Annotated in this window: 54 protein-coding genes and 1 riboswitch (2 of these 55 running past the window's edge); of the genes, 33 read left to right on the forward strand and 21 right to left on the reverse strand. The window is 70.8% G+C overall.

Going from position 1 to position 56,481, the window contains the following annotated elements; all coding sequences use genetic code 11:
* Nucleotides 1-2,115, forward strand: the 3' portion of a protein-coding gene (locus ACGFW6_RS14255) for a protein kinase (protein WP_393508108.1). Its footprint begins 126 nt before the window's first position; the window shows 2,115 of its 2,241 coding nt (coding positions 127-2,241); the start codon falls outside the window, past its left edge; it ends in the stop codon at nt 2,113-2,115.
* Between the two features lie 15 nt (nt 2,116-2,130).
* Here ACGFW6_RS14255 and nadA read toward each other — a convergent pair whose 3' ends face one another.
* Nucleotides 2,131-3,315, reverse strand: a complete 1,185-nt coding sequence (gene nadA, locus ACGFW6_RS14260; RefSeq protein ID WP_393508111.1) for a quinolinate synthase NadA — start codon at nt 3,313-3,315, stop codon at nt 2,131-2,133.
* Nucleotides 3,316-3,644: 329 nt separating this feature from the next.
* On the opposite strand from nadA, the gene ACGFW6_RS14265 reads away from it, so the two are divergent.
* Complete coding sequence (locus ACGFW6_RS14265; RefSeq protein WP_030951236.1) at nt 3,645-4,001, forward strand: iron-sulfur cluster assembly accessory protein; 357 nt, start codon at nt 3,645-3,647, stop codon at nt 3,999-4,001.
* Nucleotides 4,002-4,095: 94 nt separating this feature from the next.
* Here the strand turns inward: ACGFW6_RS14265 and ACGFW6_RS14270 are convergent, their stop codons facing one another.
* Nucleotides 4,096-6,042: a hypothetical protein gene (locus ACGFW6_RS14270; protein WP_393508114.1), complete on the reverse strand. Its 1,947-nt coding sequence runs from the start codon at nt 6,040-6,042 to the stop codon at nt 4,096-4,098.
* Between the two features lie 178 nt (nt 6,043-6,220).
* Nucleotides 6,221-6,430: a hypothetical protein gene (locus ACGFW6_RS14275; RefSeq protein ID WP_393508117.1), complete on the reverse strand. Its 210-nt coding sequence runs from the start codon at nt 6,428-6,430 to the stop codon at nt 6,221-6,223.
* Between the two features lie 131 nt (nt 6,431-6,561).
* On the opposite strand from ACGFW6_RS14275, the gene ACGFW6_RS14280 reads away from it, so the two are divergent.
* Nucleotides 6,562-7,536, forward strand: coding sequence for a carbohydrate kinase family protein (locus tag ACGFW6_RS14280; RefSeq protein WP_393508120.1), 975 nt, complete (start codon nt 6,562-6,564; stop codon nt 7,534-7,536).
* Between the two features lie 80 nt (nt 7,537-7,616).
* On the opposite strand, the gene ACGFW6_RS14285 is transcribed toward ACGFW6_RS14280, so the two are convergent.
* On the reverse strand, nt 7,617-8,993 hold the full coding sequence (locus tag ACGFW6_RS14285; RefSeq protein WP_393508123.1) for a cysteine desulfurase/sulfurtransferase TusA family protein: 1,377 nt from the start codon (nt 8,991-8,993) through the stop codon (nt 7,617-7,619).
* A gap of 287 nt (nt 8,994-9,280) precedes the next feature.
* Between ACGFW6_RS14285 and coxB the strand changes: the two genes are divergently transcribed.
* The 4 genes from coxB (at nt 9,281) to ACGFW6_RS14305 (ending at nt 13,767) form a co-directional block, all read left to right on the forward strand.
* Entirely contained in the window at nt 9,281-10,246 is a 966-nt protein-coding gene (gene coxB, locus ACGFW6_RS14290; RefSeq protein ID WP_393508126.1) for a cytochrome c oxidase subunit II, read from the forward strand.
* On the forward strand, nt 10,243-11,979 hold the full coding sequence (gene ctaD / locus ACGFW6_RS14295; RefSeq protein ID WP_393508129.1) for a cytochrome c oxidase subunit I: 1,737 nt from the start codon (nt 10,243-10,245) through the stop codon (nt 11,977-11,979). Before coxB ends, ctaD begins: the two co-directional genes overlap by 4 nt.
* Nucleotides 11,976-12,374, forward strand: coding sequence for a cytochrome c oxidase subunit 4 (locus tag ACGFW6_RS14300; RefSeq protein ID WP_393508132.1), 399 nt, complete (start codon nt 11,976-11,978; stop codon nt 12,372-12,374). Before ctaD ends, ACGFW6_RS14300 begins: the two co-directional genes overlap by 4 nt.
* Before the next feature lie 130 nt (nt 12,375-12,504).
* Nucleotides 12,505-13,767, forward strand: a complete 1,263-nt coding sequence (locus ACGFW6_RS14305; protein WP_393508135.1) for an Ig-like domain-containing protein — start codon at nt 12,505-12,507, stop codon at nt 13,765-13,767.
* A gap of 114 nt (nt 13,768-13,881) precedes the next feature.
* On the opposite strand, the gene ACGFW6_RS14310 is transcribed toward ACGFW6_RS14305, so the two are convergent.
* A complete protein-coding gene (locus ACGFW6_RS14310) occupies nt 13,882-14,283 on the reverse strand; it encodes a hypothetical protein (protein WP_393508138.1) in 402 nt (133 codons plus the stop codon).
* Nucleotides 14,284-14,428: 145 nt separating this feature from the next.
* Here ACGFW6_RS14310 and ACGFW6_RS14315 point away from each other — a divergent pair, with 145 nt between their 5' ends.
* The 6 genes from ACGFW6_RS14315 (at nt 14,429) to ACGFW6_RS14340 (ending at nt 21,547) form a co-directional block, all read left to right on the forward strand.
* Nucleotides 14,429-15,049 (forward strand): heme-copper oxidase subunit III, encoded by a 621-nt coding sequence (locus ACGFW6_RS14315; protein WP_393508141.1) that lies wholly within the window; start codon nt 14,429-14,431, stop codon nt 15,047-15,049.
* A gap of 79 nt (nt 15,050-15,128) precedes the next feature.
* Complete coding sequence (locus tag ACGFW6_RS14320) at nt 15,129-15,941, forward strand: c-type cytochrome (protein WP_393508144.1); 813 nt, start codon at nt 15,129-15,131, stop codon at nt 15,939-15,941.
* Complete coding sequence (locus tag ACGFW6_RS14325) at nt 15,938-16,987, forward strand: Rieske 2Fe-2S domain-containing protein (RefSeq protein WP_393508147.1); 1,050 nt, start codon at nt 15,938-15,940, stop codon at nt 16,985-16,987. Before ACGFW6_RS14320 ends, ACGFW6_RS14325 begins: the two co-directional genes overlap by 4 nt.
* Nucleotides 16,984-18,621 carry a cytochrome bc complex cytochrome b subunit gene (locus ACGFW6_RS14330; protein WP_393508150.1) on the forward strand — a complete coding sequence of 546 codons (1,638 nt, stop codon included), beginning with the start codon at nt 16,984-16,986 and terminating at the stop codon, nt 18,619-18,621. The genes ACGFW6_RS14325 and ACGFW6_RS14330 overlap by 4 nt, the downstream gene beginning before the upstream one ends.
* A gap of 141 nt (nt 18,622-18,762) precedes the next feature.
* Nucleotides 18,763-19,827: an anthranilate phosphoribosyltransferase gene (gene trpD / locus ACGFW6_RS14335; protein WP_393508154.1), complete on the forward strand. Its 1,065-nt coding sequence runs from the start codon at nt 18,763-18,765 to the stop codon at nt 19,825-19,827.
* Between the two features lie 75 nt (nt 19,828-19,902).
* A riboswitch (SAM riboswitch) is annotated at nt 19,903-20,019 on the forward strand.
* Nucleotides 20,020-20,164: 145 nt separating this feature from the next.
* Complete coding sequence (locus ACGFW6_RS14340; protein ID WP_393508157.1) at nt 20,165-21,547, forward strand: aminotransferase class V-fold PLP-dependent enzyme; 1,383 nt, start codon at nt 20,165-20,167, stop codon at nt 21,545-21,547.
* Here ACGFW6_RS14340 and ACGFW6_RS14345 read toward each other — a convergent pair.
* From ACGFW6_RS14345 to ACGFW6_RS14375, 7 genes are all read right to left on the reverse strand, one after another.
* Nucleotides 21,502-22,695: a glycerate kinase gene (locus ACGFW6_RS14345; protein ID WP_393508160.1), complete on the reverse strand. Its 1,194-nt coding sequence runs from the start codon at nt 22,693-22,695 to the stop codon at nt 21,502-21,504. The genes ACGFW6_RS14340 and ACGFW6_RS14345 overlap by 46 nt on opposite strands.
* A gap of 120 nt (nt 22,696-22,815) precedes the next feature.
* Nucleotides 22,816-24,225 carry an SLC13 family permease gene (locus ACGFW6_RS14350; RefSeq protein WP_393508163.1) on the reverse strand — a complete coding sequence of 470 codons (1,410 nt, stop codon included), beginning with the start codon at nt 24,223-24,225 and terminating at the stop codon, nt 22,816-22,818.
* Between the two features lie 57 nt (nt 24,226-24,282).
* A complete protein-coding gene (locus ACGFW6_RS14355) occupies nt 24,283-24,945 on the reverse strand; it encodes a response regulator transcription factor (protein ID WP_030963086.1) in 663 nt (220 codons plus the stop codon).
* Nucleotides 24,942-26,306 carry an ATP-binding protein gene (locus ACGFW6_RS14360; protein ID WP_393508815.1) on the reverse strand — a complete coding sequence of 455 codons (1,365 nt, stop codon included), beginning with the start codon at nt 26,304-26,306 and terminating at the stop codon, nt 24,942-24,944. Before ACGFW6_RS14360 ends, ACGFW6_RS14355 begins: the two co-directional genes overlap by 4 nt.
* A 185-nt stretch (nt 26,307-26,491) precedes the next feature.
* Nucleotides 26,492-26,785 carry a small secreted hydrophilic protein gene (locus ACGFW6_RS14365; protein WP_393508167.1) on the reverse strand — a complete coding sequence of 98 codons (294 nt, stop codon included), beginning with the start codon at nt 26,783-26,785 and terminating at the stop codon, nt 26,492-26,494.
* An 81-nt stretch (nt 26,786-26,866) separates the two neighbouring features.
* The gene (locus tag ACGFW6_RS14370) at nt 26,867-27,148 is read right to left on the reverse strand and encodes an Lrp/AsnC family transcriptional regulator (protein WP_269642305.1); all 282 of its coding nucleotides are present in this window, start codon (nt 27,146-27,148) and stop codon (nt 26,867-26,869) included.
* Nucleotides 27,145-27,906 carry a rhomboid family intramembrane serine protease gene (locus ACGFW6_RS14375; RefSeq protein ID WP_393508171.1) on the reverse strand — a complete coding sequence of 254 codons (762 nt, stop codon included), beginning with the start codon at nt 27,904-27,906 and terminating at the stop codon, nt 27,145-27,147. Before ACGFW6_RS14375 ends, ACGFW6_RS14370 begins: the two co-directional genes overlap by 4 nt.
* A gap of 164 nt (nt 27,907-28,070) precedes the next feature.
* On the opposite strand from ACGFW6_RS14375, the gene ACGFW6_RS14380 reads away from it, so the two are divergent.
* The 5 genes from ACGFW6_RS14380 (at nt 28,071) to ACGFW6_RS14400 (ending at nt 33,406) form a co-directional block, all read left to right on the forward strand.
* Nucleotides 28,071-28,310 carry a hypothetical protein gene (locus ACGFW6_RS14380; RefSeq protein ID WP_030047674.1) on the forward strand — a complete coding sequence of 80 codons (240 nt, stop codon included), beginning with the start codon at nt 28,071-28,073 and terminating at the stop codon, nt 28,308-28,310.
* A gap of 37 nt (nt 28,311-28,347) precedes the next feature.
* A complete protein-coding gene (locus tag ACGFW6_RS14385; protein WP_393508175.1) occupies nt 28,348-29,691 on the forward strand; it encodes an NYN domain-containing protein in 1,344 nt (447 codons plus the stop codon).
* Between the two features lie 211 nt (nt 29,692-29,902).
* Complete coding sequence (locus ACGFW6_RS14390) at nt 29,903-30,937, forward strand: NlpC/P60 family protein (protein ID WP_393508178.1); 1,035 nt, start codon at nt 29,903-29,905, stop codon at nt 30,935-30,937.
* A gap of 229 nt (nt 30,938-31,166) precedes the next feature.
* Nucleotides 31,167-32,180, forward strand: a complete 1,014-nt coding sequence (locus ACGFW6_RS14395) for an NlpC/P60 family protein (RefSeq protein ID WP_393508181.1) — start codon at nt 31,167-31,169, stop codon at nt 32,178-32,180.
* Nucleotides 32,181-32,212: 32 nt separating this feature from the next.
* On the forward strand, nt 32,213-33,406 hold the full coding sequence (locus ACGFW6_RS14400; protein WP_393508183.1) for a hypothetical protein: 1,194 nt from the start codon (nt 32,213-32,215) through the stop codon (nt 33,404-33,406).
* Nucleotides 33,407-33,431: 25 nt separating this feature from the next.
* On the opposite strand, the gene ACGFW6_RS14405 is transcribed toward ACGFW6_RS14400, so the two are convergent.
* On the reverse strand, nt 33,432-34,667 hold the full coding sequence (locus ACGFW6_RS14405) for a glycosyltransferase 87 family protein (RefSeq protein WP_393508186.1): 1,236 nt from the start codon (nt 34,665-34,667) through the stop codon (nt 33,432-33,434).
* 120 nt (nt 34,668-34,787) lie between these two features.
* Between ACGFW6_RS14405 and ACGFW6_RS14410 the strand changes: the two genes are divergently transcribed.
* Nucleotides 34,788-35,930, forward strand: a complete 1,143-nt coding sequence (locus tag ACGFW6_RS14410) for a glycosyltransferase family 4 protein (RefSeq protein ID WP_393508189.1) — start codon at nt 34,788-34,790, stop codon at nt 35,928-35,930.
* A 90-nt stretch (nt 35,931-36,020) separates the two neighbouring features.
* Here ACGFW6_RS14410 and ACGFW6_RS14415 read toward each other — a convergent pair whose 3' ends face one another.
* Nucleotides 36,021-37,817 (reverse strand): AMP-dependent synthetase/ligase, encoded by a 1,797-nt coding sequence (locus ACGFW6_RS14415; RefSeq protein WP_393508192.1) that lies wholly within the window; start codon nt 37,815-37,817, stop codon nt 36,021-36,023.
* 296 nt (nt 37,818-38,113) lie between these two features.
* Here ACGFW6_RS14415 and ACGFW6_RS14420 point away from each other — a divergent pair, with 296 nt between their 5' ends.
* The 6 genes from ACGFW6_RS14420 to ACGFW6_RS14445 all read left to right on the forward strand — a co-directional run bounded on the left by ACGFW6_RS14420 (nt 38,114) and on the right by ACGFW6_RS14445 (nt 43,389).
* Complete coding sequence (locus ACGFW6_RS14420; protein ID WP_393508194.1) at nt 38,114-38,911, forward strand: metallophosphoesterase; 798 nt, start codon at nt 38,114-38,116, stop codon at nt 38,909-38,911.
* A 145-nt stretch (nt 38,912-39,056) separates the two neighbouring features.
* Nucleotides 39,057-39,497 carry an SRPBCC family protein gene (locus ACGFW6_RS14425; RefSeq protein WP_393508197.1) on the forward strand — a complete coding sequence of 147 codons (441 nt, stop codon included), beginning with the start codon at nt 39,057-39,059 and terminating at the stop codon, nt 39,495-39,497.
* A 200-nt stretch (nt 39,498-39,697) separates the two neighbouring features.
* Nucleotides 39,698-40,873: an ArsA family ATPase gene (locus ACGFW6_RS14430; RefSeq protein WP_393508200.1), complete on the forward strand. Its 1,176-nt coding sequence runs from the start codon at nt 39,698-39,700 to the stop codon at nt 40,871-40,873.
* 57 nt (nt 40,874-40,930) lie between these two features.
* Nucleotides 40,931-41,437 (forward strand): DUF5304 domain-containing protein, encoded by a 507-nt coding sequence (locus tag ACGFW6_RS14435; RefSeq protein ID WP_393508202.1) that lies wholly within the window; start codon nt 40,931-40,933, stop codon nt 41,435-41,437.
* Nucleotides 41,438-41,560: 123 nt separating this feature from the next.
* A complete protein-coding gene (locus ACGFW6_RS14440; protein ID WP_393508205.1) occupies nt 41,561-42,514 on the forward strand; it encodes an ROK family glucokinase in 954 nt (317 codons plus the stop codon).
* Between the two features lie 125 nt (nt 42,515-42,639).
* Nucleotides 42,640-43,389 (forward strand): endonuclease/exonuclease/phosphatase family protein, encoded by a 750-nt coding sequence (locus ACGFW6_RS14445; RefSeq protein WP_393508208.1) that lies wholly within the window; start codon nt 42,640-42,642, stop codon nt 43,387-43,389.
* Between the two features lies 1 nt (nt 43,390).
* Here the strand turns inward: ACGFW6_RS14445 and ACGFW6_RS14450 are convergent, their stop codons facing one another.
* Both ACGFW6_RS14450 and ACGFW6_RS14455 read right to left on the reverse strand, forming a co-directional pair.
* Nucleotides 43,391-44,026: a hypothetical protein gene (locus ACGFW6_RS14450; RefSeq protein WP_393508210.1), complete on the reverse strand. Its 636-nt coding sequence runs from the start codon at nt 44,024-44,026 to the stop codon at nt 43,391-43,393.
* A complete protein-coding gene (locus tag ACGFW6_RS14455; RefSeq protein ID WP_393508213.1) occupies nt 44,019-44,798 on the reverse strand; it encodes an alpha/beta hydrolase in 780 nt (259 codons plus the stop codon). The genes ACGFW6_RS14450 and ACGFW6_RS14455 overlap by 8 nt, the downstream gene beginning before the upstream one ends.
* A gap of 192 nt (nt 44,799-44,990) precedes the next feature.
* Between ACGFW6_RS14455 and ACGFW6_RS14460 the strand changes: the two genes are divergently transcribed.
* The 5 genes from ACGFW6_RS14460 (at nt 44,991) to ACGFW6_RS14480 (ending at nt 49,985) form a co-directional block, all read left to right on the forward strand.
* On the forward strand, nt 44,991-45,722 hold the full coding sequence (locus tag ACGFW6_RS14460) for a lysophospholipid acyltransferase family protein (protein WP_393508216.1): 732 nt from the start codon (nt 44,991-44,993) through the stop codon (nt 45,720-45,722).
* A 98-nt stretch (nt 45,723-45,820) separates the two neighbouring features.
* The gene (gene macS / locus ACGFW6_RS14465) at nt 45,821-47,050 is read left to right on the forward strand and encodes a MacS family sensor histidine kinase (protein ID WP_393508219.1); all 1,230 of its coding nucleotides are present in this window, start codon (nt 45,821-45,823) and stop codon (nt 47,048-47,050) included.
* Nucleotides 47,047-47,739: a response regulator gene (locus ACGFW6_RS14470; protein ID WP_393508222.1), complete on the forward strand. Its 693-nt coding sequence runs from the start codon at nt 47,047-47,049 to the stop codon at nt 47,737-47,739. Before macS ends, ACGFW6_RS14470 begins: the two co-directional genes overlap by 4 nt.
* Nucleotides 47,740-47,875: 136 nt before the next feature.
* Nucleotides 47,876-48,904 carry a 6-phosphofructokinase gene (locus ACGFW6_RS14475; protein WP_393508225.1) on the forward strand — a complete coding sequence of 343 codons (1,029 nt, stop codon included), beginning with the start codon at nt 47,876-47,878 and terminating at the stop codon, nt 48,902-48,904.
* An 85-nt stretch (nt 48,905-48,989) separates the two neighbouring features.
* Nucleotides 48,990-49,985 carry a 2-hydroxyacid dehydrogenase gene (locus ACGFW6_RS14480; protein WP_393508228.1) on the forward strand — a complete coding sequence of 332 codons (996 nt, stop codon included), beginning with the start codon at nt 48,990-48,992 and terminating at the stop codon, nt 49,983-49,985.
* Here ACGFW6_RS14480 and ACGFW6_RS14485 read toward each other — a convergent pair.
* Both ACGFW6_RS14485 and ACGFW6_RS14490 read right to left on the reverse strand, forming a co-directional pair.
* The gene (locus tag ACGFW6_RS14485) at nt 49,937-51,817 is read right to left on the reverse strand and encodes an anthranilate synthase family protein (RefSeq protein ID WP_393508231.1); all 1,881 of its coding nucleotides are present in this window, start codon (nt 51,815-51,817) and stop codon (nt 49,937-49,939) included. The two genes, ACGFW6_RS14480 and ACGFW6_RS14485, sit on opposite strands and share 49 nt — an antisense overlap.
* 106 nt (nt 51,818-51,923) lie before the next feature.
* Nucleotides 51,924-51,980 (reverse strand): trp operon leader peptide, encoded by a 57-nt coding sequence (locus ACGFW6_RS14490; RefSeq protein ID WP_078625594.1) that lies wholly within the window; start codon nt 51,978-51,980, stop codon nt 51,924-51,926.
* 103 nt (nt 51,981-52,083) lie between these two features.
* Here ACGFW6_RS14490 and ACGFW6_RS14495 point away from each other — a divergent pair, with 103 nt between their 5' ends.
* A complete protein-coding gene (locus ACGFW6_RS14495; RefSeq protein ID WP_393508234.1) occupies nt 52,084-53,436 on the forward strand; it encodes a class II 3-deoxy-7-phosphoheptulonate synthase in 1,353 nt (450 codons plus the stop codon).
* Nucleotides 53,437-53,579: 143 nt separating this feature from the next.
* The gene (locus ACGFW6_RS14500; protein WP_393508819.1) at nt 53,580-53,813 is read left to right on the forward strand and encodes a bacterioferritin-associated ferredoxin; all 234 of its coding nucleotides are present in this window, start codon (nt 53,580-53,582) and stop codon (nt 53,811-53,813) included.
* Here ACGFW6_RS14500 and bfr read toward each other — a convergent pair.
* Entirely contained in the window at nt 53,810-54,286 is a 477-nt protein-coding gene (bfr, locus tag ACGFW6_RS14505; protein ID WP_393508236.1) for a bacterioferritin, read from the reverse strand. The genes ACGFW6_RS14500 and bfr overlap by 4 nt on opposite strands.
* A gap of 175 nt (nt 54,287-54,461) precedes the next feature.
* On the opposite strand from bfr, the gene ACGFW6_RS14510 reads away from it, so the two are divergent.
* Nucleotides 54,462-55,094, forward strand: coding sequence for a sulfite oxidase-like oxidoreductase (locus ACGFW6_RS14510; protein WP_393508239.1), 633 nt, complete (start codon nt 54,462-54,464; stop codon nt 55,092-55,094).
* A 22-nt stretch (nt 55,095-55,116) separates the two neighbouring features.
* On the opposite strand, the gene ACGFW6_RS14515 is transcribed toward ACGFW6_RS14510, so the two are convergent.
* Together ACGFW6_RS14515 and ACGFW6_RS14520 are read right to left on the reverse strand one after the other, a co-directional pair.
* Nucleotides 55,117-55,605 (reverse strand): DUF4396 domain-containing protein, encoded by a 489-nt coding sequence (locus ACGFW6_RS14515; RefSeq protein WP_393508242.1) that lies wholly within the window; start codon nt 55,603-55,605, stop codon nt 55,117-55,119.
* A gap of 76 nt (nt 55,606-55,681) precedes the next feature.
* Nucleotides 55,682-56,481: the 3' portion of a deoxyribonuclease IV gene (locus ACGFW6_RS14520; RefSeq protein WP_393508244.1), read on the reverse strand. Its footprint extends 64 nt past the window's final position; 800 of the gene's 864 nt are visible here — the last part of the coding sequence; its start codon lies beyond the right edge, outside the window — the gene reads right to left on this strand; it ends in the stop codon at nt 55,682-55,684.

The raw sequence follows: 56,481 nt of genomic DNA on the forward strand, positions 1-56,481 counted from the left end.
GTGGTGCACGCGCAGTACGCCGAGGACGCCGTCTTCCGCGCCCGTTTCCGGCAGGAGATCGAGGCCGTCCGCAAGGTCAGCGGCGCCTTCACCGCCCCGGTGCTGGACGCCGACGCGGACGCGGTACGGCCCTGGATGGCGACCCAGTACGTGCCCGGGCCCTCCCTCGCCGCCCGGATCCGCGACGGGGGCCCGCTCAAGGGCACCGAACTGCGCCGCCTCACCCTGGGGTTGGTGGAGGCGCTGCGGGACATCCACCGCGCGGGGGTCGTGCACCGCGACCTCAAGCCCGCCAACGTCCTGATGGCCGAGGACGGCCCCCGTGTCATCGACTTCGGCATCTCCCGGGCGGCCGAGAACCACCACACCCTGACCGAGACCGGCCAGATGATCGGCACCCCGCCGTTCATGTCCCCGGAGCAGCTCACCGACGCCCGCTCGGTGGGCCCCGCCTCCGACGTCTTCTCCGTGGGCGCCCTGCTCGTCTTCACGATCACGGGCCGGGGCCCCTTCGACGCCGACAGCCCTTACCTCACCGCCTACCGGGTGGTCCACGACGCCCCCGTCCTGGACGGTGTGCCGCGGCCCCTGCACGCGATCCTGGAGCGCTGCCTCGCCAAGGATCCGGCCGACCGGCCCGAACTGTCCGCACTCGCAGGGGAGTTCGTGGCGGCGCTGCCGGAGGAGGGCGCGGACGACCGGCCCACCGTGACGCTGCGCACGGACGAGGTGGCCATGGTCCGCACCCGGCCCGCCGCCGACCCCGGCGCACAGGCGCCCGAGCGGCGTCGGATCCGTAGCCGCCCGCTGTGGGCCACGGCCGGCACGGTCGGCGCCCTCGCACTCGGTCTCACCGGATACCTGCTGCTCGGGCCCGGGTTCGGGGACGACGACGCCCGGGCGGGAGCCGGCACCACCGCGCCCTCCCGTTGGGCGGCGCTGCCGTCCGGCTGGAAGCCCTGGCAGACGACGGTGGAGGCCACCGCCGCACAGGGTGTGAAGAAGGGGACCGGTGTCGCCGGGTACGGCCCGGAGAGCACGCCGGAGTGCGTGGTGTACGACGGCGCCCTGCACTGCGCGGGCAACGGGATCCTGCCCATGCGCGTCGACGCGGTCACCGGACGGATCGACTGGCGCGCCGACACCTCGCCGTCCGCCGTGGGCGTCGGGTCGCACCTCTTCTCCGTCCTCGGTGTCGTGGACGGCACGATGCTGGTCGAGCACCAGGACCGCGCCAGGACCGGCGACGACGTCGCGTACTCGGTCGCCGCCTTCGACTCGGGCACCGGGAAGCGGCTCTGGCAGCGCACGCTGAGCGGCGACATCCGCCCGCACGTCTCCGGCGACCTCGTGATCGTCCCGGGCGCCGAGGCCGGGACGGTGAGCGCCCGTTCCGTGCGCACCGGCGCCGAGCGCTGGACCGCGTCGGTGCCCGCGGAGAAGTACTGCCGGACGATGGACACGGATGAAGGTCTCCACATCTCGTGCGTGCCGGGCATGGCGCCCTCGAAGGACATGGACCTCCTGGTGCTGGACCGGGCCGACGGCTCGGTGCGCCGCCTGACGCTCCCCAACCGCGGAACGTTCGCCGGGACGTACGACGGACGGCTGCTCTTCCTCGACCCGGCCGAGGACGAGGAGGGCAACCTGTCCGACGGCGGCGAGGGGCCGTTCTCGACGATCCGGCTGGTGGATCCGGGCACCGGGCAGGCCACCTCCACGAAATTGGCGGAGGAGTTCGAGGGCGCGCCGACAACGGCGGACGGCACCCTGTGGTTCGCGGCGTCCTCCGGCCAGGTGACCGCCGTGTCGGTCCGGACGGGCGAGCTGCGGTGGCGCACCAGCACGAGCCTGGAGAAGCCGAGCGACATCGCCTACGACCCGCGCGGCCGTGCCCTCTACCTGTCCAGCGCCAGCGGCCGGGTCGTCGCCCTGGACGCCCGCAAGGGCACGCCGCTGTGGGAGACCCTGCCGCGTTCCCGGCGGGTGACGAACCAGGGCTGGTCGCTGTCCGACGTACTGCTGCACAAAGGCGCTGTGATCGTCGCCACCGAGGACGGCGACATCTTCACCCTCGACCCCGCCCACCCCGACCGGAAACCCGTGTCGGGGTGAGCAGCGGTCCCACGGCTACGGCAGCGCCAGCATCCGCTCCAGCGCCAGCTTCGCGAACGCCTCGGTCTCCTTGTCGACCTCGATCCGGTTGACCAGGTTGCCCTCGGCCAGCGACTCCAGCGCCCAGACCAGGTGCGGCAGGTCGATGCGGTTCATGGTCGAGCAGAAGCAGACCGTCTTGTCGAGGAAGACGATCTCCTTGCCCTCGGGCGCGAAACGGTTCGCCAGCCGGCGGACCAGGTTCAGCTCCGTGCCGATGGCCCACTTGGAGCCGGCCGGGGCGGCCTCCAGCGCCTTGATGATGTACTCGGTCGAACCGACGTAGTCCGCCGCGGCCACGACCTCGTGCCGGCACTCGGGGTGGACCAGGACGTTCACGCCCGGGATGCGCTCGCGCACGTCGTTCACCGAGTCCAGGCTGAAGCGGCCGTGCACCGAGCAGTGGCCGCGCCACAGGATCATCTTCGCCGCGCGCAGCTCGTCGGCCGTCAGGCCGCCGTTCGGCTTGTGCGGGTTGTAGACGACGCAGTCCTCCAGGGACATCCCCATGTCCCGGACCGCGGTGTTGCGCCCGAGGTGCTGGTCCGGCAGGAAGAGCACCTTCTCGCCCTGCTCGAAGGCCCAGTTCAGCGCCCGTTCGGCGTTGGAGGAGGTGCAGATGGTGCCGCCGTGCTTGCCCGTGAACGCCTTGATGTCGGCGGACGAGTTCATGTACGACACCGGCACGACCTGCTCGGCTATCCCGGCCTCGGTCAGCACGTCCCAGCACTCGGCGACCTGCTCGGCCGTGGCCATGTCGGCCATCGAGCAGCCGGCCGCGAGGTCGGGCAGGACGACCTTCTGGTCGTCGGAGGTCAGGATGTCGGCGGACTCCGCCATGAAGTGCACGCCGCAGAACACGATGTACTCGGCCTCCGGCCGCGCGGCCGCGTCCCGGGCCAGCTTGAACGAGTCACCGGTCACGTCCGCGAACTGGATGACCTCGTCGCGCTGGTAGTGGTGGCCGAGCACGAAGACCTTGCTGCCGAGCTTCTCCTTGGCGGCACGGGCGCGCTCGACCAGGTCCGGGTCGGACGGGGAGGGCAGGTCGCCGGGGCACTCGACGCCGCGCTCGCTCCTCGGGTCGGCCTCACGGCCGAGCAACAGCAGGGCGAGGGGCGTCGGCTGTACGTCGAGCTCCTGGGTCTGGGCGGTGGTCACGACACGCACCCTTTCTGTTCTGCGGCTCGCCGGGACCGGAGGATCCGGGCCCGGCGGGTCAAGCGGGACACCTTCATCGACTTCTCGTCGAATTGACGCTATCTATCATAACCGGTTCACGTCAGTTTGACGATGGCCATCGTGTCGATGTGACGTGAATCCCGGTGGGCGACCCGCATATTCCCCATTGAGGCGTTTTCCGCTCCGGGCGCCGTGTGCGAGCATGAAGAAGGACCGGAAGAACAGGCATCCGGCCCCGGAATGAATCCGCCGACCCGCCGGTTGCAATGGTCGGCAAGCAGTCTCCGTACAACCCGGGAGAGATGTAGATGTCCGTATCGGACGAGACCAGCACCGCCACCGACGGCATCATTCTGAGCGACGCCGCCGCGGCCAAGGTGAAGGCCCTGCTCGACCAGGAAGGCCGTGACGACCTCGCCCTGCGTGTGGCCGTCCAGCCCGGTGGCTGCTCGGGTCTGCGCTACCAGCTCTTCTTCGACGAGCGCTCGCTCGACGGCGACGTCGTCAAGGACTTCGGCGGCGTCAAGGTCGTCACCGACCGCATGAGCGCCCCGTACCTGGGCGGCGCGTCCATCGACTTCGTCGACACCATCGAGAAGCAGGGCTTCACGATCGACAACCCGAACGCGACGGGCTCCTGCGCCTGCGGCGACTCCTTCAGCTGATCCCAGCCGAAGGTCCGGCTGATTCCGGCCGGACGACACGGAAAGGCGGCGACCCCCTCCGACGGGGCCGCCGCCTTTCCCTGTCCGAGGACCCTTACCGGGCCCCGGACGTCTCGGGTGCCTCCGGCAGCGCCCCGGGCTTCTCCAGCGGGACCGCCTGGCCGTCCGTGCCCACGACCTTCCGGTCCCCGAGCGGCTTGTCCAGCTGCACGGTCTCGTGGAACACCTTGGCGATCAGGATGCAGACCTCGTCCGGCTGCGAGGTCTCCGTCACCCGGACGGTCACCTCGTCGCCGTTCTCGCTCGCCGTCACCTTGTAGTCGGCGCACACGCCGCCGGTGAAGGCGACGGTCAGCTTCGAGTCGTCCGCCGTGTAGGCGTCCGCGCCGACGTTCCGGGTGACCGGCGACGCCGTCGAGTCGTCCTTCGGCCCGGTCGGCCGCGGGCTCGGCTGCCCGGACGGCTCCTGCGAGGGCGTGGACGAGGCCAGGTACTCCGGGTCGATCGCCGGGTAGGTCACCGTGAAGCTGTCCTGCGCGCCCTGCGCCCGCACCTCGAACAGCCACGACGGCACCAGTGCCTGCCGGGCGTTCACGTAGTGCGAGGCCAGCCCGAACACGGCCTTCTCCACCGTGATGGTGTTCTGCTCCGGGGGCGCCCCGGTCGCACCGGACGCCGACATCGACGCCTCCGCACCGCAGGGCGCCTCCATGCGGTCCTTCAGCGGTACGGGGCTGGCGCAGCCCCCGATGCCCATGCGGTGATCGGCCTTCGGCGCCGCGTTCATCAGCCCGAGCGTCCTCTCGGCGCTCAGCACGGGGTACGTGTCCCCCTTCACCGGCGCCTTCAGCTGGCCGCTGCCGCCGACCACTTCGCCCTGGGCGTTCACGGTCACCCCGGTCGTCCAGCCGTACGTGGGCAGCCCGCCGACCACCGGATCGGCGTTCACCACCCGCTGGTCGCCCATGACCTGGCCCGCGTCGAGCTTCGCGTCATCCTGACCGACCGCCTTGAGAACCGGCGCGGCGGCCTTCTTCGCGGCGTCCTCGCTCACCGGATCGCCGGTCCCTGCACCGGGGGTCTTCGCGCAGACGGTGGTGCTCCGGCAGTTGTCGGTGCCGGGCGCGTACCGGTAGAAGGTCCAGGTCCCCGGCGCCTGCTTGTTCACCTGCAGGCTGGGCCCCGCCCCGTCCGACGCGCCGACCCTCCAGGTCTGGCCCTGCGCCACGGGCGTCCCGGCCACCCCGAGAGCCTCGGCCAGCCGGGCGACCTCGCCCGCGCCGACCTCGCCCCCGGCCCGGTACACCGCCGCCGACCCGGGGCCGTCCGGCAACTCGCCGCCGGCCTTGTAGGTGGCGCCGTACGGGTCGGGCTCACCGGGCGCGATGCCGCCGGTGCCGTTCCTGCCGCCCTCGGTGTAGCCGTCGAGGTGCAGCGGCGGGGGAGTGTCATCGCCGGACGCGCCGGAGGCCGTACCGCCGTCCGACCCGCCGGAGGTGTTCGCGGCGAGCCAGGCCCCGCCGCCCCCGACGAGCAGTACCGCCGCGGCGACGGAGGCGATGATCGCGGGGGACCGGCGCCGGGCACCGCCGTGCACGTCGTCCGGGTCATGTGCGGGGGTGGCGTCGTGGGCCTCGGCGGCGGGCGTGCCGGGCGTACCGGGTCCGGCGGGACCGTCCGAAGCGACAGAGACGGAGTCCGTGTCAGCCTCCGGCCGGCTCCGGGCGGCATCCGCGGAGGCACTCCCGGCGGCCTGCGAGGCGCTCTCCTCGTCGGCGGCGGGCTCTGGCTCCTCAGCGGAGGCGCCCGTGTCGCGCGACGCGTCCTCGTCCTTGGCGGCTGCCTCGTCGGCCCGGTCGGTCGCCTCGGCCTGCTCGGTCCCGTCCGTCCCGTCGGCCCCGTCGTCAGCAGCTCCGCCGCCTGCCGTCCCGCTCCCGGCGGCGAGCCCGTCGGCACCGGCAGCGGTGCGCTCCGCCCGTGCCTCCTCCGCGTCCGTACCGGAGACGCCCGCGTCGTCGTTGTCGGGTCGCTCGGTGTTCACCGCATCGCTCCTTCGGCTGCGCACATGTCCCATGACCCTGACCAGACCCTGTCAAAAGGTGGTCTGCCGGGTCGTATCCCGCATCCCCTTTACGGGGGACGCCGATGGGACGCAGCGGGGGAGCGCACGGTTCCCTGAAAAGCGCCGATCGGGCCGCCGGAGTTCGAACGGCTCCCCGTCAGTCCCCGTAGTCGGACATGGCGTCCAGCAGGCGAGCCGACTTCGACGGCACGGTGACGCCGTGGATGCGTGAGGGCGAGACCGGACGGGAAAGGGCACGGTCGGGAGCGGCCCAGTGCGGAACCATCCGCGCGCAGTCACCCAGCAGTGACGCCAGGCCGACCTCCAGGTCGGCCGGGGCGGGGGCGCGGACCTCGAATTTCGTCATAGCCGCACCGTATGCGTGCTCGAGCCCGCGAAGAAAGATCTACTATCGGGTAGTTTTGGCTGCTTCTGTGAACCGGTCACGAACGGTAGCGTGGAATGTCAACCCAACCTCCCCGCAGGAGACTCCACGCCGTGCGCATCGCAGTCACCGGCTCCATCGCCACCGACCACCTCATGACCTTCCCCGGCCGGTTCGCCGACCAGTTCGTCGCGGACCAGCTGCACACGGTCTCGCTGTCCTTCCTGGTCGACAACCTGGACGTACGCCGGGGCGGCGTAGGCGCGAACATCGCCTTCGGCATGGGTCAGCTGGGCACGCAGCCGATCCTCGTCGGCGCCGCGGGCTCCGACTTCGACGAGTACCGGGCCTGGCTGGACCGGCACGGAGTCGACACCGGTTCGGTCCGTATCTCCGAGACCCTGCACACCGCCCGCTTCGTCTGCACCACCGACGCGGACCACAACCAGATCGGCTCCTTCTACACGGGCGCGATGAGCGAGGCCCGGCTGATCGAGCTGAAGACCGTCGCGGACCGCGTCGGCGGCCTCGACCTGGTCCTCATCGGCGCCGACGACCCCGAGGGCATGCTCCGCCACACCGAGGAGTGCCGCTCCCGCTCGATCCCCTTCGCCGCCGACTTCTCCCAGCAGATCGCCCGGATGAACGGCGACGAGATCCGGATACTGCTGGACGGGGCGACCTACCTCTTCTCCAACGAGTACGAGAAGGGGCTCATCGAGTCCAAGACCGGCTGGTCGGACGAGGAGATCCTGGCCAGGGTCGGCCACCGGGTCACCACCCTCGGCTCGCGGGGCGTCCGCATCGAGCGCAAGGGCGAGGACCCGATCGAGGTCGGCTGCCCCGAGGAGGAGCGCAAGGCCGACCCCACGGGCGTCGGCGACGCCTTCCGCGCCGGATTCCTGTCCGGACTGGCGTGGGGCGTCTCCCTGGAGCGCGCCGCGCAGGTCGGCTGCATGCTCGCCACGCTCGTCATCGAGACGGTGGGCACGCAGGAGTACCAGCTGCGCCGGGCGCACTTCATGGACCGGTTCACCAAGGCGTACGGGCACGACGCCGGGGAAGAGGTCCGGGCTCACCTGAGCTGAAATCCGCCGCGCCGGGTTCGTCGTCGGCTCCGGGCGCGTGGGGGCTGCTCGCGCAGTTCCCCGCGCCCCTGACGGGGCGTTCAGCTCACCCGGCGCACGATGTACGCGGTCCCCCGCTCGGCCGGCTCCTCGCCCACGTACTCCTGTCCGCGCATCGCGCACCACGCCGGAATGTCCAGGCGGGCCGCCTCGTCGTCGGCGAGGACGCGGACCAGGCCGCCGACCGGGACGTCGCCGATGACCTTGGCGAGCTCGATGACGGGCAGCGGGCACAGCTTGCCGAGGGAGTCGACGACCAGGACGTCGTCCCGTACGACCGTCTCGGTGGCCGGGGCCCCCAGCTTCTCCCGCACCCCGGCGACCGCCGCCGGCAGCACCTGGAGGAACCGCTCGACGTCCTCCTCCGGCGCCCCGAACGGCAGCGACACGCGCACGTTCCCCTCGCTCAGCACCCCCATCGCCCTCAGCACATGGCTGGGCGTCAGCGTGCTGCTGGTGCAGGACGAGCCCGACGAGACCGAGAACCCGGCCCGGTCCAGCTCGTGCAGCAAGGTCTCCCCGTCGACATAGAGACAGGAGAAGGTGACGATCCCGGGCAGCCGCCGCGCCGGATCGCCGACCACCTCCACGTCCGGCACCAGCCGTGGCACCCGGGCCCGGATCCGCTCCGTCAGCTCCCGCAGCCGTACCGCCTCTTGGGCCGCCTCCGCCCGCACGGCCCGCAGCGAGGCCGCCGCGGCGACGATCGCCGGAATGTTCTCGAACCCGGCCGCCCGCCCCGACTCCCGCTCGTCCGCGGGCCCTTGCGCGGCGAACCGCACCCCCTTGCGCACGACGAGCAGCCCGACACCCGACGGCCCACCCCACTTGTGGGCGCTCCCGGTCAGCACTGACCAGTCACCTTCGACGCGCCCCCACCCGAGTGACTGGGCCGCGTCCACCAGCAACGGCACCCCGGCCTCCCGGCACACGGCCGCCACCTCGGCCACCGGCTGCTCGGTGCCCACCTCGTGGTTGGCCGACTGAAGACACGCCAGCGCGGTGTCCGCACGCAGGGCCTCGCGGTACGCCCCCACGGCCACCGCCCCGCCCCGGTCCACCGCCACCTGAGTGACCGAACCCCCGCCGGCCTCGTGCGCGTCAGCCGCATGGAGCACAGAGGAGTGTTCGACGGCGGACACGATCAGGTGGCTTCCGATCCGGCGACGGCCCGCCAACACGCCCGCGATGCCCGAATGCACGGCCCGGGTCCCCGACGAGGTGAACACCAACTCGTCGGCCCGGCACCCCACAGCCTCCGCTGCCGTCTCCCGAGCGGCGTCCAGGAGCATGCGCGCCCGTCGCCCCTCCCTGTAGAGACGGGCCGGATCGGCCCACCCCTCATCGAGGGAGGCCAGAAGCGCCTGCCGGGCAACGGGATGAAGAGGAGCACTGGAAGCAGCGTCGAAGTAGGCCACACAGCAACGCTAGACGCCCGGTCGCCCGCGCACCCAAAAGGGGCGCGGGGCGGTGACATTTACGGCTCCGCCGCGGGGCGCGACAAGCCACGACGGGCCTTCAGCCGCCAATCAAGCGAACCCCCCACTCCAGTAGGCCCCCCTCCCCGCGAACCCCCGGAACGCGTCGGCTAGGGTTTGGTCCGCATAAACATCCAAACCCCTGCCCGACGCAGGGCGGCGACCGACCAGCGAGAAGGCCAGGCCGCAGCCGATCCGCGCGGGCGAGACTCTCGGGAAGGCGCTACGTGAGTCCCAACGGCTCCGACCGCTCGCCGCGGCGCCCGATGCGGCGGAAGCTGCTGCAAGGCATGACCGCGGGCCTGGTCCTGGCGACAGCCACCGGTTGCTCGTACAACTGGGAAGACTTCCCCCGCCTTGGTATGCCCACCCCGACCACGGAAGAGGCTCCGCGGATCCTCTCCCTGTGGCAGGGTTCCTGGGCGGCTGCGCTCGCCGTCGGCGTGCTGGTGTGGGGTCTGATCCTGTGGAGCGCCATGTTCCACAGGCGCAGCCGCACCAAGGTCGAGGTACCTCCGCAGACCCGGTACAACATGCCCATCGAGGCGCTGTACACGGTGGTCCCGCTCATCATCGTCTCGGTCCTGTTCTACTTCACGGCCCGCGACGAGACGAAGCTCCTCAGCCTCAAGGACAAGCCCGACGTCACCGTCAACGTCGTCGGCTTCCAGTGGAGCTGGTGCTTCAACATGATCGCCGACGTGGAGGGCTCCACCGGCGACGCCAAGACCTCCAAGGAACTGTCCGCCATCCCGGACCGGTTCAAGGAGGACTTCCCGGCGAACGCCGGCGGTGTGTACGACTGCGGCACGCCCGGCACGCGGAACCCGCAGACGGGCAACCCGGGCCCCACTCTGTGGCTGCCCGAGGGCAAGACGGTCCGCTTCGTCCTCACCTCGCGTGACGTCATCCACTCCTTCTGGGTGGTGCCGTTCCTCATGAAGCAGGACGTCATCCCGGGCCACACCAACGCCTTCGAGGTGACCCCCAACAAGGAGGGCACCTTCCTGGGCAAGTGCGCCGAGCTGTGCGGCGTCGACCACTCCCGGATGCTGTTCAACGTGAAGGTCGTCTCCCCCGAGCGCTACGAGCAGCACCTCAAGGACCTCGCCAAGAAGGGGCAGACCGGTTACGTTCCCGCCGGCATCGCGCAGACGAGCCACGAGAAGAACCGGGAGACGAACAACCTGTGAGCATCCTCAACGAACCCCAGGGTGCCGCGGCAGCTGAGGACTCGTACGAGAACGAGCTGCCGGTCCGGCGCAGGCAACCCGGCAACGTCGTGGTCAAGTGGCTCACCACCACCGACCACAAGACGATCGGAACGCTGTACCTCGTCACGTCGTTCGCGTTCTTCGTGATCGGTGGCGTGATGGCGCTGTTCATGCGCGCCGAACTCGCCCGGCCCGGGCTGCAGATCATGTCGAACGAGCAGTTCAACCAGGCGTTCACGATGCACGGCACGATCATGCTGCTGATGTTCGCGACGCCGCTGTTCGCCGGCTTCACGAACTGGATCATGCCGCTGCAGATCGGCGCGCCGGACGTGGCCTTCCCCCGGCTGAACATGTTCGCCTACTGGCTGTACCTGTTCGGCTCGCTCATCGCGGTCGGTGGCTTCCTCACCCCGCAGGGCGCGGCCGACTTCGGCTGGTTCGCCTACAGCCCGCTCTCCGACGCGGTCCGCAGCCCGGGTGTCGGCGCCGACCTGTGGATCATGGGCCTGGCCTTCTCCGGCTTCGGCACCATCCTCGGCTCGGTCAACTTCATCACCACGATCATCTGCATGCGCGCGCCCGGCATGACGATGTTCCGCATGCCGATCTTCGTGTGGAACGTGCTGCTGACCGCGGTGCTGGTCCTGCTCGCCTTCCCCGTCCTCGCGGCGGCGCTCTTCGCGCTGGAGGCGGACCGCAAGTTCGGCGCCCACGTCTTCGATGCCGCGAACGGAGGAGCGTTGCTATGGCAACACCTCTTCTGGTTCTTCGGCCATCCAGAGGTGTACATCATCGCGTTGCCGTTCTTCGGCATCATCAGTGAGGTCATCCCGGTCTTCTCCCGCAAGCCGATGTTCGGCTACATGGGTCTGATCGCGGCGACCATCGCCATCGCGGGCCTGTCCGTGACGGTGTGGGCCCACCACATGTACGTCACCGGCGGTGTACTCCTGCCGTTCTTCTCCTTCATGACGTTCCTCATCGCCGTCCCCACAGGCGTGAAGTTCTTCAACTGGATCGGAACGATGTGGAAGGGCTCGTTGTCCTTCGAGACACCGATGCTCTGGGCGGTCGGCTTCCTCATCACCTTCACCTTCGGTGGTCTGACGGGTGTCATCCTGGCCTCGCCGCCGATGGACTTCCACGTGTCCGACTCGTACTTCGTGGTGGCGCACTTCCACTACGTCGTCTTCGGCACCGTCGTGTTCGCGATGTTCTCCGGCTTCCACTTCTGGTGGCCCAAGTTCACCGGCAAGATGCTCGACGAGCGCCTGGGCAAGATGACCTTCTGGACGCTGTTCGTCGGCTTCCACGGCACCTTCCTGGTCCAGCACTGGCTGGGCGCCGAGGGCATGCCGCGTCGTTACGCCGACTACCTGGCGGCCGACGGCTTCACCGCCCTCAACACGATCTCGACGATCAGCTCGTTCGTGCTCGGCGCGTCCCTGCTGCCGTTCTTCTACAACGTGTGGAAGACCGCCAAGTACGGCAAGAAGGTCGAAGTGGACGACCCGTGGGGCTACGGCCGCTCGCTGGAGTGGGCGACGTCCTGCCCGCCGCCGCGGCACAACTTCCTCACCCTGCCGCGGATCCGTTCCGAATCCCCGGCGTTCGACCTGCATCACCCTGAGATCGCGGCCCTCGACGAGCTCGAGAACGCGCCTCACGGTGACAAGGCTCTGGCTGGTGGCAAGGAGGCCGGCAAGTGAAGATCCAGGGCAGGATGTTCATGTGGCTGAGCGTCTTCGTCCTCGCCATGGCGGTTGTCTATGGCGTCTGGTCGAAGGAGCCGGCCGGTACCACGGCCCTCTTCCTGGCCTTCGGGCTGTGCATCATGATCGGCTTCTACCTGGGCTTCACCGCCCGGCGGGTCGACGCGGGTGCGCAGGACAACAAGGAAGCGGATGTCGCGGACGACGCCGGCGAGGTCGGGTTCTTCAGCCCGCACAGCTGGCAGCCGCTCTCCCTCGGGATCGGCGGCGCGCTCGCCTTCCTCGCGATCGCGGTCGGCTGGTGGCTGCTGTACTTCTCGGCGCCGCTGATCCTGGTCGGCATCTGGGGCTGGGTCTTCGAGTACTACCGCGGTGAGAACCGCACCCAGTAACACGAGCTGAGCTCCAAGGAGCCCGGACACTCCGCCAGGAGGGTCCGGGCTCCTTCTTTTGCCGCAATCCACGTCACCCGAACGAGTCGCCCGGCGCGCCGCCATTGACGCTGCTTCCTAGCGTGAGGCCATGAGTAAAACACCGAGCAAGAGCACCGTCATAGGCTGCGCGCTCCTGCTGATAGCGCTCGGCGCGAGCGCCGCCGCGTGCAGCAGCGACGGCAATCCGCTGTCCGCGGAGCCGTACGACGCGGCCGACCAGATCGCCTTCAACGGCCCCTCGGGCGACGGCGAGAAGGCCGACCCCGACAAGCCCCTGGAGATCACCGCGGAGGACTCCGACGGCCGGATCACCGACGTCACGGCCAAGGACGCCGCAGGGCGCTACGTGACGGGCGAACTCTCCGCCGACGGCACCCGGTGGCACAGCACCTCCCCGCTGGCCGCCAACGCCCGCTACACGGTCCGCGTGAGCACCGAGGACGAGGACGGCGCCCCCGGCCGCAAGGTCCTCACCTTCGACACCAGCAAGCCGACCAGCAAGAAGCACCTGACGGTGACGTTCGGGCCCAAGGCGGGCAAGTACGGCGTCGGCCAGCCCATCACGGCCGAACTGAGCCGGCCCGTCAAGGACAAGAACCAGCGCGCGACGGTCGAGCGGGCCCTGCGGGTCGACTCCGTCCCCGCGGTGGACGGCAACTGGCACTGGGTGGACGACAAGAAGCTCCACTACCGGCCCAAGGAGTACTGGCCCGCCGGCGCCACCGTCCAGGCCCGCAGCGACCTGGAGGGCGTCAGGATCAGCGACCGCCTCTGGGGCGGCAAGGTCAAGCCCCTGAAGGTCACCATCGGCGACCAGGTCATAGCCGTCACGGACGCCTCCACGCACCAGTTGACGCTCTACCGCAACGGCGAGGAGGTGCGGTCCATACCCGTCACGACGGGCAAGCCCGGCTTCGAGACCCGCAACGGCGTCAAGGTGATCCTGGGCAAGGAGTACTTCGTACGGATGCGCGGCACCAGCATCGGCATAGCCGAGGGTTCCTCGGAGTCGTACGACCTACCCGTCTACTACGCCACCCGGGTGACCTGGAGCGGCGAATACGTCCACGCCGCCCCCTGGTCGGTCGGCTCCCAGGGCTACGCCAACGTCAGCCACGGCTGCACCGGCATGAGCACCGCCAACGCCGAGTGGTTCTTCGACAACGTCCGCGAGGGCGACATCGTCAAGGTCGTCAACTCGTACGGCAACACGATGGAACCGTTCGGCAACGGCTTCGGTGACTGGAACCTGGACTGGAAGAAATGGCGCAACGGCAGCGCCCTGGTGGCCGGCACCCCCGACGGCCCGAGCCCCGCGGAACGCGCACGGCTGAGGCCGCAGAGCGTCTAGACCGAGGGCACGGCGACCAACCTCAGGGGCGCGGGGAACTGCGCGACCGGCCACACCGGACCCGCAGCCACCCACGGAGCCGCGCCCCCGAACTCTCAGGCGCCCGGCAGTCCCCTAGGCGCTCTGCAGCCTCTTCGTGCGCAGCAGGGCCGCCAACGCCTCCGCGAACTCCACCGGCTCCACAGGCAGCGTCACAGCCGCCTCGGCCCGGCTCCACGTGGCCAGCCACGCGTCCTGCGGCCGCCCGATGAGCAGCAGCACGGGCGGGCAGTTGAACACCTCGTCCTTGATCTGCCGGCAGACCCCCATGCCGCCCATCGGCACGGCCTCGCCGTCCAGGACGCAGACGTCGATCCCGCCCCGGTCCAGCTCCTTGACGACTGCTGCGGGGGTCGCGCACTCCACGAACTCCACCACGGGGACGTCGGGAGCGGGCCGTCGCCCGGTCGCCAGCCGCACCTGCTCGCGGGTGTTGGAGTCGTCGCTGTAGACCAGCACCGTGGCGGTCGGCTGCATGCTTCCTCCGAGACGTCAGTGTCGTACGGAAAGACCCGATGCGGCGGATGCTACTCCCTTGAACACCACGTCAACACCGGTTCGAACGGCCAAGACACTCCGAACGGCACCCCCCGGAGTGAGGGCGGGATAAGCGACCGACATAATGTCGGTCGTGGCGACAGCAACGACAGTAGAAACCGGGCACGCGCACCCGTCGGTCAACCGGCCGAACCTCACCAGCGTCGGAACCATCATCTGGCTGAGTTCCGAGCTGATGTTCTTCGCGGCCCTCTTCGCGATGTACTTCACCCTGCGATCGGTGACGGGGCCCGAGTACTGGGAGTCACAGGCCGAGGCCTTGAACTTCCCGTTCTCGGCGACGAACACCACGATCCTGGTGCTCTCCTCCCTCACCTGCCAGCTCGGCGTCTTCGCCGCCGAGCGCGGTGACGTGAAGAAGCTCCGGGGCTGGTTCATCGTCACCTTCATCATGGGTGCGATCTTCATCGGCGGTCAGGTGTACGAGTACACCGAGCTGGTCCGGCACGAGGGCATCTCGCTCTCGTCCGGCCCGTACGGTTCGGTCTTCTACCTGACCACCGGCTTCCACGGACTGCATGTGACGGGCGGTCTCATCGCCTTCCTGCTGGTCCTCGGCCGTACCTATGCGGCCCGGAGGTTCACGCACGAGCAGGCGACCGCCGCGATCGTGGTGTCCTACTACTGGCACTTCGTCGATGTCGTCTGGATCGGCCTCTTCGCCACGATCTACATGATCAAGTAGCCGGGCCCGATCCCGCGCGCGTTCCACAACGCACCTAACGCAAGCATCGACGCAGAAGATCCTGACACCGGGGTAATCCGTGAAAAAGCTCTCCGCACGACGACGCCATCCGCTGGCGGCGGTCGTCGTCCTACTCCTCGCGCTGGCGTGCACGGGGGGGCTGTACGCCGTGTTCGCTCCCGCGGACAAGGCGCAGGCCGAGGAAACCGCCCAGTCCCTCACCATCGAGGAGGGCAAGAAGCTCTACACCGTCGGCTGCGCCAGCTGCCACGGAACCAACGGTGAGGGCACCTCCGACGGTCCGAGCCTGGTGGGCGTCGGCGCTGCCGCCGTCGACTTCCAGGTGTCGACGGGCCGTATGCCGGCCGCCACCTCCCAGGGCGCCCAGGTCCCGGCGAAGAAGAACATCTACTCGCAGGCCGAGATCGACCAGCTCGCCGCGTACATCGCCTCCCTGGGCGCGGGTCCGACCGTCCCCACCGAGGAGCAGTACGGCCCGGAGGGAGCGGACATCGCCAAGGGCGGTGAGCTCTTCCGGAACAACTGCGCCCAGTGCCACAACTTCACCGGCAAGGGCGGCGCGCTGACGAAGGGCAAGTACGCCCCGAGCCTCGAGGGTGTGGACCCCAAGCACATCTACGAGGCCATGCAGACCGGCCCGCAGAACATGCCGTCCTTCCCCGACACCACGCTGTCGGAGCAGAACAAGAAGGACATCATCGCGTACCTGCACGCGGTCAACAGCGACGAGACGGTCAACCCGGGTGGTCTGGAGCTGGGCGGCCTCGGGCCGGTCAGTGAGGGCCTCTTCTCCTGGATCTTCGGTCTCGGCGCCCTGATCGCGGTCGCCATCTGGGTCGCCGCTCGGACCGCAAAGGCCAAGAAGTCATGAGTAGCCAAGACATTCCAGAAGAGAACCTGCCCGCTGAGCAGGACGCCACCGTCGCGGTAGCGGACGAGAAGGATCCCTTCGCGGACCCCGGACTGCCGCCCCACGAGCACCGGATCCAGGACATCGACGAGCGGGCCGCCAAGCGGTCCGAGCGCACGGTCGCCCTGCTGTTCACGGTGTCGATGCTCGCCACCGTGGGCTTCATCGCCTCGTACGTGGCGATCCCGCACGACAAGTCGATCTTCGTCTTCCCGATCGGTCACCTCAACGCGCTGAACTTCGCGCTGGGTCTGACCCTCGGTGCGGCGCTGTTCTGCATCGGCGCGGGCGCGGTCCACTGGGCCCGCACCCTGATGTCGGACGAGGAGGTCGCGGACGAGCGGCACCCGATCGCCGCGGAGCCCGAGGTCAAGGCCAAGGTCATGGCCGACTTCAAGCAGGGCGCCAAGGAGTCGGCGCTCGGTCGGCGCAAGCTGATCCGCAACACGATGTTCGGTGCGCTGGCCCTGTTCCCGCTCTCCGGTGTCGTCCTGCTGCGTGACCTCGGCCCGCTGCCCGGGACCAAGCTGCGCCACACCCTGTGGTCCAAGGGCAAGCTGCTCGTCAACATGAACACCAACGAGCCGCTGCGTCCCGCGGACGTCGCGGTCGGCTCCCTCACCTTCGCCAAGCCGGAGGGCCTCGAGGAGCACGACCACGACTTCCAGAACGAGATCGCCAAGGCGGCCCTGATGATCATCCGGCTCCAGCCGGACGACATCAAGGACAAGCAGGAACTCGACTGGTCGTACCAGGGCATCGTCGCGTACTCGAAGATCTGCACCCACGTGGGCTGCCCGATCTCCCTGTACGAGCAGCAGACGCACCACGCGCTCTGCCCCTGCCACCAGTCCACCTTCGACCTCTCCGACGGCGCCAAGGTCATCTTCGGCCCGGCCGGTCACCCCCTGCCGCAGCTGCGCATCGGTGTGAACGACGAGGGCTACCTCGAGGCGCTCGGCGACTTCACGGAGCCCGTCGGTCCTGCATTCTGGGAGCGCGGATGAGCACTACAGAGACCACCGAGTCCCGCTCTCGCGGGAAGGCACCGGCCGGCGAGCGCGTCGCCGACTGGGCCGACGGCCGCCTGGGGATCTACTCCCTGGCCAAGGCCAACATGCGCAAGATCTTCCCCGACCACTGGTCGTTCATGTTGGGTGAGGTCTGCCTCTACAGCTTCATCATCATCATCCTCACGGGTGTGTACCTGACGCTGTTCTTCCACCCGTCGATGAACGAGGTGGAGTACCACGGCTCGTACGTCCCGCTGCAGGGACAGCTCATGTCGGAGGCGTTCAGCTCCACGCTGCACATCTCCTTCGACGTGCGCGGTGGTCTGCTCATCCGGCAGATCCACCACTGGGCCGCGCTGATCTTCCTCGCCGGCATGTTCGTGCACATGATGCGCGTGTTCTTCACGGGCGCGTTCCGCAAGCCGCGTGAGATCAACTGGCTGTTCGGTTTCCTGCTGTTCGTCCTGGGCATGTTCACCGGTTTCACCGGCTACTCGCTCCCGGACGACCTGCTCTCCGGCACCGGTGTCCGCTTCACCGAGGGCGCGATCCTGTCCATGCCGATCGTCGGCACGTACATCTCGTTCTTCCTCTTCGGCGGAGAGTTCCCGGGCGTCGACTTCGTCGCCCGCTTCTACTCGATCCACATCCTGCTGCTGCCGGGCATCATGCTCGGTCTGGTGGTCGGCCACCTGATCCTGGTCTTCTACCACAAGCACACGCAGTTCGCGGGCCCCGGAAAGACCAACAAGAACGTCGTCGGCATGCCGCTGCTGCCGGTCTACATGGCCAAGGCCGGAGGCTTCTTCTTCCTGGTCTTCGGTGTCATCGCGGTGATCGCGGCGATCGCGCAGATCAACCCGGTCTGGGCCATCGGCCCCTACCGGCCGGACATGGTCTCCACGGGCGCCCAGCCCGACTGGTACATGGGCTTCGCCGAGGGTCTGGTCCGGTACATGCCGGGCTGGGAGGTCAACTTCTGGGGTCACACGCTGGTCCTCGGCGTGTTCATCCCGCTGGTGCTCTTCGGTCTGGTCCTGGCGGCGATCGCGCTGTACCCGTTCATCGAGTCCTGGGTGACCGGCGACAAGCGCGAGCACCACATCCTGGACCGCCCGCGCAACGCCCCGACGCGTACCGCGTTCGGCGTCGCCTGGGTCACGGTGTACATGATCGGCCTGGTCGGCGGTGGCAACGACCTGTGGGCCACCCACTTCCACCTGTCGATCAACGCGGTCACCTGGTTCGTCCGGATCAGCTTCTTCGCCGGACCGGTCCTCGCGTTCATCGTCACCAAGCGCATCTGCCTCGGCCTCCAGCGCCGGGACAAGGACAAGGTGCTGCACGGCCGGGAGTCGGGCATCATCAAGCGCCTGCCGCACGGTGAGTTCATCGAGGTCCACGAGCCGCTCAGCCAGGACGCGCTGTACACGCTCACCGCGCACGAGCAGTACAAGCCGGCCGAGATCGGCCCGACCGTCGACGAGAACGGCGTCGAGCGCAAGGTGAAGGGCTCCAAGAAGCTCCGCGCCAAGCTCAGCCGCTCCTACTACGGCGAGGACGGCCAGATCCCCAAGCCGACGGTCGAGGAGTACAAGGAGATCACGAGCGGCCACGGCCACCACTGATCGCTGCGCACGCCACGCCACGGCAGAAGGGCCCCGTCCGGTCTTCGGACGGGGCCCTTCTCCGTGTCCCGGGGCTGGATAGGGTGGACCTCGTTGAGACTGACGTCCCGTAGTGCGGGACACCTGATCCTGGAGCGGCTTATGAGCGCTGTGACCCCCGCTGGAGGCGACACCGCGGCGGGCCGCTCCTGGCCCCTGCTGCTGAACGGCCTGCTGGACGGCCGCAACCTCTCCGCCGACGACACCGCGTGGGCGATGGACCTGATCATGCGCGGCGAGGCGACGGACGCGCAGATCGCCGGTTTCGTGGTGGCGCTGCGGGCCAAGGGCGAGACGGTGCAGGAGATCACCGGCCTCGTCCGCACGATGTACGAGCACGCGAACGTGATCGAGGTGCCGGGGCCGACCGTCGACATCGTCGGCACGGGCGGCGACGGCGCGAAGACCGTCAACATCTCCACGATGTCGGCGATCGTCATCGCCGGCACCGGCGCGAAGGTCGTCAAGCACGGCAACCGGGCGGCGTCGTCGGCGTCCGGCGCCTCGGACGTGCTGGAGAAGCTCGGCGTCAATCTGGAGCTGCCCGTGAACCGGGTGGCACAGGTCGCCGAGCAGGCCGGGATCACCTTCTGCTTCGCGGTGAAGTTCCACCCGTCGCTGCGCCACGTGGCCGCGGCACGCGGGCAGTTGGGCATCCGGACGACCTTCAACGTGCTCGGTCCGCTGACCAACCCGGCCAAGGTGCGGGCCCAGGCGGTCGGCGTCGCCGACCCGCGCATGGCGCCGATCGTCGCGGGCGTCTTCGCCGAGCGCGGCAACTCCTCCCTGGTGTTCCGCGGCGACGACGGGCTCGACGAGCTGACGACCACCGCCACCTCGCGGGTGTGGGTCGTGCGCGACGGCAAGGTGACCGAGGAGGCCTTCGACCCGCGCGACGTCGGCATCGAGCTGGTGCCCGTGGAGGCCCTGCGCGGCGCCGACGCGTCCTACAACGCCGAGGTCGCCCGGCGCCTGCTGGACGGCGAGACGGGCCCCGTGCGCGACGCCGTCCTGCTGAACGCGGCGGCGGCGCTGGTGGCGCTGGAGCCCGGCGACGGGCCGCTGACGGAGCAGATCCGGGCCGGCATGGCGAAGGCGGCGGAGTCGATCGACTCGGGCTCCGCGAAGCGGACGCTGGAGCGGTGGGTCGCCGCGAGCAACGCCTAGCGGGCACCTGATGTCGTCCCGCGATCCGGACACGGGTTGCGGGGCGACGATCATTTCACGTACGTTCCTGTACCAGGTCATGAGTGACAGTCATGAGGCCCCGGCCGACTGTCCGGCAACCCTCCGTCCGTGGCGGGGTGCCCCGGGTGAAGACCAGGCCGTAGGCAGCGAGGTCTACGGCAAGCGCGGGCCCCTCTCGAAACCAGGGGTCCTGGTCGTTCGAGGGAGTCTTCCGTGAGCAAGCGAATGCGATAGGGCCGCCGAGCCCCGCCTCCGCGCACCTTCTTTCTCTTTCTCCGCATGCCCCGACCGGTATGCCTCTCACGGGAGTTCCGCCATGTCCGTCTCCACCGCTGCCTCCGTCCAGACCATTTGTGCCCCCCTGCCCGTTCTGGGCCGTGATGTCACCGTCCCGCTGGTGACCGGCGGCGAGGTCACCTACGCCGCGCTCGACTACGCCGCCAGCGCCCCCGCCCTCCAGCGCGTGTGGGACGACGTGGCCGCCTACGCGCCGTACTACGGCAGCGTCCACCGCGGTGCCGGCTACCTCTCCCAGCTCTCCACCGACCTGTTCGAGAACGCCCGCCGGACGGTCGCCGAGTTCCTCGACTGCCGGGACGGCGACCAGGTCGTCTTCACCCGGTCCACCACCGACTCGCTGAACCTCCTCGCCGCCGCCCTCCCGGCCGACTGCCAGGTCTTCGTCTTCGAGACCGAGCACCACGCCTCCCTGCTGCCCTGGCGTGACGCCCGGGTCACCTGCCTCGACGCCCCGCGCACCCACCGCGAGGCCGTCGAGACCCTGGAGCGTGCCCTCGCCGACCGCACTGTGTCGGTTGAAGGGGGCCACGGCCCGGCCCTGGTCTGCGTCACCGGCGCCTCGAACGTCACCGGCGAGCTGTGGCCGGTGCGGGAGCTGGCCGCGGCCGCGCACGCGCACGGCGCCCGGATCGTCCTGGACGCCGCCCAGCTGGCCCCGCACCACGCGGTCAGCGTCCGTGACCTGGACGTCGACTGGGTCGCCTTCTCCGGCCACAAGCTGTACGCCCCGTTCGGCTCCGGTGTGCTCGCCGGCCGTGCCGACTGGCTGCGCGCGGCGGAGCCGTACCTCGCGGGCGGCGGCGCCAGCCGCAAGGTGTCCCGGCGTGCCGACGGCGGCGTCGACGTCGAGTGGCACGACAGCGCCGCCCGGCACGAGGCGGGCTCCCCGAACGTCATCGGCGCCTACTCCATCGCCTCCGCCTGCAAGGCCCTCACCGACGCCGGTTTCGACGACCTGGTCGCCCGTGAGCGGTACCTGATCGAGAAGGTGCGGACCGGCCTCGCCGAGGTGCCCGAGGTCCGGATCCTCTCCCTCTTCGGCGACGACGCCCCGCGCGTCGGTGTGATCTCCTTCGTCGTCGCGGGCTGGAACAGCTCCCACTTCGCCGCCGCCCTCTCCGCCGAGTACGGCATCGGGGTACGGGACGGCCTGTTCTGCGCCCACCCGCTGGTCCGCACCCTGCTCGGCAGCGACCCGCAGTCCCAGGGCGAGTGCGGTGCCCCCGAGGCGGCTCCCGGCGAGAAGTCCCTCAACGCCATCCGCGTCAGCTTCGGTGCCGGGACGCCGGACGAGCACGTCGAGCGGTTCGTGAACGCCGTCAAGGAGCTCGTGACGGACGGTGCGAAGTGGAACTACCGCACCGAGGACGGTCGTTGCGTGCCGGACACCTCCGCGTGAGCCGGTAGCCGGGCGCCCAGCAGGATCATCCGCAGGGCGCGTTCGGTGGCGTCCGTGAGGAGTTCGGAGGCCCGCACCAGGGCCTCCGCCAGGGCCATCGGCGCGGGCAGGATGCCGCTGAACGCGTCGACGCCGGGCACGTCGTGGGCGCCCTCGCCCAGCGTGCCCGCCAGCGCGAGCACCGGGCGGCCGTACAGCTTGGCCCGGCGGGCCACCTCGGCCGGGACCTTGCCGTGGGGCGTCTGGCGGTCCAGGGCGCCCTCGGCGGTGACGACCAGGTCGGCGCGGGCCAGGCGGGCGTCCAGATCGAGGTGGTCGAGGAGCACGTCGAAGCGGGGGAGCAGGCGGGCGCCCAGCGCGGCGAGGCCGGCGCCCAGACCGCCGGATGCCCCGGTGCCGGGACCGCCGTACAGGTCCGTCCCCACCACCCCCAGATCACGGGTGAGGACGCGCGCCCAGTTCTCCAGCCCCGCCGACAGGTCCTCCACCTGCGCGGGCGTCGCGCCTTTCTGCGGTCCGAAGACACGGGCCACACCGCGCTCGCCGCACAGCACGTTGTACGGATTGCAGGCGACGACCAGCTCCACGCCCCGCAGCCGCGGATCCAGCCCGGACGGGTCGATCCGGGCGAGCCGCGTCAACTCCCGCCCTCCGTACGGCAGTTCGAAGCCGTCGGCGTCCAGCAGCCGGGCGCCGAGGGCCTGGAGCGCGCCGGCGCCCCCGTCGGAGGTCCCGGAGTCGCCGCACCCGACCAGGATCCGCCGTACGCCGGTGTCGAGCGCGGCACGGATCAGCTCGCCGACGCCGTACGTCGTCGTGGCACCCGGATCGCGCCGGGCCCGGGGGACGAGGGACAGCCCGGCCACCGCGGCCATCTCCACCACCGCCGTGTCCCGGGAGCCGAGCAGCGCGAAGTGAGTGCCGAGGCGTTCGCCCACGGGCCCCGTGGCGGGCAGGGCGACGAGCCGCCCGCCGGTCGCGGCGGCCAGGGCGGTGGCGGTCCCCTCACCACCGTCCACCAGCGGAATCAGATCGAGCACGGCCTCCGGCAGCACCCGCCGCACCCCACCCGCGATGGCATCGGCGGCGGCCTGCGCGGACAACGACTCCTTGAACCCACTGGGGGCTACGACTACTCGGGTCAGCATCGGAGGTCTCCTAGGCAGATCGAATGTAGGCGCGGCACTGAGGCAACGCCCCGAGGGGCGCGGGGAACTGCGCGACCAGCCACAACGGCGCCGCAGACGGCCGACGGCCTGACGCGGCACTCACAGTGGAACGCCCAGCAGCGGCCACACCGCCACGGCGAACAGCAGAACGAGGGCAGCCGTCAGCGGCGCCAGCACGGCGGACAGCCGCAACAGGTCCCGCGGGGTGTACGTCGGCGTCCCGGGAAGGTCGGAGAAGAGCGTGACCGGCTTGGCGGAGGCCGGGAGGGTGTGGCAGAACCCGGCCGCCGCGGTGGACGCGAGCGCCGCCGCGACCGGATTCACCCCGGCCCCCACCGCCGCCGCGACCACCAACGGCACCAGCACCGAGGACCGGGCCGACCGGGACTGCAGGACCAGATGGGCCGCCGTACTGATCACCACCACGACGACCAGGAACAGCAGCGGGCTGACGCCCGACGGAAGCCCGCCGACCAGCCACTCCGCCGCCCCGGAGTCGGCGAGCGCCACGCCCATCGCCATCGTCGCCGCCATGAACAGCAGCAGCGCCCAGGGAACCGTCTTCAGCGCGTCCTTCAGATGCACGGTCCCCAGGGCCGGCGAGGCCGCCACCACCGCGCCGATCAGCGCCACGACCGCGGGCGGCACCCGGTGCAGCGGCTCGCTGCACCACAGCAGCACCACCGTGCCGAGCAGCAGCGCGCACCGCTTCTCGGCCTGCGACCAGGGACCGGTGACCGGGTGGTCGCTGTGCTCCTGGATCTGCTCGGGCGTGATGCGCACGGAGCCCTTGCGGTCCGTGCGGCGGGTGGTGGTCAGGAGAACGGCCTCGGCGGCCAGGTGCGAGGAGGCCACGGCCAGCGGCAGCCCCAGCAGCAGCCATTCGGTGAAGCCGATCCGTTCACCCGTGGCCTGCCACAGCACCGACACGGTGATCAGATGCGCGCCCGCCCCGATCAGGGTCGCCACCGCCGACAGCAGGATCACGGTCGGGAACAGCAGCGCCAGCATCACGACCAGTCGCCGCCGGCCGGCCAGCGCCTTGGCGAGCGCGAGGAACACGGGCAGCGCGAGGGCCGCCCGCCCCGAGGTGGCCGGCACCGCGAACGCCGTGACGACCAGCGCGGCGGTCGTCAGATGCACCAGCTGCCGCACCGTGCGCGCCCCGCCGACCAGGAACGCCGCCGCCCGCCCCGCCAGCCCCGTCCGGGTCACCGCGGCCGCCAGCACGAAGGCGCAGATCAGCAGCCAGACCGTGGAGTCGCCGAGGGTGCCGAACAGCGTGTCGCTGCTGATCACCCCGGTCACCGTCAGCGCCAGCCCGGCGCCCAGCGCGATGTACGTGTCGTCGACCGGCGTCGCGATCCAGGCGCAGGTCGCCAGCGCGAACACGGCGAGGGTGAGGCGGGCGTCGGCGCCGAGACCCGCGAAGTTGCCGGGCACCGCCAGCAGCGCGCACAGCGAGAGCGCCCCGCACAGGGCCGCGAGCGAACGGAGGTTCAGGGTCACGTCATCGAGGGTTCACCCGAGCCGTGAGCCCTCGATGAGCGGTACATGAGGGGGAGTTCACGCGGGCAGCCGGTACCCCACGCCGCGGACGGTCTCGACCCGTTCGGCGCCGAGCTTCTTGCGCAGCGCCCGCACGTACACGTCCACGATGTTGGAGCCCGGGTCGAAGTCGTAGCCCCACACGTGCGACAGGATCTGCTCGCGGGACAGTACCTGCCCCGGATGCCTCAGGAACAGCTCCAGGAGCACGAACTCTCGGGCCGTCAGGTCGACCGTCCGCTCCCCGGACCGGGCCCGCCGGGTGCGCAGGTCCAGGGTGAGCGGGCCGGACCGCAGCACCGTCACCTCGGGCGCCCTGGCCGCCGTACGCAGGCGCAGCCGTACCCGGGCGAGCAGTTCCTCGAAGCGGAACGGCTTGGTCATCCAGTCGTCGGCGCCGCCCTCCAGACCGGCCACCGTGTCCCGTACGGAGTCCCGCGCGGTCAGCACGATCACCGGGACGGTCACCCGGGCCTCGCGCATCTCGCGCAGCACCGTGAACCCGTCCCGGCCGGGCAGGCCGATGTCCAGGACCACCAGGTCGAAGGCGCCCGTGACGGCGTACTCGTACGCCGCCTCGCCGTCGCCGACGACGGTCGTGGTGAAGCCGTTGGAGCGCAGGCCCTTCTCGACGAAGGAGGCGATGCGCTCCTCGTCCTCGACGATGAGGATCCGGTTCACGTGTGTCCCTCTCCCAGTGCCAGTACGAAGGTGGCGCCGCCGCCCTCCGTGACGCGCAGCCCCACCCGGCCGCCGTGCGCCTCGGCGATGGCCCGGACGATCGACAGCCCGAGCCCGGCCCCGGAGCCCCGGGCGCCGCGCCGGGACGTGCCGCGCCGGAACCGTTCGAAGATCACGTGGGCGTCCTGTGGCTGCACCCCGCAGCCGGAGTCGGCGACGTAGAGCTCGACGCGCTGTCCGTCGGCCCGGGAGCCGATCCGCACGGACTGGCCGGGCGCGGTGTGCTGCACGGCGTTCTGGGCGAGCTGGACCATCGCCTGGGTGATCCGCTGGGCGTCCAGCTCGGCCTCCACGTCGGCCACCTCGGCCAGCTGCCAGTCCCGCTCGCCGAGGGTGCGGGCCTTGACGTAGACGTCGGCGGTGAGCTCGGCGAGCTGCACCGGCTCCGGAGTGACGAAGTCGGGGCGCTCGGCCTTGGCGAGCAGCAGCAGGTCCTCCACGATGCGGCTCATCCGGTCCAGTTCGTCGGTGACCAGCCGTATCGTCTCCTCGCGCTCGGCCGGATCGTCGCCCATCAGCTCCAGGTGGCCGCGCACGATGGTGATCGGCGTGCGCAGCTCGTGGCCCGCGTCGTCGACGAACTCGCGCTGGGCGGCGAAGGCGCGCTCCAGCCGGTCGAGCATCGCGTTGAAGGTCTCCGCGAGCGCGGCGATGTCGTCGCGCCCGTGCACCGGGATACGGCGGGTGAGGTCCTGCTCGGTGAGCTGCGCGGCCGCGGTGCGCACCAGCCGTACGGGCTTGAGGATGCGGCCCGCGACCGCCCAGCCGATGCCGGTGGTCAGCAGCAGGGCCACGCCGGAGATGGCGAGCAGGATACGGAACTCCGCGTTCACCGCCGCCTGTTGGCGCCCGGGGTGGAAGGCCACGACGAACGCGGCCTCCGTCTCCCCGCCGGCCCGCGCGACGGCGACCTTCGCCCAGCGGATCTCGCCGGAGGACCGCTCGACCGTGCCCGACGAGGCGGGGGAGTCGAAGATACGGCGGCGGGCGGCGGTGTCCTCGTGCAACGGCACGGCGACCGGGATCTCGCGCGGCTGGATGATCTGGGCCGGGGTGTCGCCCGCCCGGCCCACCAGGCCGATCAGCTCCTCGTCCGGGTCGGCGTACTGCCGTACCAGGAACTCGCGCAGCAGCCGGGACGGATCGGTGAACGGGCGGCCCGTCTCGGGATCGACGCCACGCTCCTCGAAGTTGGCGAACTCGCCGGCCTCCTGCGCGAGCAGGCCGTTCGCCCGGTGGTCGACGTCCCGCAGCAGGATCGAGCGCGTGGTCGTGGCCACGGACACCAGACCGACAGCCATCACGAGCAGCAGCCACAGCAGGATCCGGACCCGCGCGGAGATCCGCCGACGCACGGGGTCAGGGGGCGTCGCCACAGGAACATTCCTCACAGCAGCGCCCCTGGACGGGGCGCGGGGAACTGCGCGACCAGCCGCGACGAGCCCGCAGACGGCCGACCACCCGGCGCGGCCCCCCAGCAGAACGCTCAGCCGTCGTCGCCGCGGTCGTCGTCCGAGGCGTCGGAGGAGTCGGAGGCGTCGTCATCGTCGTCCCTCGCGGGGCTGTCGGTCACCGGTGGGCGGGAGACGACCTCGTCGCTCGGTGTCGGTGTCGGCGCGGGCCGGGTGGGCGTCGGCGTGGGGGAGCCGCTGTCCAGCTCCACCCTCGGCGGGACCTCGGGCGACTTCGGCTGGTCGGTGAGGGCGAAACTGGTCGCGGCGATGCCCAGCGGGATCGCCACCACGGCGGCGAGGGCCGCGATCCGGTGCGAGAAGGCCATACGGGCGATCCTGCCCACCGCTTCCGGCGTTCAGGATGAGCCCAGGATGAAGAACTCCTCATCCTGAGCGGCGCCCGGGTGTCAGCTGTCCAGGCCGATGGCGAACGCGGCCTCGATGTCGTGCTGGGAGTAGGTGCGGAAGGCCACGTGCGTGTCCGTGCCCTCGACACCGGGGATCTTGCTGATCCGGCCGGGGATGACCTCGGCGAGCTCCTCGTGCTCCTTCACCCGCACCATGGCGATCAGGTCGTAGGTGCCGGTGACGGAGAAGACCTCGGTCACGTTCTCCAGCGAAGCGATCCGCTCCGCGATCTCGGGGATCCGGTCCACGCTGGTCTTGATCAGGACGATCGCGGTGATCACGGCTGGTTCTCTCCCTCGGGGGCCGGAGCTGGGGCGGCTTTCACTCTAGTAGGCCGCCCGAACCGGGCCCACGCGTAGCCGAAGCCCAGCCCGAACCCCACCAGGTGCGCCAGGTACGCCACCCCGGGCCCCTGCGCCGCCCGCCCGGCCGCCACCCACTGCAGGGCCACCCAGAAGGGCAGCACGACCCAGGCCGGGAAGCGCAGCGGCAGGAAGAGCAGAAACGGCAGCAGGCTTGTCACCCGCGCTCCGGGGAAGAGGAACAGGAACGCGCCGAGGACGGCCGAGATCGCCCCCGACGCGCCGACCAGGGACTGGGCCGAGTCGTCGTTGGCGGCGGCGTAGCCCAGCAGGGCCAGATAGCCGCAGCCGAGATAGAACAGCGTGAACTGGACGCGGCCCATCCGTTCCTCGGTCATCGCGCCGAAGACGTAGAGGAAGAGCATGTTGCCGAGCAGGTGCACCCAGCTGCCGTGCACGAACAGGGCCGTCGCGGGAGTGAGGGCGGCCCGGGGCGCGCCCTCGAACAGTTCCGCGGGCACCACGCCCCAGCGGTGGAAATAGGCTCGCTGCGCCGCGACCAGCTCCTCGCCGGTGCCGTACGCCGGATTGAGTCCCGCCGCCGGGCTCAGCAGGAAGAGCAGGCAGCACAGGATGATCAGCCCGTATGTCACCGGCGCCGACGACCCGACGGCCGATCGACCCGCGGCCCTGCCGAACCGAGCCCGGAAATGCGCCACGCTCCAGTTGCCGATCATGAATACAGAGCATGACGTAACGGGACGCACTCGCACAGACCGCCTCGCCGCCGTGGACGGACGGGCGACGAGTACCCGCCAGGCCGTAGGGTTACGAGCCACACGCACCGGAGCCCGGCGCGTCGCCGACAATGGAAGTCCTACAGGAAAAGAGCGCAGTCACGATGACGGTTCCCCTGCCTACCGACACCACGCGGTGGCGCTGCACCCTCTGTGGCAATCTCACGCGCTTCGACGTGACGCGTTCGTCCAAGGTCGTGGAGTACATGCACCTCGATCTGGCCGGCGAGCCGAAGGTCGAGGAGCGCGAGGTGCTCAGTGAGACGATCGAGTCGGTGCGCTGCCGCTGGTGCAACGCGGTGGACAAGGTGGAACTGGTGGACAGGCCGGGCGCCGGCTCCTGACGGGAGCCGACCCCGCACACGCATTGGGGTGTGACGGATGGTGGAGACACAAGGCGGGGGGCCGGGCGACGGCGCCGCCGAGGTGCTCGACCGTCCGCTGCCCGACGGCGTACGGCGCAGGGTCGTACAGATCGTGTCCGACGGCTTCGGCGGGCTGACCGTCGGCGAACTGCCCGCGCAGCTTCGCCAGTACGCCAGATTCGCGCCGAACCGGCGGGCCAAGTTCGCCGGCAACGCGATGGCCGCCGCGCTGGAGACCGATCCGCTGTTCCGCCAGCGCATCGGCGAGAAACTCAGAGAGGCCCAGCCGGAGCTGACCGGCGCCCTCGACTCAGGCTCGGCGCCTCCGGCCGCGGACCCGCTCGACGTGGCGGCCGCGGCCTATGTTCTGCGGCCCACCGGCTGGGTCAAGCTGGTCACCGCGGCCGGCGAGGAGGCCCAGCGGGCCGATGCCGAGCGCGCCGACGAGGAGACCCGCGCCGAGCTGGAGCGGCTGCGTGAGGAGCTCGCCGACGCCCGGGAGCACACCCGGGACGAGGCCGAGCGGCTGCGCACCGAGCTGGACGCGGCCAAGAAGGAAGCCGAATCGCTTCACCGCAAGCTGCGCTCCGCCCTCAGCGACGTCAAGCGCGGCGAGGCCGCCCTGCGCAAGGTCCAGAGCGAGATCGAGTCCGTGCGCGCCGAGGGGCACACGCAGGTCTCCGCGGCGGAGAGCGAGACCCGTCGGCTCAAGGCGCGGCTCGGGGAGGCCGAGGCCGCCCTGGAGGCCACGCGCAGAGCGGCACGCGAGGGGCGCAGTGTCGAGGACATGCGCGTCCGGCTGCTTCTGGACACCCTGCTGGACGCCACCCAAGGGCTGCGCCGGGAACTGGCGTTGCCGCCGGTCTCCGTGCGCCCCGCCGAGACCGTCGACGCGGTCGAACCGGGACGAATGACCCCGAAGGACATCGCCGCCCGGGCGTTGTCCGAAAACGACCCGGCGATCCTGGACCAGCTTCTCGCCCTGCCGCAGGCCCACTTGGTGGTCGACGGCTACAACGTCACCAAGACGGGCTATCCCCAGATGCCGCTGGAGAAGCAGCGTCTGCGGCTGCTCGGCCAGCTCTCGCAGCTCGCCGCGCAGACCGGCGCCGAGGTGACCTGCGTCTTCGACGGGGCCGAACTGGCCGCGCCGGTGCTGCTCGCGCCGCCGCGCGGGGTGCGGGTGCTGTTCTCCAAGCCGGGCGTGACCGCCGACGAGCTGATCCGCCAGCTGGTGCGCGCCGAGCCGCCCGGGCGTCCGGTCATCGTCGCCTCCACCGACCGCGAGGTCGCCGACGGAGTGGCGCGCGCCGGCGCACGCCCGGTGGCTTCTGCGGTGCTTCTGAAGCGACTGTCCTGAATCGGTCAACGTACAGGGGCAATGCCCGAATTGGGTGGACCGTCGCGCAACGTAGTGTCAACCGCGCATCACACCATGTGAGTTGTGTGTAAAGAATGCAGTGTGTGACGAGATTTTTCCTGTGAGGATTTGATCTGATCACAGGAGGGTCACTAGGGTCTGGCCTCGAACCTCCGAGCGGGTGATCACTCACAAGAAGGGTTTCACCTCAGTGGCGTCCCACCGTCGACCGAAGCAGCCGAGCCGAGCGCGCGTGACCGTGCTCACCACCGCGGCGGCTGCAGCCGTGGCCATCAGTGCGCAGGCGGCCAACGCGGCCCCCAGCGAGAAGCCGAGCAAGGACGAGGTCAAGGCCAAGGTCGACAAGCTCTACGAGGAGGCCGAGCAGGCCACCGAGAAGTACAACGGCGCCAAGGAGAAGCAGGAGAAGCTCCAGAAGGAGATCTCCACCATCCAGGACAACGTGGCCCGCGGTCAGGAAGACCTGAACGAGCTGCGTGACTCCATGGGCCTCGCGGCCGCTGCCCAGTACCGCACCGGCAGCATCGACTCCTCCGTCCAGCTGTTCCTGTCGTCCGACCCGGACGACTACCTGGACAAGGCGTCCACGATGGACCAGCTCAGCGCTCAGCAGGTCGAGTCGCTGAAGAAGGTCCAGGAGAAGCAGCGCGAGCTCGCCCAGCAGCGCGCCGAGGCCTCCGAGAAGCTCAAGGACCTCGCCTCCACCCGCACCGAACTGGGCAAGAAGAAGAAGCAGGTTCAAGGCAAGCTCGCCGAGGCCCAGAAGCTGCTCAACTCCCTGACGGCCGCCGAGAAGGCCGCCCTCGCCGCCGAGGAGTCCCGCGCCAGCCGCTCCGCCGCCGACCGCGTCGACCTCGGCAACACCGGCGCCGCCTCCGGCCGCGCCATGGCCGCCTTCCAGGCCGCCCAGAGCGTCATCGGCTCGCCCTACGTCTACGGCGCCTCCGGCCCGTCCTCCTTCGACTGCTCGGGCCTGACCTCCTGGGCCTTCGCCCAGGCCGGCGTCTCCATCCCGCGCACCTCGCAGGCCCAGGCCACCGCCGGCACGCAGATCTACAGCCAGTCCCAGCTCAAGGTCGGCGACCTGGTCATCTTCTACGGCGACCAGCACCACGTCGGCTTCTACGCGGGCAACGGCCAGGTGCTGCACGCCCCGCGCACCGGCACGGTCGTGCGCTACGAGTCGATCAACAACATGCCGTTCCAGTTCGGCGTGCGCATCTGATCCCGGCTCGACGCCCGCAAGATCAACACGGAGTGCCGCCCGAACGAGCGAATTACGGCACCCCCGCCTGACCCCACGCCCCGCCGATGACCTGCGTCAGAGGCGGGGCGTCACTTTGCGTGCCCGCCACGGTCGTTGGTCGCCGCCCCCGCACGGAGCTACTGTCTGCCGCGTTTCCCCGACGCCGGGGAAACGGTCCTGTCCGCCAGCGGAAGGAGAGCGGCTTCCCGTGGGGTCCCATCGTCGCCTTGCATCGCCCGGGTTCGACCGTGGCGCCAACGCAGCGCTCTGCGTCATGTCTGCCGCCGCCGCGGCCCTCGGGGTCACACCGGCCACGGCCGCGCCACAGGACGACACCCGGGCCAAGGTGGACCGCCTCTACGAGGAGGCCGAGAAGGCCACCGAGGCGTACAACAAGGCCGACGAGCGCGCCGACGCGCTCCGCGAGCAGGTGCACCGGGCCCAGGACCGCATCGCCCGGCAGCAGGAGGACATCAACGCCAAGCGGGACGTGCTCGGTTCGCTGGCCGGCGCCCAGTACCGCTCCGGCGGCCTCGACCCCTCCCTCGCCCTGCTGCTCTCCGACGACCCCGAGGACTACCTCGACAAGGCCGCCGCGCTCGCCCGCATCAGCGCCCATCAGGCCGGCGAGCTCAAGGAGCTCCAGGGCGCCATGCGCGAGCTCGCGCAGGAACGCGCCGAGGCTGCCGGGAAGCTCGTCGAGCTGGAGAAGAGCCGCGTCGCGGTCGCCGGCCACAAGCGGACCGTCGAGCGCAAACTCGCCGAGGCCCGCAGGCTGCTCAACTCCATGACGGACAGCGCCCGCGCCGCCTACGACCGAGCATCGCGCTCCGGCCGGATGGACCTGCCCGACTTCGGCGGTGCCGTCCCGGCCTCCGGACGCGCCGCGGCCGCCGTCGCCGCCGCCCAGTCCGCCCTGGGCAGGCCGTACATCTGGGGTGCCAACGGGCCCTCCGGCTTCGACTGCTCGGGCCTGATCCAGTGGTCCTACGCCCAGGCCGGCGTCTCCCTGCCGCGCACCTCGCAGGGGCAGCGGTACGCCGGCCGGCAGGTCCCGCTCTCCGAGGCCCAGCCCGGCGACGTCGTCACCTACCGCTCCGACGCCAGCCACGTCGGGATGTACATGGGCAACGGCCAGGTGATCCACGCGCCCTACCCCGGCGCGCCCGTCCGCTACGACCCGGTGGGCATGATCCCCGGGGCGACGGTCACCAGGGTCTGACCTCCGCGCCTGAGCCGCCGTACGATCGGGAAGTGGCTGGTCGAAGGCGGGCGTCGGGAACGCGAGTCGTCGTCGCCGTCTGCCTCCTGCTGATCGGGCTGGTGGGCTGCGGCGGGCGGCCGGCGACCGACAGCGCCCGCGATGAGGTGCAGAGCCTCCTCGACCGGCGGGCGACCGCGGTCCGCGACCGGGACGAGACCGCCTTTCTGCGCACCGGTGCGCGGGGCTGGTTCGGCAATCTGCGCGCGGTGCCGCTGGCCGACTGGTCGTACCGCCTGACCGGGCTGCGCCGCACCGGCGACACCGCCGTCGCCGACGCCGAGCTGCGCTATCGCGTCGAGGGCTACGACCGCGCCCCCGTCCGGGCCGGCCGCACCCTGAACCTGGAGCGGGACGCCGAGGGCCACTGGTCCGTCGCGTCGGACCGGCCCGCCAAGGGGTCCGCCGAGCAGCTCTGGGACCAGGGCGAGGTCGTGGCCGTACGCGGGCATGACAGCCTCGTCCTGGGCGTCGGGCGGTCCGCCGACGAGCTGCGGTCCTACACGCGGCTCGCCGATCACGCGGTACCGGCCGTGGCGCAGGCGTGGGGCACGAACTGGACCCGGCACGTCGTCGTCCTCGTACCGGGGTCGCTGACCGACATGGCCGGGCTGCTCGGCTCGCCCGCGTCCTCCTACCGGGGGATCGCCGCGGTCACCACCGGCGAGACCGGCGCCCCGGCAGGCGCGCCCGCCGACCGGATCATCCTGAACCCCGACGCCTACGGCGTCCTCGGCGACACCGGCAAGCAGGTCGTCCTCACCCACGAGACCACGCACGTCGCCACCCGCAGCCACACCACCGCCGCCACCCCGCTGTGGCTCTCCGAGGGCTACGCCGACTGGGTCGGCTACCTCGGCAGCGGCCGCTCCCCGGCCCAGGCGGCCCCCGAGCTGCGGCGGGCGGTGACCGAGGGCCGGATGCCGCAGAGCCTCCCCACGGACGCGGACTTCGGGTTCGCCGGCGACGCGACCTCGCTGGCCCAGGCCTACGAGGGCGGCTGGATGGCCTGCCGCATGATCGCCGACCGCTGGGGCGAGGTCAGGCTCGCCGAGTTCTACCGCGCCGTGGGCGGCCACGAGCGGCGGGACGGGGCGGTCGAGGGCGCGCTGAAGGAGGTCCTCGGGACCACGCTGGAGGACTTCACGGCCCAGTGGGGGGAGTATCTGCGGGCACAGCTGGGGTGAGCCGGGGCCCGCTCGGCGGCCGGGCTCAGGACGGCAGGGACGTTTCCCTGGGGCGGCTGGGCTGTGCGGGGACGGTGACGGAGGCGGCCCGGGTGACCGTCGCGCGCCACAGCACGCGGGCCGCGAGGACGGTGGCGAGGACCAGCAGGCCGTTGCGCAGGAACAGCAGGGTGATTCCGCGGCCGTCGCTGGCGACGACGTGCGAGAACCAGACCGGGAACTCCAGGACCGTGGCGAGGCACGCGGCGAGGACCAGGGCGACCGGGAGCCGCATCCGGTTCTCGCGGAAGCACAGGCACACCGCCGCGAGACCGACCAGCCACACCATGTACTGCGGGCTGATCACCCGGCTCGTCGTCGTGAACATCAGCACCGCCACGAACGCCGCGTCCGCGAGCGTGTGCGCCTCGAACCGCCGCGCCCGCAGCCGCCACAGCAGCAGCCAGCCGAAGGCCAGCCCGCTCAGGCCCAGGGCGGCCGCGCTGACGACACCGACGTACGGACCGAGGAACTCCACCGAGCCGTAGTTCAGCAGCACCTGGCCGTCCCAGCCGTACTGCCGGGCCACATGGAAGACCAGCGCGCCCAGCGACTCCACCTCGGTGCCGCGGTCGCGCTGGAAGGTCAGGAAGGCGAAGGCGCCCGGCATGGCGAGGGCGAACACCGCGGCCAGGGCACCGGCGGTCAGCGCGGCCCACCCCCAGGCGGCGCGGCTGCGGGCCGCGAGCAGCAGCAGTACCGGCCACACCTTCAGCATCGCCCCGAAGGCCGTCAGCGCCCCCATCAGCCGCGGATGGCGGGCGCCCGCGAGCAGCGCCGCCACGGCGACCGCGGTCACCATCACGTCGTAGCGCGCGTACACGGTCGGTCCGAGCAGGGCCGCGCCCGCCACCCACACCCAGGCCCCGCGCAGCGTACGGCCCGGGCGCAGCCCCGCGTACAGCAGGAGCAGCAGCACGGCCAGGTCGGCGGTGAACGCCAGGACGAAGAACGCCGACGGATAGTCCAGCCAGAAGACCAGCGCGGGCGAGAGTATGGCGAGGGCTCCGGCGGGCGGGTACTGCCAGGTGACGTCGTCCAACGGGAACGTGCCGGTGCGCAGCACGTCGTACCAGCCCTGGTAGATGACCGAGACGTCGCTGGTGACGTCCGGGCCGGGGAAGACGTACACCTTGAACACGAAGAGCAGCAGGACGACCCTGGTCAGACCCCAGACGCCCACAAGCCACGCCAAGGACCGCCGCGTGCCCGTCGTCTCCACCGGATCCCCTGCCGTTCGATTTCCGCCTCGAGTGGAACATGATGTCCCCTCCGGCTGTGCGCGGGCCACCAACGTGGCCGGGCCCTGCTGTGAACGGCCGCTTCGGTAAGGTCTGCGGCGATGCACAAGACCCTGATCGTGACGAACGACTTCCCGCCCCGCCCCGGCGGTATCCAGGCGTTCCTGCACAACATGGCGCTGCGGCTCGACCCCGAGCGGGTCGTCGTCCACGCCTCGACCTGGAAGCGGAGCCGCGAGGGAGTCGAGGCCACGGCCGCCTTCGACGCCGAGCAGCCCTTCACCGTCGTACGGGAGCGTACGACGATGCTGCTGCCGACCCCCGGGGTGACCCGGCGGGCGGTCGGGCTGCTGCGCGAGCACGGCTGTACGTCGGTGTGGTTCGGGGCCGCGGCCCCACTCGGCCTGATGGCGCCGGCGCTGCGCAAGGCGGGCGCCGAGCGGCTGGTGGCCACGACCCACGGCCACGAGGCGGGGTGGGCCCAGCTGCCCGCGGCCCGGCAGCTGCTCGGACGGATCGGGGAGGCGACGGACACGATCACCTACCTCGGCGAGTACACCCGCTCGCGGATCGCGACCGCCCTCACGCCCGAGGCGGCCTCGCGGATGGTGCAGCTGCCGCCCGGGGTCGACGAGAAGACCTTCCACCCCGGGTCGGGCGGCGACGAGGTGCGGGCGCGGCTGGGACTGACGGACCGGCCCGTCGTGGTGTGCGTGTCCCGGCTGGTGCGGCGCAAGGGGCAGGACACCCTGATCCGGGCCATGCCCCGCATCCTGGCCGCCGAGCCGGACGCCGTGCTGCTGATCGTCGGGGGCGGGCCGTACGAGAAGGACCTGCGCCGGCTCGCCCAGGACACGGGCGTGGCCGGCTCCGTCCACTTCACCGGCCCGGTGCCCTGGTCCGAGCTGCCCGCGCACTACGGCGCCGGCGACGTCTTCGCGATGCCGTGCCGGACCCGGCGCGGCGGCCTGGACGTCGAGGGGCTCGGGATCGTCTACCTGGAGGCCTCGGCGACGGGACTGCCGGTGGTGGCCGGCGACTCGGGCGGCGCGCCGGACGCGGTGCTCGACGGGGAGACCGGCTGGGTCGTGCGGGGCGGTTCCGCCGAGGACACCGCCGAACGTGTCCTCGCCCTCCTCGGCGACGCCGAGCTGCGCCGCAGGATGGGGGAGCGGGGCCGGGAGTGGGTCGAGGAGAAGTGGCGCTGGGACCTGCTCGCGGAGAAGCTCAAGGCTCTGCTGTGACGGGCGTTCGGGGCATCTGACCGGACGTCACACGCACGAGGCGCGGGCCCTCTTCGAGGACCCGCGCCTTCAACTCGTGTGCCGGCGGAACTACTTCTGGTAGATCGCCTCGATCTCGTCCGAGTAGTCCTTCGCCACGACGTTGCGCTTGAGCTTCAGCGACGGCGTCAGATGGCCCGAGTCCTCCGTGAACTGGGCGGGCAGAATGCGGAACTTGCGCACCGACTCCGCCTTCGACACCGCGGCGTTGCCGTCGTCGATGGCCGACTGGATCGCGGCCTGCAGGTCCGTGTCCTCGCGCAGCGACGCCGCCGTGGAGCCGGCCGGCTTGCCGTGGTCGGCGCACCAGCGCTCCAGGAACTCCTCGTCGATGGTGACGAGCGCGCCCACGAACGGCCGGCCGTCGCCGACGACCATGCATTCAGCGACCAGCGCGTGCGCCCGGATGCGGTCCTCGATCACGGCCGGGGCGACGTTCTTGCCGCCCGCCGTGACGATGATCTCCTTCTTGCGGCCCGTGATCCGGAGGTAGCCGTCCTCGTCGAGGGTGCCGATGTCACCGGTGTGGAACCAGCCGTCGGCCAGCGCCTCCTCGGTCGCGCCCGGGTTGTTCCAGTACTCCTTGAACAGGTGCTCGCCGTGCAGCAGCACCTCCCCGTCGTCCGCGATGCGCACCACGGAACCCGGCAGCGGTTGACCGACCGTGCCGATCTTCTGCCGGTCCCACGGGTTGAACGCCGTCGCCGCGCAGGACTCGGTCAGGCCGTAGCCCTCCAGGACCGTGAAGCCGATACCGCGGAAGAAGTGCCCGAGCCGCTCGCCCAGCGGGGCGCCGCCGGAGATGGCGTACTCGCCGCGGCCGCCGAGCACCGCGCGCAGCTTGCTGAAGACCAGCTTGTCGAAGACCTTGTGCTTGATCTTCAGACCGACGGACGGGCCGGACGGGGTGTCCAGCGCCTTGCTGTAGGCGATCGCCGTGTCCGCGGCCTTGTCGAAGATCTTGCCCTTGCCGTCGGCCTGCGCCTTGGCACGCGCCGAGTTGTAGACCTTCTCGAAGACGCGCGGCACGCCCAGGATCAGCGTCGGGCGGAACGAGGCCAGCTCGTCGGTGAGGTTCTTGATGTCCGGGACGGTGCCCAGCTTGATCGGCGCCATCATCGGCGCGACCTGCACCAGACGCCCGAAGACGTGCGCCAGCGGGAGGAAGAGCAGGACCGAGCACTCGCCGGTGCGGAACAGCGGCCGCAGGCGCTCGACGATGTTGCCGCACTCCGCGAAGAAGCTGCGGTGGGTCAGCACACAGCCCTTGGGGCGGCCGGTGGTGCCGGAGGTGTACACGATCGTCGCCGCGTCGTCGGCCTTCGCCAGGGAGCTGCGCTCCTCGACGGCCGCGTCGCTGATGTCCTGGCCGAGCCGGCCCAGCTCCTCGACACCGCCGGCGTCGATCTGCCAGACGTGCTTGAGGGCGGGCAGCGTCTCGCGCACCGACTCGACGGCGGCGGTGTGGCCGTCCAGCTCCGTGATCATGGCGGTCGCGCCCGAGTCGCCGAGGATCCACTGCACCTGCTCCGGCGAGCTGGTCTCGTACACCGGCACGGTGACCGCGCCGGCCGACCAGATCGCGAAGTCGAGCAGTGTCCACTCGTAGCGGGTGCGGGACATCAGGCCGACCCGGTCGCCCGGCTGGACGCCGGCGGCGATGAGCCCCTTCGCGGCCGCGCGCACCTCCGCGAGGAACGTGGTGGCCGTGACGTCCTGCCAGGCGCCGCCCACCTTGCGGGCGATGACGGCCACGTCCGGGTGCTGCGCGGCGTTTCTGCGGACGATGTCGGTCAGATTCCCGTCCGCAGGGACCTCGTACAAAGCCGGAAGGCTGAACTCGCGCAAGACTGCTGCTCCTCATAGGGCGCCGGCGCCACGACGTTGTGTGATGCGACGGTGCGGTCCAAGGCTCGGGCAAGTGCTCACGGATTCACATGTTGAAATCCAGAGCACGACTGGACCGACCGGACGTTACCCGCCGGTATGGCTTCTTCGACAGGGGGTCCAGGCGAGATGTTCGCTGCGTCACACGGATTGGTGTTTCTGCGCGCACAGTAGTCGAGCGCTCTGACGACTGGCCAGTAACCGCCGGTTCGGCTGCCACTGTTCACGTATGCCGCACACGCCTACCCTTGATCGCCATGGCACCGACACCGACCGGAAACCGGACGACCCGCGTTCACGTGGTCAGCGATGTGCACGGCAACGCCCGCGACCTGGCCCGGGCCGGCGCCGGCGCGGACGCCCTGATCTGTCTGGGTGACCTGGTCCTGTTCCTGGACTACGCCGACCACTCGCGCGGCATCTTCCCCGACCTGTTCGGAGTGGAGAACGCCGACCGCATCGTGGAACTGCGTACCGCCCGTCGCTTCGAGGAGGCACGGGAGTTCGGGGCGCGGCTGTGGGCCGGGATCGGTGCGGACCGCCGGACGGCGATCGAGAAGGCGGTGCGCAAGCAGTACGCCGAGCTGTTCGCGGCGTTCCCCACACCGACGTACGCCACCTACGGCAATGTCGACATGCCGCCCCTGTGGCCGGAGTACGCCGGGCCGGGCGTCACGGTGCTGGACGGGCAGCGGGTCGAGATCGGCGGCCGGACCTTCGGCTTCGTGGGCGGAGGACTGCGCACGCCGATGCGTACGCCGTACGAGATCAGCGACGAGGAGTACGCGGCCAAGATCGAGGCCGTCGGCGAGGTGGACGTGCTGTGCACGCACATTCCGCCGGAGGTCCCGGAACTGGTCTACGACACGGTGGCCCGGCGCTTCGAGCGCGGCAGCAGGGCACTGCTCGCGGCGATCCGCCGCACCCGGCCCCGCTACTCCCTCTTCGGGCACGTCCACCAGCCGCTGGTGCGACGGATGCGGATCGGGGCCACGGAATGCGTGAATGTGGGGCACTTCGCGGCGTCCGGCACGCCATGGGCGCTCGAATGGTGAGGGAATTCGGCCGCCCTGGGCGCTTTCGCGACGATGGCGCAGGTGGGGGTGAAGTCGGCCGGTCGGGCGCGCGGTAGCCTTCACGCTGCGCACGCGTGCGCACCACGACTTTCCTGACCGGCCCGCATCTGGAGGAGCCACGGCGATGGCGGAACACACCAGCTCGAGCATCACGATCGAGGCGGCACCGGCCGACGTGATGGGGGTGATCGCCGACTTCGCCCGCTACCCGGACTGGACCGGCGAGGTGAAGGAGGCGGAGGTCCTCAAGACCGACGCCGAGGGCCGGGCCGAGCAGGTCCGCCTCGTCATGGACGCCGGGGCGATCAAGGACGACCAGGTGCTCGGTTACACCTGGACCGGTGCGAACGAGGTGTCCTGGACGCTGGTGAAGTCCCAGATGCTGCGCTCCCTCGACGGCTCCTACATCCTCAAGCCCGCGGGTGCGGGTTCCACCGAGGTCACCTACCAGCTCACGGTCGACGTCAAGATCCCGATGCTCGGGATGATCAAGCGCAAGGCCGAGAAGGTCATCATCGACCGGGCGCTGGCGGGGCTGAAGAAGCGGGTCGAGTCGGGCAAGTAGCGGCCACCGGCCGTGGGGATGGCGGCGGGTCGTCGGGTGCGGGTCCGTCGTGGCAGGTCGCGCAGTTCCCCGCGCCCCTGAGGGGGTGCGGGCGCGGGCGGTGCCCCGTCGGTGCCGGGATGCGCACCCACCCCGCTCGGCCGCGATGCCGGGCACCGGGCAACCGGGCCGGACCGCGACGTCCGTTACGGTTCACCCCCATGCGCACCATCCTGATCACAGGCCCGGGCGGCAGCGGTCGTACGACGGTCGCCGCCGCCACCGCGCTCGCCGCCGCCGGTGAGGGCACCCGCACCCTCGTCCTGAGCGCCGACCGCACCGACACCCTGGGTGCGGCGCTCGGTGTGAGCACGGGCGCGACCCCCGTCCGGGTCGGCGAGACCCTCACCGCCTGGCGCCCCGACGCCGCCACCGGTTTCCGGGACGACCTCGCCGCCTTCCAGGAGCGCGCCACGACCGCCCTCGACCTCCTCGGCGCCTCCCGGCTCGACCCGGAGGAGGTCACCCCCCTCCCCGGCGCCGAGGAACTCGCGCTGCTGCGGGCGCTGCGGGACGCCGCGCTCGCCGAGGCCCACGACCTGCTCGTCGTCGACCTGCCCGCCACCCCGCACGCCCTCGCCCTGCTCTCCCTCCCCGAGGAACTGCGCCGCTATCTGCGCCGCCTCCTCCCGCCCGAGCGGCAGGCGGCCCGTGCGCTGCGGCCCGTCCTCGGCCGTCTGGCCGGCGTGCCGATGCCCGCGGAGTGGCTGTACGAGACCGCCGCCCGCTGGGACGTCGAGCTCGCCGCCGTCGAAGCCGTCCTCGCCGACCGCGACACCGTCGTACGGCTGGTCGCCGAACCCGGTCCGGGCGGCGCCGACGCCGTGCGCGCCGCCGGCCTCGCCCTCGCCCTGCGCGGCCTGCGCCCCGACCGGCTGATCGCCAACCGCGTCCTGCCGGAGACGGAGGCCGCCGGCGGCAGCTGGCTCGCCGGTCCCGTCGCCCAGCAGCGCAAGACCCTGGAGGAGTGGGGCGAGGCGTACGACGTCCACGGCCTGGCGCACCTCGGGCACGACCCCCGCGGCGCCGACGACCTCGCCGCGCTCGCGCCCCCCGGCGTCAACGGCACGTCGTCCACCGTCGAGTGGCCCGTCACCGACCGGCTCGCCGAGGACGGCGTCCTGGTCTGGCACCTGCCGCTGCCCGGCGCCGCCCGCGACGAGCTCGACCTCGTCCGGCGCGGCGACGAACTCGTCGTCACCGCCGGGCAGTTCCGGCGTATCGTGCCGCTGCCGTCCGCCCTGCGCCGGTGCACCGTGCAGGGGGCCGGTCTGCGCGACGGAGAGTTGCGGATCCGGTTCGCGCCGGATCCGGCCCTGTGGCCGCGGTCCCGGTGAAGCAGGTACGCCCGTTCGGGTAACGTCGTAGAGACGAACCGTAGTCAGGAGTCCGTCATGAGCGAAGAGCTCCCCCCGCCCGACGCCCCTGAGCCGGAGGCCGTCGGCGAGGCACGGGCGACCGACGCCGACGCCTGGGCGACGGCGTGCGCCGAGGATCTCGCGGCGGAGAAGGCCCGCCGCCGCACCCAGCACGGCCCGCCGCCGGGTTCGGCCGCCGAGGAGCTGCGCAAGCTCGTCGACGCCGTCGCGGACAAGCTCTCCACCCTGCAGTCCCCGCTGCTCGGAGCGGTCGCCGGACCCGCCGCCCAGCAGGTGGTCAAGCAGGTCGTGGAGCAGGCCAAGGCCGCCGTCGAGCCCGTCATCGACCGCAACCCGGACGTCTTCGACCACCTGGCGGCCGCCGGGAGCGAACTGCTCGCCGCCTACCGCTCCGCGGTCCAGAACCAGGAACAGCGCTGGACGAGCCGTACGAACGATGCCGAGGAACTGGACGAACTCGACGACGACAAGCGCGACCCCGGCGAGGGCACCGGCCCCGGCCAGCGGATCGACCTGGACTGACGAGCACCAAGCGGAGCACGACCCCCTCCTCGGGCCCGGTCCGCCGGGCGGACGCCGGGAATCCCGGGGGAGGGCCTCGGGTACGGTTGGCCGTAGCGGGGCTCGACCGAAACTGAGGGATTCATGGGACTCACCATCGGCGTCGACATCGGCGGTACCAAGATCGCGGCCGGTGTGGTCGACGAGGAAGGCAACATCCTCTCGACCCACAAGGTGCCGACCCCGGGCACGCCCGACGGGATCGTGGACGCCATTGCCTCCGCCGTCGAGGGAGCACGGGCCGGGCACGAGATCGTCGGCGTGGGCATCGGCGCGGCCGGTTACGTGAACCGGCAGCGTTCCGAGGTCTACTTCGCGCCGAACATCGACTGGCGCAACGAGCCGCTGAAGGAGAAGGTCGAGGCCCGCGTCGGCCTCCCGGTCGTCGTGGAGAACGACGCCAACGCGGCCGCGTGGGGCGAGTACAAGTTCGGCGCCGGCAAGGGCCACCGCAACGTCATCTGCATCACGCTGGGCACCGGCCTCGGCGGCGGCATCATCATCGGCAACAAGCTGCGCCGCGGGCACTACGGCGTGGCCGCCGAGTTCGGCCACATCCGCATGGTGCCGGACGGCCTGCTGTGCGGCTGCGGCAGCCAGGGCTGCTGGGAGCAGTACGCCTCCGGCCGCGCCCTGGTCAGGTACGCCAAGCAGCGCGCCAACGCCACCCCGGAGAACGCCGAGATCCTGCTCGGCCTGGGTGACGGCAGCCCCGACGGCATCGAGGGCAAGCACATCTCCATGGCCGCCCGCCAGGGCGACCCGGTCGCCGTCGACTCCTACCGCGAGCTCGCCCGCTGGGCCGGCGCCGGCCTCGCCGACCTGGCCTCCCTGTTCGACCCGTCCGCCTTCATCGTCGGCGGCGGCCTCTCGGACGAGGGCGAACTGGTCCTCGACCCCATCCGCAAGTCCTACAAGCGCTGGCTGGTCGGCGGCAACTGGCGCCCGGTCGCCGACGTCATCGCCGCCCAACTCGGCAACGACGCGGGCCTGGTGGGCGCGGCGGACCTGGCCCGGGAGCCCGACCCGATCATGTAGCTCGCCTTCGGCCCACGGGCCTGCGCGGACCTTCAGGGGCGCGGGGAACTGCGCGACCAGCCACGACGAACCGGCAGTCGCGCACAGACCTCGCGCCCCGAGTCGGTAGGCGTACATTGATCCACATGGCGCTGCTCCCTGAGTCCCGCACAGACCCCGACGGTTCAGCCACCATCCGCGTCCTCAGCTACAACATCCGCTCCATGCGCGACGACACCGATGCCCTCGCCCGCGTGATCGCCGCCTGCGACCCCGACCTGGTCCTGATCCAGGAAGCCCCCCGCTTCTTCCGCTGGCGCAAGAAACTCGCCCGGCTGGCCCGCGCGGCGGACCTCGTCGTCCTCACCGGGGGAGCCACGGCCGCGGGCCCCGCGATCCTCAGCAATCTCAGGACCACCGTGGAGCGGACGGAGGACGTGCTCCTGCCGCTCACCCCCGGACTCCACCGGCGCGGCTTCGCCACCGCCGTCGTCCGCTTCGGCGCCGCCCGCATCGGCGTGCTCAGCTGCCATCTCTCCCTGCAGAAGGACGAGCGCCTGGAGCAGGGCGGCATGCTCCTGGACCGCCTCGCCGGCCTCGGCACGGAGCACGCGATCGCCGGCGGCGACCTCAACGACCGCCCCACCGGCCGCACCTTCCGCCTCCTCGCCGACAGCCTCCAGGACTGCTGGGCCACCGCCCCGTGGGGCACCGAGTACTCCTCGACCCCGGCCGACCCCCACCAGCGCATCGACGCGATCTTCGCGACCAAGGGGATCGAGGTGCTCGGCTGCGGTGTCCCGACCGCCTGGCCAGGGGTGACGCAGACAGACCTGAGGGCGGCCACGGACCACCTTCCGGTCCTGGCCGCCCTCAGAGTCCCGGCAGCTCAGTAGGTCAGACGACGGCGCCCCGCCCGGGGTCGTCGTCGTCCTCGTCGTCGGTCTTCATCCGCATCACCAGCGTGGCGAACCCGCCCAGGAACCCACCGATGCCCAGCGTCGCCAGCCACCACGTCATCTCCCAGCCGAACAGCACGGCGAGCAGCAGCAGGACCGGCCCGCCGATCACCGCGAGCCAGGCGAACTTCGCGGTCGCGTCGGCGGCCGGCAGCGGCGGCGGCTCCGGCGGCACGAAGTGGCCCTCGTCGGCCGGCTCGGAGTCCTCCTCGGACGGCTCGGCCACGCTGTAGTCGCGCGGTCCGACGCCGGGCGCGAACGAGACCGAGCTGCCCAGCGGCCCGGCCGGCTTGTCCTCGCCGGGCTCGTCGGCCGGCCGGCCCGCCGGAGCGGTCTCGCCCTTGTCGCCCTTGGGCTCCGGAGCCGCCCCGCCGCTCGTCTCGCCGTTCGGCTCGGTCTCCAGCAGCGCCAAGTCCTCGACCGACTTGAAGGGCTTCGAGCCCGGCGGGTCCTTCGGCTCCTCGCCGAAGCCGGCGACGATCGCGGCCCAGGCGGCGTCCTCGTCGAACGGGACGTGCTGCTCCTCGGGGTCGCTGTCCTCGCGCCTCTCGCGATCGGAGTCGTGCTCAGCCACGTGTGGTCGTCCCTTCCTTGCCGACGCCGGTCGCGAGCCGGTCGATGAATCCGAGGCTCTCCTCGAAGATCCGGTCCGCATCATGGTCCAACGTCGCCACGTGATAGCTCTGTTCCAGCACGATCTCCGTTACGTCCGTGGAGGACACCCGGCTCAGGATCCGGGCCGTGTCCACGGCGGGCACGGTGTGGTCCTGCCGGCTGCGCAGCACCAGCAGCGGCTGGGTGACCTGCGGCAACTCGCCGTCGACCAGCCGGAAGAAAGTACGCAGGGAGTGCGCCGAGTGCAGGGGCACGCGGTCGTACCCGAGCTCGGCGGCACCCTCCTTGGCGATGTCGCTCACGATCCCCGGCACCGTGCGGACGAGGTGCCGGGAGACCGGAAGGGTGTACGCGAACAGCCCGTGCACCTTGTTCGCCGGGTTGACGACCATGACCCCGGCCACGTCGTCCCCGTGCTTCGCGGCGAGCCGCAGGGCCAGGGCGCCGCCCATGGACAGGCCCGCCACGAAGACCCGCGCGCAGCGGTCGCGCAGGGCGCGCAGCTCGCGGTCCACCTCGGCGTACCAGTCCTGCCAGCCGGTGAGCCGCATGTCCTCCCAGCGCGTGCCGTGCCCGGGCAGCAGCGGCAGCGAGACGGTGAGCCCGTGCTCGGCGAGGTGCTCCGCCCAGGGGCGCAGCGACTGCGGGGAGCCGGTGAAGCCGTGACAGAGAAGGACCCCGATCTCCCCGCCGTCGCGGCGGTACGGCTCGGCTCCAGGAAGGACCGGCACCTTACGGTCTCCTGTTCGTGAGAAGGACGACATGGACGAGAGCTACGACGTGAACCCACGCGGCGAGGCCGCGCGCCGATGGAGCCAGGTGTGCTTCACCGTACGCGACCGCACTGACACCGACCAGGGCCGTCGGGCTCATTGACGGCGCTCCGGGTTATGGTCTGATCGACAGACACAGGAGGCACTCGGTTGTTGTACGGCACGATGAAGGTGGCCATCGGGGCACCGTTGAAGGTCGCCTTCAGGCCCTGGGTGGAGGGATTGGAGAACATTCCCGCCGCGGGGCCCGCCATCCTGGCGAGCAATCACCTGTCGTTCTCCGACTCGTTCTTCCTGCCCGCGGTCCTCGACCGCAAGGTGACCTTCATCGCGAAGGCCGAGTACTTCACCACCCCCGGAGTCAAGGGCCGATTGACGGCGGCCTTCTTCAAGGGAGTGGGCCAGCTGCCCGTGGACCGCTCCGGGGGGCGCGGAGCGGGCGAGGCCGCGGTCAAGAGCGGCATCGACGTCCTGGAGCGCGGCGAGCTGTTCGGCATCTACCCCGAGGGCACGCGCTCGCCCGACGGCCGGCTCTACCGGGGCAAGCCCGGCGGCCTCGCGCGCGTGGCTCTCGCCACCGGCGCGCCGGTCATCCCGGTCGCCATGATCGACACGGAGAAGATCCAGCCGCCGGGCAAGGTCATGCCCAAGCTCATGCGCCCGGGCATCCGCATCGGCAAGCCGCTCGACTTCACCCGCTACCAGGGCATGGAGCACGACCGCTTCGTGCTGCGCGCGGTCACCGACGAGGTCATGTACGAGATCATGAAGCTCTCCGGCCAGGAGTACGTCGACATGTACGCGACCGCCGCCAAGCGGCAGATCGCGGACGCGGCGAAGGCGGAGAAGGAACAGGCGAAGAAGGCTCAGCAGGAGAAGTAGCGGGGCCCGCGAGAAGCGGGCGGACGAGCCGGAGCGGTCCGGGCCGGGACAGGGCAGTCTTGGCCGGGGCGTCTTCCGACAACAAGGGGGGTGGGGGCATGGCCAAGCGTGAGCGGGTCATGCGGATGTCCGTCGAGCAGCCGCTGTGGCGCGCGCTCACCGGATACCGGGTACTGACGATGGTGTACGCCATCGGTCTGTTCATCAGCGCCTACGACGAGGTCGCCCATCCCTGGGTGGCCATCGCCTACTACGCCGTCCTGGCGGTGTGGACGCTGGCCACCCTGCCGAAGGTCGCGAACGCCGCGAGCTGCACCAAGCGCTTCCTCACCGCGGACCTCACGATCGCCCTGGGCGGCATCCTGCTCACGCGCGTCGCCGAGTCGCCGGAGCGGATCGAGGCCGGCGCCCCGACCCTGCCGTCGATATGGACGGCGGGCGCCGTGCTGGCGTTCGCCATCAAGGGCGGCTGGCGCTGGGCCGCGTTCGCCTCCACCCTGGTCGCCGCCGCCAACCTGATCCACCGCTCCGGCGTACCGACCCGCGACACCGTCCACATGGTGCTGCTCGTCTGGATCGCCTCCATCGCCATCGGCTACGTCGTCGAGGTCGCCCGCGCCTCCGAGCGCACCCTCGCCCGCGCCCTGGAGATCGAGGCGGCGACCCGGGAGCGGGAGCGGCTCGCCCGCGACATCCACGACAGCGTGCTCCAGGTGCTGGCGATGGTGCAGCGGCGCGGCGCCGTCATCGGCGGCGAGGCGGCCGAGCTGGGCCGGCTGGCGGGCGAGCAGGAGGTGGCGCTGCGCACCCTGGTCTCCGGCGGACTGGTCCCCGTGTCGAGGGTGTCGGAGGACGCCGCCGACGGCGCTGTCGTACGGGCCGTGGAAGAGCCGGACGACTCCGACGGCGCCGTCGACCTTCGGGTGCTGCTCGCGCCGTACGCCGGTGCGAAGGTCAGCCTGGCCGAGCCGGGCGCGCCGGTGCCACTGGCGCCGGCCGCCGCGCGGGAACTGGCCGCGGCCGTCGGGGCCGCCCTGGACAACGTCCGCAAGCACGCCGGCGGGGACGCGCGCGCGTGGATCCTCGTCGAGGACGAGCCCGGCGAGGTGATCGTGACCGTGCGGGACGACGGACCGGGCATTCCCGAGGGCCGCCTCGCTCAGGCCGAGGGGGAGGGGCGGCTCGGCGTCGCCCTGTCGATCCGGGGCCGTCTGCGGGATCTGGGCGGCAGCGCCGAACTGATCTCGGTGCCGGGCCAGGGCACCGAGGTGGAACTGAAGGTACCCAGGGCCACCAGCGCCTCACGGGGGAAGGCGGAACAGCGATGACGGACACCACGAGCGACCAGCGGGCCCCGATCAAGGTCATGGTGGTCGACGACCACCCCATGTGGCGCGACGCGGTCGCCCGCGACCTGTCCGAGTCCGGGTTCGACGTGGTCGCCACCGCGGGCGACGGCGACCAGGCCGTGCGCCGCGCCAAGGCCGCCGCCCCCGACGTCCTGGTGCTCGACCTGAACCTGCCCGCCAAGCCCGGCGTCCAGGTCTGCAAGGAACTCGTCGGCCACAACCCCGCCCTGCGCGTCCTGGTCCTGTCCGCGAGCGGCGAGCACGCCGACGTGCTGGAGGCGGTGAAGTCCGGCGCCACCGGCTATCTGCTGAAGTCGGCCTCGACCGAGGAACTCCTCGACGCGGTCCGCCGTACGGCGGTGGGCGACCCGGTGTTCACGCCGGGCCTGGCCGGACTGGTCCTCGGCGAGTACCGCCGGCTCGCCTCCGAACCCGTGCCCGCCGCCCAGGACACCGACCAGCCCGGCGCCCCGCAGCTGACCGACCGCGAGACCGAGGTGCTGCGGCTCGTCGCCAAGGGCCTGAGCTACAAACAGATCGCCGAACGCCTGGTCATCTCCCATCGCACGGTGCAGAACCACGTCCAGAACACCCTCGGCAAGCTCCAGCTGCACAACCGGGTCGAACTGGTGCGATACGCCATAGAGCGCGGCCTCGACGACGAGTGATTCCTCGCCGCCGGCTTGACGGCGCGTAAACAGAAGACCCGGTGGTTCACCGGAATTGCCGTTCCGACCCATCCCGCTGTGACCTGGCTCACCATTAGCGTGGCCTCACCAGGCAACCGCGGCGAAGGGACATTTCATGCGGGTCGGAGTACTGACCGGAGGCGGCGACTGCCCCGGTCTCAACGCCGTCATCCGGGCCGTCGTCCGCAAGGGCGTGCAGGAGTACGGCTACGACTTCGTCGGCTTCCGGGACGGCTGGCGAGGTCCGCTCGAGAACGACACCGTCCGTCTCGACATCCCCGCCGTGCGAGGCATCCTGCCCCGCGGCGGCACCATCCTCGGCTCCTCGCGCACCAACCCCCTCAAGCAGGAGGACGGCATCCGGCGCATCAAGGAGAACCTCGCCAAGCAGGAGGTCGAGGCGCTCATCGCCATCGGCGGCGAGGACACCCTCGGCGTCGCCGCCCGACTGTCCGACGAGTACGGCGTGCCCTGTGTCGGCGTGCCGAAGACCATCGACAACGACCTGTCCGCCACCGACTACACCTTCGGCTTCGACACCGCCGTCGGCATCGCGACGGAGGCCATCGACCGGCTGCACACCACCGCCGAGTCCCACATGCGCGTCCTGGTCTGCGAGGTGATGGGCCGTCACGCCGGCTGGATCGCCATCCACTCCGGGCTGGCCGGCGGTGCCAACGTCATCCTCATCCCCGAGCAGCGCTTCGACGTCGACAAGGTCTGCGCCTGGATCACCTCCCGGTTCAAGGCGTCGTACGCACCGATCGTGGTCGTCGCCGAGGGCGCCATGCCCAAGGACGGCGACATGGTGCTCAAGGACGAGTCGCTGGACTCCTTCGGACATGTCCGGCTGTCCGGGGTCGGCGAATGGCTGGCCAAGGAGATCGAGAAGCGCACGGGCAAGGAGGCCCGTACGACGGTCCTCGGGCACATCCAGCGCGGCGGCACGCCCAGCGCCTTCGACCGCTGGCTCGCCACCCGCTTCGGACTGCACGCCATCGAGGCGGTCCGGGACGGCGACTTCGGCAAGATGGTGGCGCTGCGCGGCACGGACATCGTCCGCGTCCCGATCGCGGAGGCCACGGCCAAGCTCAAGACGGTCGACCCGAAGCTGTACGAGGAGGTCGGGGTCTTCTTCGGCTGACCGTCCGGATCGGCTGCTTTCCGCCCGGCGGCACGGGGTTGTGGGCCGTATATTCGGCCCATAGCCCTACGGAGCGGGAGCAGCCTTGGAGATTCTCGCCTTCGGCGTGCAGGCGGACGAGAAACCCCTGATCGAGCAGGCCTTCCGGGGCCACCACGAGGTCCGCTGCCTGGACGTCTTCCTCAACGAGGACACCGCCCCCATCGCGGCCGGCTACGAGGTCGTCTGCACCAGCGTCAACTGCGACCTGGGCAACCACGTCCTGCAGACCCTCGCGGCCGGCGGCACGCGGATGGTCGCCCAGCGCTCCACCGGCTTCAACAACATCGACCTCAAGGTCGCCGAGCGCCTCGCGATGACCGTCTCACGGGTCTCCTCCTACTCGCCCCACTCCGTCGCCGAGTTCGCGTGGACCCTCGCCATGGCGGTCAACCGCCGGATCGTGCGCGCCTCCACGCGCACGCGTGACTTCGACTTCCGCCTCGACGGCCTCATGGGCCGCGACATGCACGGCCGTACCGCCGGCGTCCTCGGCACCGGCAAGATCGGCGAGGCCTTCGCCCGTATCGCCCACGGCTTCGGCATGAACCTGCTCGGCTGGGACGTCGCCGAGAACCCCGCCTGTATGCAGCTGGGCATGCGCTACGTCGCCAAGGAGCGCCTTCTCGCCGAGTCCGACCTGGTCAGCCTGCATGTGCCGCTGATGCCGGAGACCAGCAGGCTGATCGACGCCGACGCCCTGAAGGCGATGAAGGACGACGCGATCCTGATCAACTCCAGCCGCGGCGGCCTCATCGACACCGCGGCCCTCGTCGCCGAACTGCGCGAGGGCCGCTTCACCGGGGTCGGCCTCGACGTCTACGAGTCGGAGGCCGGGCTCTTCTTCCTCGACAAGTCGCTCCAGGCCGTCGAGGACGACACCCTGGCCCGCCTCGTCACCTTCCCGAACGTCCTGGTCACCTCGCACCAGGCGTACTACACCGAGGACGCCGTCCGCGAGATCGTCGAGACGACCCTGCGCAACGTCCTCGACTACAAGGCCGGCCGCCGCTCGGAGAACGTGCTCGTTCCCCGCAGCTGACCCACCAGCTCGCGGACGACGGCGGCGCCGTTCAGCGTCAGGACCGACTCCGGGTGGAACTGCACCCCGGCGAAGCCGGGCCCGCGCACGGCGTGCACCTCGCCGTTGCCGGCCCGGCTGACCTCGATGCCGTGCTCGGCGAGCTCCGCGCGCACCTCGTCGTCGCAGCGCGCCACGAAACTGTTGTAGAAGCCGACCGTCTCCGGCCGCCCGAACAGGTCGATCGTCGTCTGGGCGCCCTGGTACGGCACTTCCTTGCGCACGATGTCCAGCCCCAGCTCGGCGGCGATCAGCTCATGGCCGAGGCAGACACCGAGCACTCCGTGCGGGTGCTCGCGGATGACCTCGGCCGCCAGGCCCCGCAGGAGACGCATCTTCGGGTCGTCGAGGTCGGAGGGGTCACCGGGCCCGGGGCCCAGCACTACCGGGCCCTCGTGCGCGAGCACACTCCGACGCAGCCCGGGCTCGTCGTAGCGCCGCACGGTCACCTCCAGGCCGCTCGACCGCAGCACGTGACCGAGCATCGCCGTGAAGGTGTCCTCGCCGTCCACGACCAGGGCGTGCCCGGTGAGCTCCTCGGACCGCTCCTGCATCCGCAGCCAGAAGGGCGCGAGCGAGGCCCGGCGTCCGTCGAGCGCGGCACGCACGCGTGGGTCGTCGGCGAGACGCACGCGCGTGTGCTCCGCCCGTGGCGGGCCCGGCCGTACGCCCAGGGCCGCCAGGACACCCGCCGCCTTGGCATGGGTCTCCGCGACCTCGCTCGCCGGGTCCGAGCCGCGCACGAGGGTCGCGCCGACCGGCACCCGCAGCCCGCCGTCCGCGTCGATGTCGGCGGTGCGGATCAGGATGGGGGAGTCCAGGGTCTGGGCACCACCGGAGTCCCGGCCGAGCAGGGCCAGCGCCCCCGCGTAGTACCCGCGTCCGCCGGCCTCGTGCCGCTCGATGACCCGGCACGCGTTCTGCACGGGCGAGCCGGTCACGGTCGCCGCGAACATGGTCTCCTTCAGGACCTCGCGCACATCCAGCGAGGACTTCCCGCGCAGCTCGTACTCGGTGTGCGCGAGATGCGCCATCTCCTTCAGCCGGGGCCCGACGACGACCCCGCCCATGTCGCCGACGGTGCACATCATCTTGAGTTCCTCGTCGACGACCATCGACAGCTCCTCGATCTCCTTGCCGTCGGCGAGGAAGTCGAGCAGATGTCCGGGAGTGGGCCCCTCGGCCGGGTAGCGGTACGTCCCGCTGATCGGGTTCATGACGACGGTGCCGCCGGACATCCGCACATGCACCTCCGGGCTCGCCCCGACCAGGGTCCGCTCCCCGGTGTGCACGACGAAGGTCCAGTACGCTCCCCGCTCGCCCTCCAGCAGCCGCCGGAACAGGGCCAGCGCGTCGGCCCGCCCGAATCCCGGGATCCGGCCCCCGTACGTCCGCCGGATCACGAAGTTGGCGCCCTCGCCCCGCCCGATCTCGTCCCGCAGCACCCGTCCGACGATCCGCGCGTACTCCTCGTCGGCCACGTCGAAGGCGCCGTCGTCGACGCGCACGTCGTGCGCGGGGAGCTGCTCCAGGGCGTCGGCGAGCGGGACGACGTACGACTCCTCGGGGGTGAGGACCGCCAGGGGCGTGCCGTCGTCGCGGACGTCGAAGCCGCGCTCGCGGATCTGCCGGAAGGGGACCAGCGCCAGGCCCTCCTCGGGGAGGTCGGCGAGGCGGTCGTACGTGGCGACCGAGCCGATCATGACCTCGACCGTCTCGTGGTCATGGCCGGGGGTGCGGCGGCGCAGCAGGGCGAACGGGCGGGAGTCGTCCGGCAAGCCGAGCAGGTTCATGGGTCCGTGCTCCTTCATCCGTGGATGCGGTGGGAGAGGAACGGACCCCGGGAAACACCGAAGGCCGCCCCTCGGGCGGCCTTCGCGAAGTCTTTCGTACGCGCAGTCAGCGGGCCGCCGGATGAGCGGTCCACCACCAGGTCTGGGTCGAGTGCGCGAACATGCCCCGCACCCTACCCCAATGTCCGGTGTCCGAGTCGTGTACCCCGTGTCTCAATTGCTGGGCATGGGGCAGGACGCCCGACACGACCCCGTAATGTTGAGGCGTGACCGTGAACGCTAAGACCAGCGCCAGCGCTGGCAACACCTGGCGAGACCTGCCCGCGGCGCAGCAGCCCGAGTACCCCGACCTTGAGGCTCTGCGCGCAGTCGTTGCGGACCTCGAGTCGTATCCGCCGCTCGTCTTCGCGGGCGAGTGCGACCAGCTGCGCGCCCGGATGGCGGCCGTCGCCAAGGGAGAGGCGTTCCTCCTCCAGGGCGGCGACTGCGCCGAGGCCTTCGACGCCGTGTCGGCCGACCACATCCGCAACAAGCTCAAGACCCTCCTCCAGATGGGCGCCGTACTGACGTACGCCGCCTCGGTGCCGGTCGTGAAGGTCGGCCGCATCGCCGGCCAGTACTCCAAGCCCCGCTCGAAGGGCACCGAGACCCGTGACGGCGTGACCCTGCCGACCTACCGCGGCGACTCCGTCAACGGCTTCGACTTCAACGAGGCCGCCCGCATCCCGGACCCCGAGCGCCTGAAGCGGATGTACAACGCCTCCGCCTCCACGCTCAACCTGGTGCGCGCCTTCACCACCGGCGGCTACGCCGACCTGCGCCAGGTGCACGCCTGGAACCAGGACTTCGTGAAGTCGTCCCCGTCCGGCCAGCGCTACGAGCAGCTCGCCCGCGAGATCGACAACGCGCTGAACTTCATGCACGCCTGCGGGGCCGACCCGGAGGAGTTCAAGACCGTCGAGTTCTTCTCCTCGCACGAGGCGCTGCTGCTCGACTACGAGTCCGCGCTGACCAGGGTCGACTCCCGCACGGGGCTGCTGTACGACGTCTCCGGGCACATGGTGTGGATCGGTGAGCGCACCCGGCAGCTGGACGGCGCGCACATCGAGTTCGCCTCGAAGATCCGCAACCCGATCGGCATCAAGCTCGGCCCGACGACGACGGCCGAGGAGGCGCTCCAGTACATCGACCGCCTCGACCCCGAGCGCGAGCCGGGCCGGCTGACCTTCATCGTCCGCATGGGCGCCGACAAGATCCGCGACAAGCTCCCCGAGCTGGTCGAGAAGGTCACGGCGTCCGGCGCCACGGTGGCCTGGGTGACGGACCCGATGCACGGCAACACCTTCGAGGCGGCCTCCGGTCACAAGACCCGCCGCTTCGACGACGTGCTCGACGAGGTCAAGGGCTTCTTCGAGGTCCACAAGGGCCTCGGCACGCACCCGGGCGGCATCCACGTGGAGCTCACGGGCGACGACGTCACCGAGTGCGTCGGCGGCGGCGACGAGATCTTCGTCGACGATCTGCACCAGCGCTACGAGACGGCCTGCGACCCGCGCCTGAACCGCAGCCAGTCGCTTGACCTGGCCTTCCTCGTCGCCGAGATGTACAGGGACCAGTGACGGGGTCACCCCTTACGAAGAGCTGACTGGGGCGCGGATCACATTCGATCCGCGCCCCACAGCACTTTTGCGGTTCCCATGAGCCGGGTAAGGTTAGGTTAGCCTCACCGATCAAGGGGATGGCACATCGATCCCGCCGGGAGGTGAACCGCGTGTACGTCTGCAGTTGCTTCGGTGTCACCGAGCAGCAGGTCAAGAAGCACGCGGAGGACGGCGCCTGCACGCCCCGCCAGATAGCCTCGGCCTGCAAGGCGGGCACGGACTGCGGCTCGTGTGTGCGCCGCATCCAGGCGCTCCTGGGACGGGGCGCGTGCCCTCGCCGTGAGCTGGCCGACCAGGGCCAGCCGGTGCTCACCGACCTGGCGGACGCGGCCTAGCTGGGCTGCTCGATCTGCTGCGCGATGTAGAGCGCCTCACCGAGCTTCTCGATCAGTTCGAGCTGGGTGTCCAGGTAGTCGATGTGGTGCTCCTCGTCCTCGAGGATCGACTCGAAGATGTTCGCCGACGTGATGTCGCCCTTGTTGCGCATCACCTCGATACCGCGCTTGAGGCGGTCGATCGCCTCCACCTCGACCTGCCGGTCGGCCTGGAACATCTCGGTCACCGTCTGGCCGACCCGGACGTGGAACAGCCGCTGGTAGTTGGGCAGGCCGTCCAGCATGAGGATGCGCTCGGTGAGCTTGTCCGCGTGCTTCATCTCATCGATGGACTCTTCACGCGTGTACTTGGCGAGCTTGGTCCAGCCTTTGTTGTCCTGGATCCGGTAGTGCAGCCAGTACTGGTTGATCGCGGTGAGCTCGCCGGTCAGCTGCTCGTTGAGGAATTCGAGGACCTCGGGGTCGCCCTGCATCGCAGAGGCTCCTTCCAAGCGGGGGAACTGGCAGGTTGCGCCGCATGATTGCACCGGCGCGAAAGATCGTCCAGTAAGTCTTCACTTAGTAAGTAAGTGCATGCTTAGTCCGGTTTGTTGCTGTTTACGGACGGTGGGGTCAGGTGCACTGCTTCTGGTCTGTCAGGATGGAGTCATGGGTCAGCCGGTGGAGCGCGAAAGTGGAGCAGCAGCACACTCCGAGCTTCCGCCGGGGCAGCGGGTGCAGCGCGGCTGGCCGGTCACGCACTACGGCCCGGTCCCGAAGTTCCGGCCCGAACGCTGGGAGTTCAGGGTGTTCGGGGCCACCACCGACGGCGAGAAGCACTGCTGGACCCACGAGGAGTTCGCGGGGCTGCCGTACACCACCGTCGTGGCCGATCTGCACTGCGTCACGAAGTTCAGCATGCTCGGCGCGGAGTGGGGCGGCATCCCGGCCCGCGCGATCCTGGAGATCGCCCCGCCCGCACCCGCGGTCACGCATGTGATGGTGTGGGCCGAGTACGGCTTCAGCTCCAACCTCCGTCTCGCCGACTTCGCCGCCGAGCGCACCATCTTCGCCACCCACAAGGACGGCGAACTGCTCACGGCGGAGCACGGTTTCCCCCTCCGTCTGGTCGTCCCCCATCTGTACGCCTGGAAGGGACCCAAGTGGGTCCGGGGCGTGGAGTACATGACCGCCGATCGCCGCGGCTTCTGGGAGGAGCGCGGCTATCACAACGTCGGCGACCCGTGGCGCGAGCAGCGCTACTCGTACCAGGAAGAGCCCGGGGACGGCCCCGAGCTCTGACTCCTGATCCCGGTGCGGGGATTCAGTGGTACTGGTGGACCACCGCGTGGCCCTTGCCGCGGCCGATCATCCACTTGTTGACGGGCGTGGTGAGGACGAAGGCCACACCCAGCGCGATCGCCAGCACCCACCAGAACAGCGCGTCGGTGAGTCCGGCGTCCATGGCGCCCGGCCACAGCACGATCACGCCGTTGTCGACCAGCTCCATGACGGCGATGGACAGGGTGTCGGCCGCCAGCGCCACCTTGAGCGCGGTCCGCAGGTCGACGCCCGCCTTCAGTACTCCGCGCAGGGTGAGCGCGTAGCCGAAGAAGAAGGCCAGGACGATCGCCAGGATCAGCGTCGGCACGTTGCCCCAGCCGAGCGCGGTGCCGATCACCATGCCCAGTACCTCGCCGATGGCGCAGCCGGTGAGGCAGTGCAGGGTGGCTCGGACGGCCGTCGCCCAGCCGCCGGCGTCTGACTGCTGATGCTGATGGTGCTCGTGTGCCGTGTGCGCTTCGTGCTGCATCGCTGCCCCCAATGTCAGGTCACGGTTCCTGCACCGAGCAAGAACCGTATACCCCCCTGGGGTATTCCGTCACTCGCTACGCGTCGCGAAGTTTCTTCAGTCGCTCCACGTCCGCCGCGTGCCCTTCCTTCCCGCCGGGCGTCTCGATGATCAGCGGTACGCCCTCGGTGGCCGGGTGCGTCATCAGTGCCCGGAACGGGTCCTCGCCGATGTGACCTGCGCCGATGTTCTCGTGCCGGTCCTTGTGCGCGCCCACGACGTCCTTGGAGTCATTGGCGTGGATCAGCTTCAGCCGGCCCTCGCCGACGGTGTCCACCAGCAGATCCAGGGTCTGGTGCATACCGGACGGGCCGGTCAGGTCGTGGCCGGCGGCGAAGATGTGGCAGGTGTCCAGGCACACCCCCAGCTTCGGATGGGCGTCCAGCGCCTCTAAGTACGGCCCGAAGTCCCAGGTGCGGGAGCAGAGCGAGAAGCCCTGGCCCGCCGTCGACTCCAGCAGCAGGAACGGGTCGTCGTCGTGGGTCAGCTCGTCCAGCAGCGGCAGCAGATGCTCCCGTACCTGCTTCAGGGCCACCGCGCGGTCCCGGCCGCCGGTCGCGCTGCCCGTGTGCACGACCACGCCCAGCGCGCCGATCTCCCGCCCGCGCCGCAGCGAGTGCCGCAGCGACTCCACCGACTTCTCGACGGTCGCCTCGGTGTGGGAACCGAAGTTGATCAGGTACGGCGCGTGCACGTACGCCGGGATCGACTCGGCCTCGCACGCCGCGCGGAACTCCTCGTCCTGCCGCGGGTTCCCGGCGGGCGTCGCCCAGCCGCGCGGGTTGGCCACGAAGACCTGGACCGTCTCGGCCTTGAGGTCGTGGGCATAGCCGATCC

The organism is Streptomyces sp. Y7 (assembly GCF_043195415.1).
In the GTDB taxonomy this organism is placed as follows: Bacteria; Actinomycetota; Actinomycetes; order Streptomycetales; family Streptomycetaceae; genus Streptomyces.

What these genes read in the sequence shown, in the direction of transcription:
- ACGFW6_RS14310 (WP_393508138.1), bottom strand. Translation starts at nt 14,283, where the DNA reads ATGCAGCCGACCGCCACGGTGCTGGTCTACAGCGACGACTCCAACACC.
- ACGFW6_RS14510 (WP_393508239.1), top strand. Translation starts at nt 54,462, where the DNA reads ATGGGTCAGCCGGTGGAGCGCGAAAGTGGAGCAGCAGCACACTCCGAG.
- ACGFW6_RS14430 (WP_393508200.1), top strand. Translation starts at nt 39,698, where the DNA reads ATGCGCACCATCCTGATCACAGGCCCGGGCGGCAGCGGTCGTACGACG.
- ACGFW6_RS14375 (WP_393508171.1), bottom strand. Translation starts at nt 27,906, where the DNA reads ATGATCGGCAACTGGAGCGTGGCGCATTTCCGGGCTCGGTTCGGCAGG.
- ACGFW6_RS14315 (WP_393508141.1), top strand. Translation starts at nt 14,429, where the DNA reads ATGTCGGTCGTGGCGACAGCAACGACAGTAGAAACCGGGCACGCGCAC.
- ACGFW6_RS14380 (WP_030047674.1), top strand. Translation starts at nt 28,071, where the DNA reads ATGACGGTTCCCCTGCCTACCGACACCACGCGGTGGCGCTGCACCCTC.
- bfr (WP_393508236.1), bottom strand. Translation starts at nt 54,286, where the DNA reads ATGCAGGGCGACCCCGAGGTCCTCGAATTCCTCAACGAGCAGCTGACC.
- ACGFW6_RS14420 (WP_393508194.1), top strand. Translation starts at nt 38,114, where the DNA reads ATGGCACCGACACCGACCGGAAACCGGACGACCCGCGTTCACGTGGTC.
- ACGFW6_RS14440 (WP_393508205.1), top strand. Translation starts at nt 41,561, where the DNA reads ATGGGACTCACCATCGGCGTCGACATCGGCGGTACCAAGATCGCGGCC.
- ACGFW6_RS14385 (WP_393508175.1), top strand. Translation starts at nt 28,348, where the DNA reads ATGGTGGAGACACAAGGCGGGGGGCCGGGCGACGGCGCCGCCGAGGTG.
- ACGFW6_RS14340 (WP_393508157.1), top strand. Translation starts at nt 20,165, where the DNA reads ATGTCCGTCTCCACCGCTGCCTCCGTCCAGACCATTTGTGCCCCCCTG.
- ACGFW6_RS14345 (WP_393508160.1), bottom strand. Translation starts at nt 22,695, where the DNA reads ATGCTGACCCGAGTAGTCGTAGCCCCCAGTGGGTTCAAGGAGTCGTTG.
- ACGFW6_RS14475 (WP_393508225.1), top strand. Translation starts at nt 47,876, where the DNA reads ATGCGGGTCGGAGTACTGACCGGAGGCGGCGACTGCCCCGGTCTCAAC.
- ACGFW6_RS14445 (WP_393508208.1), top strand. Translation starts at nt 42,640, where the DNA reads ATGGCGCTGCTCCCTGAGTCCCGCACAGACCCCGACGGTTCAGCCACC.
- ACGFW6_RS14330 (WP_393508150.1), top strand. Translation starts at nt 16,984, where the DNA reads ATGAGCACTACAGAGACCACCGAGTCCCGCTCTCGCGGGAAGGCACCG.
- macS (WP_393508219.1), top strand. Translation starts at nt 45,821, where the DNA reads ATGGCCAAGCGTGAGCGGGTCATGCGGATGTCCGTCGAGCAGCCGCTG.
- ACGFW6_RS14275 (WP_393508117.1), bottom strand. Translation starts at nt 6,430, where the DNA reads ATGACGAAATTCGAGGTCCGCGCCCCCGCCCCGGCCGACCTGGAGGTC.
- ACGFW6_RS14325 (WP_393508147.1), top strand. Translation starts at nt 15,938, where the DNA reads ATGAGTAGCCAAGACATTCCAGAAGAGAACCTGCCCGCTGAGCAGGAC.
- ACGFW6_RS14305 (WP_393508135.1), top strand. Translation starts at nt 12,505, where the DNA reads ATGAGTAAAACACCGAGCAAGAGCACCGTCATAGGCTGCGCGCTCCTG.
- ACGFW6_RS14435 (WP_393508202.1), top strand. Translation starts at nt 40,931, where the DNA reads ATGAGCGAAGAGCTCCCCCCGCCCGACGCCCCTGAGCCGGAGGCCGTC.
- ACGFW6_RS14365 (WP_393508167.1), bottom strand. Translation starts at nt 26,785, where the DNA reads ATGGCCTTCTCGCACCGGATCGCGGCCCTCGCCGCCGTGGTGGCGATC.
- ACGFW6_RS14265 (WP_030951236.1), top strand. Translation starts at nt 3,645, where the DNA reads ATGTCCGTATCGGACGAGACCAGCACCGCCACCGACGGCATCATTCTG.
- ACGFW6_RS14425 (WP_393508197.1), top strand. Translation starts at nt 39,057, where the DNA reads ATGGCGGAACACACCAGCTCGAGCATCACGATCGAGGCGGCACCGGCC.
- ACGFW6_RS14470 (WP_393508222.1), top strand. Translation starts at nt 47,047, where the DNA reads ATGACGGACACCACGAGCGACCAGCGGGCCCCGATCAAGGTCATGGTG.
- ACGFW6_RS14515 (WP_393508242.1), bottom strand. Translation starts at nt 55,605, where the DNA reads ATGCAGCACGAAGCGCACACGGCACACGAGCACCATCAGCATCAGCAG.
- trpD (WP_393508154.1), top strand. Translation starts at nt 18,763, where the DNA reads ATGAGCGCTGTGACCCCCGCTGGAGGCGACACCGCGGCGGGCCGCTCC.
- ACGFW6_RS14410 (WP_393508189.1), top strand. Translation starts at nt 34,788, where the DNA reads ATGCACAAGACCCTGATCGTGACGAACGACTTCCCGCCCCGCCCCGGC.
- ACGFW6_RS14485 (WP_393508231.1), bottom strand. Translation starts at nt 51,817, where the DNA reads ATGAACCTGCTCGGCTTGCCGGACGACTCCCGCCCGTTCGCCCTGCTG.
- ACGFW6_RS14360 (WP_393508815.1), bottom strand. Translation starts at nt 26,306, where the DNA reads ATGGCTGTCGGTCTGGTGTCCGTGGCCACGACCACGCGCTCGATCCTG.